The organism is Sulfurirhabdus autotrophica (assembly GCF_004346685.1).
Lineage (GTDB): Bacteria > Pseudomonadota > Gammaproteobacteria > Burkholderiales > SMCO01 > Sulfurirhabdus > Sulfurirhabdus autotrophica.
Window position 1 is genome coordinate 1 of sequence record NZ_SMCO01000007.1, and the last position, 57671, is coordinate 57671.

General features: G+C 46.5%; 49 protein-coding genes and 3 pseudogenes. 36 read left to right on the forward strand and 16 right to left on the reverse strand.

Features of this window, described 5'->3' with window-relative positions:
• The first annotated feature begins 207 nt into the window (after positions 1-207).
• Positions 208-483: a hypothetical protein gene (locus EDC63_RS08640; protein WP_124945150.1), complete on the forward strand. Its 276-nt coding sequence runs from the start codon at positions 208-210 to the stop codon at positions 481-483.
• A gap of 172 nt (positions 484-655) precedes the next feature.
• On the opposite strand, the gene EDC63_RS08645 is transcribed toward EDC63_RS08640, so the two are convergent.
• The 4 genes from EDC63_RS08645 to EDC63_RS08660 are packed head-to-tail and all read right to left on the reverse strand — an operon-like array spanning position 656 to position 5472.
• Complete coding sequence (locus EDC63_RS08645) at positions 656-1843, reverse strand: TniQ family protein (RefSeq protein ID WP_165922950.1); 1188 nt, start codon at positions 1841-1843, stop codon at positions 656-658.
• A 19-nt stretch (positions 1844-1862) separates the two neighbouring features.
• Positions 1863-2750: a TniB family NTP-binding protein gene (locus EDC63_RS08650; protein ID WP_124945152.1), complete on the reverse strand. Its 888-nt coding sequence runs from the start codon at positions 2748-2750 to the stop codon at positions 1863-1865.
• Positions 2747-4612, reverse strand: coding sequence for a Mu transposase C-terminal domain-containing protein (locus EDC63_RS08655; RefSeq protein ID WP_124945153.1), 1866 nt, complete (start codon positions 4610-4612; stop codon positions 2747-2749). The genes EDC63_RS08650 and EDC63_RS08655 overlap by 4 nt, the downstream gene beginning before the upstream one ends.
• On the reverse strand, positions 4609-5472 hold the full coding sequence (locus EDC63_RS08660; RefSeq protein ID WP_124945154.1) for a TnsA endonuclease N-terminal domain-containing protein: 864 nt from the start codon (positions 5470-5472) through the stop codon (positions 4609-4611). Before EDC63_RS08660 ends, EDC63_RS08655 begins: the two co-directional genes overlap by 4 nt.
• 27 nt (positions 5473-5499) lie before the next feature.
• Here EDC63_RS08660 and EDC63_RS18780 point away from each other — a divergent pair.
• The 7 genes and pseudogenes from EDC63_RS18780 to EDC63_RS08690 all read left to right on the forward strand — a co-directional run.
• Positions 5500-5925 (forward strand): annotated as a pseudogene (locus tag EDC63_RS18780) (magnesium chelatase domain-containing protein); the annotation flags it as partial.
• A gap of 1118 nt (positions 5926-7043) precedes the next feature.
• Entirely contained in the window at positions 7044-7670 is a 627-nt protein-coding gene (locus EDC63_RS08670) for a recombinase family protein (protein ID WP_124945156.1), read from the forward strand.
• A gap of 844 nt (positions 7671-8514) precedes the next feature.
• A complete protein-coding gene (locus tag EDC63_RS08675) occupies positions 8515-8829 on the forward strand; it encodes a hypothetical protein (RefSeq protein ID WP_124945157.1) in 315 nt (104 codons plus the stop codon).
• Between the two features lie 19 nt (positions 8830-8848).
• The gene (locus EDC63_RS08680) at positions 8849-9232 is read left to right on the forward strand and encodes a hypothetical protein (RefSeq protein ID WP_124945158.1); all 384 of its coding nucleotides are present in this window, start codon (positions 8849-8851) and stop codon (positions 9230-9232) included.
• A gap of 75 nt (positions 9233-9307) precedes the next feature.
• Complete coding sequence (locus EDC63_RS08685) at positions 9308-10096, forward strand: hypothetical protein (RefSeq protein ID WP_124945159.1); 789 nt, start codon at positions 9308-9310, stop codon at positions 10094-10096.
• A gap of 190 nt (positions 10097-10286) precedes the next feature.
• Positions 10287-10463 carry a hypothetical protein gene (locus EDC63_RS18545; protein ID WP_165922952.1) on the forward strand — a complete coding sequence of 59 codons (177 nt, stop codon included), beginning with the start codon at positions 10287-10289 and terminating at the stop codon, positions 10461-10463.
• Positions 10463-11164: a ParB/RepB/Spo0J family partition protein gene (locus EDC63_RS08690; protein ID WP_124945160.1), complete on the forward strand. Its 702-nt coding sequence runs from the start codon at positions 10463-10465 to the stop codon at positions 11162-11164. Before EDC63_RS18545 ends, EDC63_RS08690 begins: the two co-directional genes overlap by 1 nt.
• A 209-nt stretch (positions 11165-11373) precedes the next feature.
• On the opposite strand, the gene EDC63_RS08695 is transcribed toward EDC63_RS08690, so the two are convergent.
• Positions 11374-12903, reverse strand: coding sequence for a recombinase family protein (locus EDC63_RS08695; RefSeq protein ID WP_124945161.1), 1530 nt, complete (start codon positions 12901-12903; stop codon positions 11374-11376).
• Between the two features lie 48 nt (positions 12904-12951).
• On the opposite strand from EDC63_RS08695, the pseudogene EDC63_RS08700 reads away from it, so the two are divergent.
• The 3 genes and pseudogenes from EDC63_RS08700 to EDC63_RS08710 form a co-directional block, all read left to right on the forward strand.
• Positions 12952-13818: pseudogene (locus tag EDC63_RS08700) on the forward strand (YifB family Mg chelatase-like AAA ATPase); the annotation flags it as partial.
• Positions 13819-13843: 25 nt separating this feature from the next.
• The gene (locus EDC63_RS08705) at positions 13844-15067 is read left to right on the forward strand and encodes a multidrug effflux MFS transporter (protein WP_124945162.1); all 1224 of its coding nucleotides are present in this window, start codon (positions 13844-13846) and stop codon (positions 15065-15067) included.
• Positions 15055-16086 (forward strand): VIT1/CCC1 transporter family protein, encoded by a 1032-nt coding sequence (locus EDC63_RS08710; protein WP_124945163.1) that lies wholly within the window; start codon positions 15055-15057, stop codon positions 16084-16086. The genes EDC63_RS08705 and EDC63_RS08710 overlap by 13 nt, the downstream gene beginning before the upstream one ends.
• A gap of 15 nt (positions 16087-16101) precedes the next feature.
• Here EDC63_RS08710 and EDC63_RS08715 read toward each other — a convergent pair whose 3' ends face one another.
• Positions 16102-16491: a hypothetical protein gene (locus EDC63_RS08715; RefSeq protein WP_124945164.1), complete on the reverse strand. Its 390-nt coding sequence runs from the start codon at positions 16489-16491 to the stop codon at positions 16102-16104.
• Between the two features lie 34 nt (positions 16492-16525).
• The gene (locus EDC63_RS08720) at positions 16526-16912 is read right to left on the reverse strand and encodes a rhodanese-like domain-containing protein (protein ID WP_124945165.1); all 387 of its coding nucleotides are present in this window, start codon (positions 16910-16912) and stop codon (positions 16526-16528) included.
• A 94-nt stretch (positions 16913-17006) separates the two neighbouring features.
• On the opposite strand from EDC63_RS08720, the gene metH reads away from it, so the two are divergent.
• The 3 genes from metH to EDC63_RS08735 all read left to right on the forward strand — a co-directional run bounded on the left by metH (position 17007) and on the right by EDC63_RS08735 (position 22923).
• Positions 17007-20705, forward strand: a complete 3699-nt coding sequence (metH, locus tag EDC63_RS08725; RefSeq protein WP_124945166.1) for a methionine synthase — start codon at positions 17007-17009, stop codon at positions 20703-20705.
• 94 nt (positions 20706-20799) lie between these two features.
• Positions 20800-21909: a DUF1207 domain-containing protein gene (locus EDC63_RS08730; protein ID WP_124945167.1), complete on the forward strand. Its 1110-nt coding sequence runs from the start codon at positions 20800-20802 to the stop codon at positions 21907-21909.
• Positions 21910-21927: 18 nt separating this feature from the next.
• The gene (locus tag EDC63_RS08735; RefSeq protein ID WP_124945168.1) at positions 21928-22923 is read left to right on the forward strand and encodes a serine/threonine protein kinase; all 996 of its coding nucleotides are present in this window, start codon (positions 21928-21930) and stop codon (positions 22921-22923) included.
• 23 nt (positions 22924-22946) lie between these two features.
• Here the strand turns inward: EDC63_RS08735 and EDC63_RS08740 are convergent, their stop codons facing one another.
• The gene (locus EDC63_RS08740) at positions 22947-23759 is read right to left on the reverse strand and encodes an NYN domain-containing protein (RefSeq protein ID WP_124945169.1); all 813 of its coding nucleotides are present in this window, start codon (positions 23757-23759) and stop codon (positions 22947-22949) included.
• Positions 23760-23950: 191 nt separating this feature from the next.
• On the opposite strand from EDC63_RS08740, the gene EDC63_RS08745 reads away from it, so the two are divergent.
• The 3 genes from EDC63_RS08745 (at position 23951) to EDC63_RS08755 (ending at position 25749) form a co-directional block, all read left to right on the forward strand.
• Entirely contained in the window at positions 23951-24316 is a 366-nt protein-coding gene (locus EDC63_RS08745; protein ID WP_165922953.1) for a TusE/DsrC/DsvC family sulfur relay protein, read from the forward strand.
• A 95-nt stretch (positions 24317-24411) separates the two neighbouring features.
• Positions 24412-25326 carry a D-hexose-6-phosphate mutarotase gene (locus EDC63_RS08750; RefSeq protein WP_124945171.1) on the forward strand — a complete coding sequence of 305 codons (915 nt, stop codon included), beginning with the start codon at positions 24412-24414 and terminating at the stop codon, positions 25324-25326.
• A 219-nt stretch (positions 25327-25545) separates the two neighbouring features.
• Complete coding sequence (locus EDC63_RS08755) at positions 25546-25749, forward strand: cold-shock protein (RefSeq protein WP_124945172.1); 204 nt, start codon at positions 25546-25548, stop codon at positions 25747-25749.
• Positions 25750-25832: 83 nt separating this feature from the next.
• On the opposite strand, the gene EDC63_RS08760 is transcribed toward EDC63_RS08755, so the two are convergent.
• A complete protein-coding gene (locus tag EDC63_RS08760) occupies positions 25833-26096 on the reverse strand; it encodes a hypothetical protein (RefSeq protein ID WP_124945173.1) in 264 nt (87 codons plus the stop codon).
• A gap of 237 nt (positions 26097-26333) precedes the next feature.
• Between EDC63_RS08760 and EDC63_RS08765 the strand changes: the two genes are divergently transcribed.
• The 4 genes from EDC63_RS08765 to EDC63_RS08780 all read left to right on the forward strand — a co-directional run bounded on the left by EDC63_RS08765 (position 26334) and on the right by EDC63_RS08780 (position 32730).
• A complete protein-coding gene (locus EDC63_RS08765; protein WP_223248161.1) occupies positions 26334-26993 on the forward strand; it encodes a HEAT repeat domain-containing protein in 660 nt (219 codons plus the stop codon).
• A gap of 118 nt (positions 26994-27111) precedes the next feature.
• On the forward strand, positions 27112-28584 hold the full coding sequence (locus EDC63_RS08770) for a 2Fe-2S iron-sulfur cluster-binding protein (protein WP_124945174.1): 1473 nt from the start codon (positions 27112-27114) through the stop codon (positions 28582-28584).
• Between the two features lie 87 nt (positions 28585-28671).
• Positions 28672-29520 (forward strand): phosphate/phosphite/phosphonate ABC transporter substrate-binding protein, encoded by an 849-nt coding sequence (locus tag EDC63_RS08775; RefSeq protein WP_124945175.1) that lies wholly within the window; start codon positions 28672-28674, stop codon positions 29518-29520.
• A gap of 3 nt (positions 29521-29523) precedes the next feature.
• The gene (locus tag EDC63_RS08780) at positions 29524-32730 is read left to right on the forward strand and encodes an EAL domain-containing protein (RefSeq protein WP_124945176.1); all 3207 of its coding nucleotides are present in this window, start codon (positions 29524-29526) and stop codon (positions 32728-32730) included.
• Between the two features lie 112 nt (positions 32731-32842).
• Here the strand turns inward: EDC63_RS08780 and EDC63_RS08785 are convergent, their stop codons facing one another.
• Positions 32843-33595, reverse strand: a complete 753-nt coding sequence (locus EDC63_RS08785) for a tetratricopeptide repeat protein (RefSeq protein WP_124945177.1) — start codon at positions 33593-33595, stop codon at positions 32843-32845.
• A 141-nt stretch (positions 33596-33736) separates the two neighbouring features.
• On the reverse strand, positions 33737-34666 hold the full coding sequence (locus EDC63_RS08790; RefSeq protein ID WP_132920917.1) for a GGDEF domain-containing protein: 930 nt from the start codon (positions 34664-34666) through the stop codon (positions 33737-33739).
• Between the two features lie 159 nt (positions 34667-34825).
• Here EDC63_RS08790 and mpl point away from each other — a divergent pair, with 159 nt between their 5' ends.
• Complete coding sequence (mpl, locus tag EDC63_RS08795; RefSeq protein ID WP_124945178.1) at positions 34826-36175, forward strand: UDP-N-acetylmuramate:L-alanyl-gamma-D-glutamyl-meso-diaminopimelate ligase; 1350 nt, start codon at positions 34826-34828, stop codon at positions 36173-36175.
• 53 nt (positions 36176-36228) lie between these two features.
• Here mpl and EDC63_RS08800 read toward each other — a convergent pair whose 3' ends face one another.
• Entirely contained in the window at positions 36229-36885 is a 657-nt protein-coding gene (locus EDC63_RS08800) for a hypothetical protein (RefSeq protein WP_124945179.1), read from the reverse strand.
• Positions 36886-37091: 206 nt separating this feature from the next.
• Between EDC63_RS08800 and EDC63_RS08805 the strand changes: the two genes are divergently transcribed.
• The 11 genes from EDC63_RS08805 to EDC63_RS08855 all read left to right on the forward strand — a co-directional run bounded on the left by EDC63_RS08805 (position 37092) and on the right by EDC63_RS08855 (position 48517).
• The gene (locus EDC63_RS08805; protein WP_124945180.1) at positions 37092-37652 is read left to right on the forward strand and encodes a YqiA/YcfP family alpha/beta fold hydrolase; all 561 of its coding nucleotides are present in this window, start codon (positions 37092-37094) and stop codon (positions 37650-37652) included.
• Between the two features lie 68 nt (positions 37653-37720).
• Positions 37721-39565 (forward strand): ribonuclease catalytic domain-containing protein, encoded by a 1845-nt coding sequence (locus EDC63_RS08810; protein WP_124945181.1) that lies wholly within the window; start codon positions 37721-37723, stop codon positions 39563-39565.
• Positions 39566-39625: 60 nt separating this feature from the next.
• Positions 39626-40531: a TonB family protein gene (locus tag EDC63_RS08815; protein ID WP_223248162.1), complete on the forward strand. Its 906-nt coding sequence runs from the start codon at positions 39626-39628 to the stop codon at positions 40529-40531.
• A gap of 226 nt (positions 40532-40757) precedes the next feature.
• Positions 40758-41765: a class 1 fructose-bisphosphatase gene (locus EDC63_RS08820; RefSeq protein ID WP_124945182.1), complete on the forward strand. Its 1008-nt coding sequence runs from the start codon at positions 40758-40760 to the stop codon at positions 41763-41765.
• Positions 41766-42153: 388 nt separating this feature from the next.
• Positions 42154-43296: an ABC transporter substrate-binding protein gene (locus EDC63_RS08825; RefSeq protein ID WP_124945183.1), complete on the forward strand. Its 1143-nt coding sequence runs from the start codon at positions 42154-42156 to the stop codon at positions 43294-43296.
• Between the two features lie 316 nt (positions 43297-43612).
• On the forward strand, positions 43613-44527 hold the full coding sequence (gene cysK / locus EDC63_RS08830; protein WP_124945184.1) for a cysteine synthase A: 915 nt from the start codon (positions 43613-43615) through the stop codon (positions 44525-44527).
• Between the two features lie 96 nt (positions 44528-44623).
• On the forward strand, positions 44624-45184 hold the full coding sequence (locus EDC63_RS08835) for a YqgE/AlgH family protein (RefSeq protein WP_124945185.1): 561 nt from the start codon (positions 44624-44626) through the stop codon (positions 45182-45184).
• A gap of 43 nt (positions 45185-45227) precedes the next feature.
• Positions 45228-45686 carry a Holliday junction resolvase RuvX gene (gene ruvX, locus EDC63_RS08840; RefSeq protein WP_124945186.1) on the forward strand — a complete coding sequence of 153 codons (459 nt, stop codon included), beginning with the start codon at positions 45228-45230 and terminating at the stop codon, positions 45684-45686.
• Between the two features lies 1 nt (position 45687).
• Positions 45688-46197, forward strand: a complete 510-nt coding sequence (gene pyrR, locus EDC63_RS08845) for a bifunctional pyr operon transcriptional regulator/uracil phosphoribosyltransferase PyrR (protein WP_124945187.1) — start codon at positions 45688-45690, stop codon at positions 46195-46197.
• An 83-nt stretch (positions 46198-46280) separates the two neighbouring features.
• A complete protein-coding gene (locus EDC63_RS08850) occupies positions 46281-47237 on the forward strand; it encodes an aspartate carbamoyltransferase catalytic subunit (RefSeq protein ID WP_124945188.1) in 957 nt (318 codons plus the stop codon).
• On the forward strand, positions 47237-48517 hold the full coding sequence (locus EDC63_RS08855) for a dihydroorotase (RefSeq protein WP_124945189.1): 1281 nt from the start codon (positions 47237-47239) through the stop codon (positions 48515-48517). Before EDC63_RS08850 ends, EDC63_RS08855 begins: the two co-directional genes overlap by 1 nt.
• Positions 48518-48682: 165 nt before the next feature.
• On the opposite strand, the gene EDC63_RS08860 is transcribed toward EDC63_RS08855, so the two are convergent.
• On the reverse strand, positions 48683-49222 hold the full coding sequence (locus tag EDC63_RS08860; protein WP_124945190.1) for a gamma carbonic anhydrase family protein: 540 nt from the start codon (positions 49220-49222) through the stop codon (positions 48683-48685).
• A gap of 66 nt (positions 49223-49288) precedes the next feature.
• On the opposite strand from EDC63_RS08860, the gene EDC63_RS08865 reads away from it, so the two are divergent.
• Positions 49289-51313, forward strand: coding sequence for a M3 family metallopeptidase (locus EDC63_RS08865; protein ID WP_124945191.1), 2025 nt, complete (start codon positions 49289-49291; stop codon positions 51311-51313).
• 119 nt (positions 51314-51432) lie between these two features.
• Here the strand turns inward: EDC63_RS08865 and EDC63_RS08870 are convergent, their stop codons facing one another.
• A complete protein-coding gene (locus EDC63_RS08870) occupies positions 51433-51936 on the reverse strand; it encodes a DUF4124 domain-containing protein (RefSeq protein WP_124945192.1) in 504 nt (167 codons plus the stop codon).
• A 210-nt stretch (positions 51937-52146) separates the two neighbouring features.
• On the opposite strand from EDC63_RS08870, the pseudogene EDC63_RS18785 reads away from it, so the two are divergent.
• Together EDC63_RS18785 and EDC63_RS08880 are read left to right on the forward strand one after the other, a co-directional pair.
• Positions 52147-52401 (forward strand): annotated as a pseudogene (locus tag EDC63_RS18785) (M3 family metallopeptidase); the annotation flags it as partial.
• A gap of 276 nt (positions 52402-52677) precedes the next feature.
• Positions 52678-53925 (forward strand): DUF723 domain-containing protein, encoded by a 1248-nt coding sequence (locus EDC63_RS08880; protein WP_124945193.1) that lies wholly within the window; start codon positions 52678-52680, stop codon positions 53923-53925.
• Positions 53926-53998: 73 nt separating this feature from the next.
• Here the strand turns inward: EDC63_RS08880 and EDC63_RS08885 are convergent, their stop codons facing one another.
• Together EDC63_RS08885 and ovoA are read right to left on the reverse strand one after the other, a co-directional pair.
• Positions 53999-55168 carry a MalY/PatB family protein gene (locus EDC63_RS08885; protein WP_124945194.1) on the reverse strand — a complete coding sequence of 390 codons (1170 nt, stop codon included), beginning with the start codon at positions 55166-55168 and terminating at the stop codon, positions 53999-54001.
• Positions 55165-57276 carry a 5-histidylcysteine sulfoxide synthase gene (gene ovoA, locus EDC63_RS08890; protein WP_124945195.1) on the reverse strand — a complete coding sequence of 704 codons (2112 nt, stop codon included), beginning with the start codon at positions 57274-57276 and terminating at the stop codon, positions 55165-55167. The genes EDC63_RS08885 and ovoA overlap by 4 nt, the downstream gene beginning before the upstream one ends.
• Positions 57277-57671 lie beyond the last annotated feature (395 nt).

The following is a 57671-nucleotide window of genomic DNA, read 5'->3' on the forward strand; positions in this document are numbered from 1 at the left end:
CCAAAGATACTGTCCGATCTTTGCTAGAGGGTGAGTGACTGTTGCAAAAAATCTACGCAACAGGCTTAAGGCCTAAGGTTGGGCACAGCATCCAGTCACTCGATCTTGAGGTGCCCCTCAAGACTTACTGCACTTTTTTTGATAGTTCGTGCTTTTACACAATACCGTCAAATTTGATACAAAGGAATAATACAAGGTTGGGCAAGCGTGAGAATTCTTGATAAGACATTTAAGCAAACCTTATTCATAGGCTTTATGTTCTTTTGCTATGACTACTTCCTTTTAAATCTTCTATATGATATTTCTCTTATGTGGGGCTCTAATAATAGTGGCTTTGAGGTTTATTACAATGCACTCACAAAAAAGCTATTAGCTCCTGAACATATTTTAATTGAACCACTAGTCGCGCTTCTGCTTGTTTCAGCTGGTGCCATTTTTGCGTTGCGTGTGCGGCGAATGAAAAATAATGTGGATGGTGTATAGAAATAAAAACCTCGGAGCCAAGTCTAGAAACGTAGCATTCACACACGTTGTTAGCATTGATTTGCGTTATCTTTAGTGAATTTTTAAAATAGATCCTCCTTCAGCCCAGCCCAGAGTTGAAAGTTATATCAGCCACTTTTTTGATGAAAAATTACATAAATATTCATAATTATCAATTTGTTGAGTGTGTTTCTGGATTGAATAGCCAGTTACCTTCCTTATGTCGGCTGACATACCAACGTCCCAGCCACCGGTTTACCTGATTCCTGCTTGCTGGAAGTCCGTTTTTTTCAAGAAACCGCTTAACGCTCTCTTTTTCCTCAGCAGAAATCCTGGTATGTCGAGGGTCATGAGCCAATGCTGCAGCTGAAGCCACCCAATAGGGTAAAGGCGTCTGTTTTTTGTAGGAATCGATGTACGAGAAGGCAAGCTTGGCTTTTTTTGTTGCCCAGATAAATCTTTCCGGCCATTCCTGTAGCAGCCAGTATGCATGGCGTAAAAGATTTAAACGATCACCCAGCCGCAGCCCGCCAAAAGGATTTTGGCTTCCACTGTAGGTCACTCCAAGTGGCAGCTCTCCCAATTCACCGGCAATAACCTGACGAAGTTTAGAACTGTGCCCTTTTGACGCAACCAGGCGAATCAATGTATGTAGTCCCTTGAAAAAGCTCAATGCATACAATGATCCTATTTGATTGTCTTCGAACCAACCAGTTTCCAGTGCCGTTAGAATCTGTTTTTGCCATCCCATAAAAGCATCTGGGATGAGCTCATCCCGTTGGAGTGCTTTTTTGCTCCAGTTATATTCGCAAGTTGCGCAGAATGACGTGGGGATGCGTTCGGGTAGTAACGATTTGCCAAAATCGGACAGATGATAGGCTAGTGGTTGTTGACAACCAGGACAGGCATCAATAAGGAGCCGTCGATGTATGGGGCATGTAACGAGGTAGGCGACTTTCCACCACCGTCTGAAATAGGGAACGGTATCTGAACGCAGGCAGTCAGGGCAGAGCTGAAGCCCAAAACCGAATACCTTTTGCCCTCTGCGGCGACTAGTTAAAATTCCTTGTGCATTGCCATGTGGATCAATGTCTTCAAAAAGCGTGCCGAGATATCCTTTAAGCATGTGATTTACCAATGACTCGGGTGTGATCAGCGTCATCTTAGAGATATATGCCAATGCATCGTCTGGCAAGATCAAGTCAATATTGCGGCTCCAAGGGCTACCTGGATGCATCCAGAAACGACGGCGGAATGTGTAAAGTTTTTCAGCATTCAACCAGGCTAGCCGTATTAACCAGGAACTGAGAAGCTCATCTGGAAGTGGCGGGCACCTGACTGGCAGTATTGGAGCCTTCATCGACTCCGGTAGTAAACAATCAGCGCTCGTATCGGTTTCGAAGGGAAGGGGGGTTCCAGCCGAGTGTTTTGAGATAGCCACGTTGAACCATTTCCTGTGTGATGGTTTCACCGCCTGCCAAAATGGCATCCTTGGCAAGCTTTTGGAGTAATTTCATTAGTTCTCCTATAGTGCCTTCACTCTCTTCATGAAGCCGCTTTGCAATAATTGGGTCATGCAACTTACTTTTGTGCTTAAGGCCTAACTTGGGTTCAATCGTGGCGAGCAACCTCAGGTAGTCCTCATCCAATTCCCACTTGGGCAAAAATACGGGTTCAAAGCGGTTGGCTATTTGAGGATCTGACTGCAGGACGTTCAGTGTTTCAGGCGTGCCTGCCACAATGATGGGAATACTCAGTTCGTTGCCCAGATATTTAATTCCATTCAAAAAGCGACGCAGCCGCGTGCCGCTGCCGGCAAGCGTATTTTGGAATTCATCCAGAATGATCATGCGGGTTTCTAAATTGGTAAGTAACATCCGGATACGTTGCAATTTGGAGTCAGCCGTTTCTCGGGCACCGGCAGTAGCAAAAAGCGAAGTTAGGATGTCAGCGTAAAGACGCCCCTCATTAGGCTCTGGCGGCGCTTGCAACATGAGGATGGGTAACGTTGGATGTTCCAGATAGGCTTCTTCAGTCGGTGTATGGCGACGGCAAAACGTTTTGAGCACCATGGTTTTGCCGTTGTTTGTCTCGCCGATAATGGCGAGATTGGGCATCCGATGCATTTTCGGGTGATTAAATATGTCCTCCATCTGCTGAATGATGGCCTGCGCGCGAGGATAACCGATCCAGAATGGGCGCTTTATCGCCTGCACCCGACTCTCCGTAGAGAGTGTCGACTCGTTGTTTTCAATGTCTTGGGTCATATTTCTTCCACATCATCGAAGGGGCGGATATCATCTATATCCATGTCAATCAGAGTGGATGGCGTTTGCGGTATAGCCTCTGAACTGGCCTGTTTATCCAGCGCAATGCGCCGTTGATATCGCTTGGCTTGAGATATCCGGGTGCGCTTGGTCTGAGTGCGTGCTTCATCTTCGATGCGCCGCATTTCGTCGAAGGCCGCAAAGATCACCTCTTGATTCTCGGCCTTTTTGCCTTGCTCTTTGAGATAACGCTGGACGGCATGTAACTCCCATAGGCTGATCGCCGGGAAACGCGGATTTTGATAGGGAATTCGGAAGTGCTGTTTCACCTCTGGGTCAAAAAACAAGAGATAACTGATATCCCTCGGATCGCGGCGAACAATGAACTTGCGCTTTGCCCGAATGCTTTCAGTGGCTTTAGCCCCGATCCATCGCGAAAGTACATCGGCCTGGTAAAAAATCCCATCCATGGAGATTCCATAAGGCTGGATGGTTCGCATTTCGAACGGAAGAAAGTCGATGTGCAGTTTTTCTTCATTGGTTGGTCCTGGCGGGTAGCCTGTGCCGGGATGTTGTTCATCCCCAACAATACCCTGTTCGTACTTGGTTATCGGGGGCATCTTCAAGTCACTATGGATCCGATGATGGTAGGCGCCAAGAACCAGACTGGCAAACCAAGTCTCAAACTCACCCAAAGTCATGGCTGCCTTACGCTCGGGATTATAGTTTCCCAAATCGGTAGATCGGGAGCGCGTTGTTCCTGGAAGCGCATGGATTTCTTTCATCAACGTGCCCATTAGGCGCTCAATGTGTCCGCCGTAGTTAGGTTGTTTGACTGGGCGGAATTGCAGGTCAATTCCATATTCCTGGCAAGCCATTTTGAGAGCGTTACCGCGGAACTCCTTGGCATTGTCCACGTGGATAATGCGCGGCAAGCCTCGGCAAGGCCATGAATAAGATACCTCCAGTTCATTCAATCGCTTTTCTTTGGGTAGAATGGCGTTGGCAATGCACAAGGCTGTGCCCAGTGTGCCGGGCGGGTCAAAGGAGATATAGTAACCGGCAACCATGCGGCTGAACACATCAATAGCGACAGTAATGTAAGGACGCTGAATTGGCAGACGATGCGTTTCATCGACAAGGATGATATCTACCGTTGTATGGTCGATCTGCAAAACGGCATAAGGGAAATCGGCTCCAGGGAAAGATCCTCTAATCGGTTGAAAGCGTCTAGCGGATTTTTTGCCTTCCCTGCCGGTCGCAAGTATTGCTGGTGTAAGTTCTCGAATTCTGCGGCGAAATGTGCTGAGGTGCGGGGCAGCAATACCTTCTTTTCGACACTGACGCTGCACCTCGCGGTAAGCTCGTGTGGGTGAAAGTCCTTGCTCCTGGAGAAATTCGTCACGAATGACCAATTTCATGATGGTTTCTGCCTGGTCGTCGGTACGAGGTTTCCCTTGATCATTACGTTCTCTCCGCAAGAGAGAAGAGACGATACCAGTTGATTCGAATCGCTCTAGCCAGCGATACACTGTGGCCGTATCTACACTGGCCTGTTTGGCTATTTCGCGTACTTGCGATTTTGTACGCTGTGACAGGCCGACTAATGGGGATATGAAGCGAAATCGCTCAATAGCGAGATTCCAGTCATCTTCATCTAGTGCGACCAAATCAAGGCGCGGTGAAGGCGTTTGCAGGGTTATTGCATTTTTAAGGTCAAATAAAGAGCTTTTGGCTACTTCGCCTGACTCGATGTCGATCACTTCGAATTCGGTCATGCTTAATAGTCGGCGGACACAAAAACGGCGGCCTTCTCGCTCCATGATAGTACCGGGACGGATGACCGGCATGACATCACTCATCGTTCCACCTGAATGTGATTGGCTTCCAAAATTTGAAGTATGCGCTTTCGATGCTCGCCGCCCATCATCATGGCAAGTTGGGTTCCGGTTTCCAGGCTCCAGATAGGAGACTGCATCGTCAACGGTTGCTTTAAATCCACACCAATTGCGTTGCAGCGTACTAAGTGCCAGATATAGGGCAAAAGTTCGGCGTGCCGGTTTTTATCTGAAGTGATCGTTTCCAATAATTGCTGAGGTGTTGTGCGCCCGAGATCGAAAAGAACGGATCGAATAGCGCCTTGAGCATTGCCTTGAGTAGGACGGTCTGCGAATCGGAAGCGTTCGTTACCATATTGCATCAGGAATTTGATGTTGCCGAGATATGGTGTGCGGATATACCGCTCAGTAACAATACGGAAGCGGCACTCATATTCGCGACACCAATGAATTGCAGCTTTAAATTTAGGCTTTAATGTTGACCAGTCCTGCTTTAGAATGCTTTCTGGCTTAACTTCGAATAAAGTTGGTTTGAGATGGGGGTAATGATTCAGCATCGTAGCAGTATATTCAACCAACACGTCAGGTGTATACCGCCGCTGGCGACCTTCATTTTTCCAGCGGATGGTAATAGGTTGACTGGCAAAGCGGCTCACCCCGCGATCAAATTCAAGCAACAGCAGGAAATCCTGTTCAAGCGAGGATTCAAATGCCTGGGCATGAGAACCTTTAGTCGTCGCCACACGACCGCTCAAGTAGCGGTGTCGAGGCGTAATATGTCTAGCGGGCATAATCGAGCTCCAGTCGAAAAACTCGGCCAGCCCTGTGCGGATAATATCCATACTGGAAGTATAGCTGACTTGAGTCGCAATTTGTGTGAACATAGTCGCATTTATTTTGAAATCTCACACAAGGAAAGCGGGCGGTTTGATTTGCCCATTGCACTAGGGATTTTAGCTGCTTCCAAGCAAATTCCATCGGATAAGCTCGCTGATTATGAGTTTGCTGGTGAATTGGCGCTGACTGGTGAATTGCGTCCGATTCGAGGGGCACTGGCGATGACTTACAAGGCATTTCGCTCAGGACGTGCTTTTATTCTGCCTGTTGAAAATGCGCGAGAAGCCTCTTTGGTAACGGATGCACAAGTTTTTCCAGCGCAATCATTGCTACAGGTTTGTGCGCATTTATCCGGACAGGAAAAACTGCCTCGCCACATCGAGCAATTAACAGCAACCAGCCAGGTTTATGCAGATTTCCGCGATGTAAAAGGGCAAGCTCACGTTAAACGGGCGTTGGAAGTTGCGGCAGCGGGTGGGCATAGTTTGTTGATGGTTGGGTCAATTAGACCAATGCTTATTGGGTTGTATTCAGATGGTTCTGATAGATGAATATATATAATGGTATGTTTGAGGTGGTTGCTAAGTAACTCGTGTTACTCGTGATTGCTTAATAGTTGTTATTGTTGTGGATGATAAGAAGTAAAGAGGGCATTAGGATAAAACTAGACTCAACTCATTATAACAATCATAGAACCACTTATAAGGCTCTAATGTATATCATTGCATACCCACAATAGTTATAATTCAAATTTGACCCCTTAGAGAGCTTCCTATGGGTATCCCTATTATTACGATGATGGTCATGTATAACAAACCTCATTATTCGTACATGTATTGATGATGTGTACAGATATTGAAGTAATATGTACATGTGAGTGTAACGAATGCACTTGTAATAAATACATACCTGATGTGATATAATTGTTCCACGGTGGATACCTTATGAACACTAGGGTGTAGAACCGTGGAACAAAAGGGGGGGGTAAACCCTCACCTTTAGATAATGCTCCAGCCAAGGTTACATCTATAGTAGTAACTAAGTTGTAACTTAAGTAGACGTTAAGTTATGCTTAAGTTGTAACTAAGGTAGTAACTAAGCTATGCTCAAGATGGAACTAAGGTAGACGTTAGGTTGTATAACTATCATGTGATCATGATAATACTTACCACCCAGTTATAACTTAAGCTGTGCTTAAAATGTAACTAAGGTTGTTAATACATCATGATGATCATAATAATATTAACCACCCAGTTATAACTTAAGCTGTGCTCTAGTCACTCCCTAGTGAAATATTTTAGTGGAAAATAGTGAGAGGGTATCGATAGGTAAGGATCGGCCTTATCCCCCCTATGGCCCCTCCCTGCGTCAAACAAAACACTTGATACCTGGTCATCCCTAAGAATCACCTAGCTTACAGAACAATATAATATCTCTACCAAGTCACAACCAGCCTAGATTAACCTCTAGTGTCCGATCAGGGTACACCTTAGCCTGATGTCAGGATGTCCCTTAAATTGTGTCAGTTATAAATTGTATTATTAATTACTTGACACATTAACAATATGGTCTTAGACTTAAACCTGACACATTTACCTACTTCAATGGGAAATACATCATGGTTAAGAAAGACACAGATAAGCGTATAGGGCAGCTTGTTGGATACATCCGAGTATCTACCTTAGATCAGAACACAAGTAGGCAGGAAGAGCAGCTACAAGGCTTTAATCTTGATGAGTTGTTTACTGATCATGCTAGTGGTAAAGACACTGAGAGGCCCCAACTCCAAGCAGCACTCAAGCACCTACGCAAGGGTGATACATTGATAGTTCATTCAATGGATCGACTTGCAAGAAACTTGGATGACTTGAGAAGACTTGTTAAGGAGCAAACTGGTAAAGGTATTGCAGTCCAGTTCATCAAAGAAAGCCTCACCTTCACCGGTGATGACTCACCTATGTCCACGTTGCTCTTGTCAATGATGGGTGCGTTTGCTGAGTTTGAAAGATCATTGATTAAAGAACGACAGCGTGAAGGCATCGCCATTGCTAAGAAGGGTGGTAAGTATGCTGGACGTAAGCCAACTTTAAACGCTGAGAAGGTTGCTGAGTTATTAGCCAAGGATGAAGCCAATGGTCAAAAGAATCGAGCTGGACTAGCTAGGGAGCTTGGTATCTCAAGAGAGACATTGTATCAGTACATTAACAAAGCTAAAGAATCACCAGTGACAACTAAGACTGACTGAGCAGGATAATCTTTAATAGGTCAATGATTATGGATACCACTAGGGTGCTTGTAACACTTGCTAGGAAGCCTCAGAACGCTCTATGATCGATTATCGTCAACTTAGGTAACCTACCCTACTATAATTCATCTTAAATTGATTATACGGTGTTATAGAGTGTTTTAGTAATATAGGGGGTAAAACCCCACCTATAGAACTGAGAGCCAGTTTTCATTTATGCCGATATAAACTCACCCTAAGATAATAGTTAGTCACACACCCAGAATCACAGAATATTTAGCCCTTGAGATGCTAGAGTTAAAACCTAGTGGCAGCAAGGGTTTAGTAAAAAACATCTTCGATACTCCCATCCTAAGATGTACAAGAGTCAGTTTTGGTGAATGCCCTATAGTTTTCCTCCTTTTTCTACGGGGCATTCACCTGTCGATCACGAGAGATAAGCCATCATTAAGAATGGCATTATAAAGTTTTATCTGGGTTGGCTAGTCATGTGGTGTACGTTACAATTTTTAGTTCTGTACCAATGACTTAGACACACTCAGTGATCTTCCCAAGGCATATACCTTAGTTTCACCTAAGCCGTCCTTAGTTACCTCCCAAATACCACTAGGCTTGTAACCTGACTTTTCAAGCCATAGTTCACGTTTACCTATTCTCAAGTAGACGCCAGTAGCCAAAGTTTCAACAGTAATTCTCATAGCAGTTATCAACATTTTATTACCTCTTTCAGTTATTGGAGTTGTGAGTAAAACACATTCTATAAAATCATACAACACTTTGATATTACGCATTTATTACACATTAGGAATAGTCACATTATCGAATCTAATTAAAGGAATTAAACATGGATTATATAGAAATCCCATTAGGCAATTATCACGAGCCTGTAATCATTGACGTTGAATCCCTATTACGGCTTAGGGCGGCCGGTGTCAGTGAAAACTGGTTTGTGAATGATGATGGAGCGAACAACCTGTATGTGCGAGTCAAGCACAACGGAAAAGTAGCTTCAGTTGCAAGGCTTATCACAAATGCACCAAAGGGATCGTGGGTAACCTTCGTAAACAATAACAAACTTGATTTGAGACTAAAAAATCTATGGATTATTGCCAAGAAAAAACCTTCATATTTCAAACACAATGAATTGATCATTAAATAAGTAAAAAAAGGAATAACTAATGAACACTAAAGATACAAAAGTAACAACTGGACGTAGGGCACTGGAAATACCTGAGAAGACGATAACGGGCAACACTGAAGAATTACTACCATCAACAAGGAAAGAAGCATGGCTGATCGGTAGTAAATATTACTACACAGGTAAACTTTGTAAGCATGAGCATAGTAGCAAGAGGATCGCTGCTAGTGGAGCCTGTTATAAGTGTCAACTACAAGCAGGTCGTATCCAATCAAAAAGAAGGCATCAGCACTATAAGATGGCTATGAAGGCCTTAGAGTCCATTGGTGCAGCTCTGACGAGTATTGATGCCAGTAGCAATCTGGCGGCTACCTTAGCAATGGCCTTAGCTAAAACCCCACGTAACCTAAACATAACCAAGTAATAAAGGATTAATAAATTTATGAATGATGCAAATGTAGATAGTAATAACAATTCTGAAACCACAGATAACCACAGTATGAGCCTCACGTCAGACGGTGGTTTAAAGATGGAGAGCACGAATAGTTATACCACCGTGAATGCTAATGATTTTAAACGGGAAGGCGATGGGATCCTCTCGACAGCGCGAACCCCTTTCGGCAATCCAGCTACCACCCTTACAAAAGATTCGATAATTACCCATGAGGGAATGGATATGTCACTTCAGACAGCCCACAAGTTGGGGTTAGTAAGTCTGAAGAACGGTGAGTATTCTGAAGCCAGTGAGCAACCTAGCTCTACTCAGGATGAACCTGAGCAAGATATGAGTGAAAGTATGGGTGATAAGGTGGAAGCTCAACTAACAGAACTAGCCAATATGATCCCAGTTGATTTTCAAACCCGTGTTGCTGAATCAATGATCAGTAATGGAAAGATTGACTATCAAAACATGGGTCAAACCTTAGGCATTAACTCGGTTGAGCTTCAGCAGCGTGTTGGAGTAGCTGAGCAAGCCTTCAGAAATCAGGCCGACAAGGTGTTAATGAGTGCTGGAATTGGTAAAGAAGACCTGCAAGGATTTGTGCAGTGGGCTACTTCCAATAAAGGCGAAGAGTTCAAAAGAACCCAGAGAGAGCAAGTTTATGGGCGGGATACACGAGGATACCAAGCGTTGGCTAGAGCTTATCTGAATGCCAATGCTCCTGCTGTGTCTTCTATCCCTGAGAGCTACAAGCCAAGAACATTAAGAGATGGCACTACGCTAGTAACGTTACCAGGTTATCCTGAGATGAAGCTTCAGGTCGCCACAAAGTTAGGCCTCATATAATTTCAAAGCATTAATATTCAAGTAGTAATTATTGTTTGTGTTACTCGCGTTAACACTCCGGTTTTACCCAAGCCCAACTAAAGTCAACAATAGCCCGACAAGAGATACTGAGGTGTCTCTACTAGGATAACTATTGCCTAGCCTTAGTTGGACTTGGGATTTTTTTTAGAGTTAAAAGGAAAATTTAAAGATGACTAAGCATCAAGCTGTTACATGGTGGATGAGTCAACTCAGCTTACAACTTCATGATTTCATGGAGAGTCCACTAGGTGGTTCTAAGGCTGGTTTACTTGAGTTAATTCATCAATATGAAAATGCTGTTAAGGATAAGCAGATAGTACCGCCTAAGTTTGGCAGGGAGAGGTGATGAAGGATAATAAATTAGATCGCCAGTTGATCCCAATAGACTTGATTACTAGGGATACTGAGTTGCAGGTTAGAAACAAGATGGATACACCAACGATCAGGAAGTACGCTGTAGCCATGCGTAGCGGTGCTGAGTTCCCACCGATTAGCTTAGCCATGGTGGACGGTACGTATCTATTGTTGGACGGCTGGCATAGGCTAGCTGCTGCACGTGAGCTAGGGGAATACCATATAACAGCTTTGGTCAAACCCATGACTCGTGAAGTTGCAACATGGGAAGCTGCCAAAGCTAACCTAACGCATGGGTTGCCACTTAAGGCCACTGAGAAGTTATCTGTTTTTAAGTTGTATATGAAGAGTAAGCAAAATGTAGATGGTTATAAGTTGAAATCATATAGAAAGATTGAAATTGAGTTAGCTGGTCTAGTCCCAAGAGTTACGTTGACTCGGTGGGTGCTTAAGTATTACCCCGCTACAGCTAAACGTATGGGTCAAGTTAAGGGCTATGGTTCTGAGGTCGCTACTGCTCCCGATATTGATCATGAGCCTAGCCACTTGGGACAGGCTAGACAAGCCCTCAGTGACGGATTGAATCTTTATCTGATGTTGGATAATCCAACGAACAGAGGTGAGCTAATCAAGATGACTGAGGATGCTCTAAAGGAGATGAAACAGAGAGAATATGTTAAGTCTATTTTCTGAGTTGGAACTAGGGGTTGGAACTAGGGTAAATAAAAAGTGGGACAGTAGGTAAACCATTGGTGGGCTTGGGTTTCAACTAGGGTTTGGTAAAGTGGGACACCTACAGTGCGACAAAGGGGTTATGATGGTAGATAAATAAAGGGATTGGAGAACATTGCTTAAAAACGTGAACATATTTGAATTACTACCTCACCTCACCCCCTACTTAGCTATTCAGCCTCAGGCCATAGATAGTCATATGGTACAGATATAACATGATCCGTATCTTTCCAGTAGTAATCTAGTTCTAGGTTATCATAGTTAATAACAACCTTAGAAAACAATGAGAGTAACACTGCGTTAAATCTCTGGGTGTCGATAGGGTCTTCATTGGATGCTTCTATAAGGTCACCTAAGCGTTTATCCAGCAATGTATTGTCCATGGACTGTAAAGTTGATATCAATCGATCTAGTTCTTTCTTAGCGTCTTCAATAGAGGATTCAACCTCATTAATTCTCGTTAATACTGAGGGCGAGCCTCCCTTCTGAGCAATATCCAAAAGGTTTTCAATGCTTTCCTGACCAACACCAATCTCAATTTCACATTGGTTAATCTTTTCTCTTATCTCAGTTTCATTAGTGTTGAAGCTGGGCTTATTTTCAGCAAGATCAGCAACAGAATTGATTACTGAATCATTAACCTTCTCAAAGTTAACAGTTTTATAGGTGCAGCCATTCCCAGTTTTAGCTTTGGTGCAAAGGTAGTATTGCCACTTGTTACCCTTGTTAACTCTGGTCATTGTTGAGCCACACAAAGGACACTTCGCTAAGTGGCTAAGTAAGTTATGGATGGATGGTTTGCCACCAACAGGCTTGTTTTCACGAGTTCTACTCTGTTTAATCCCCTGAGCTACTTGAAATGTATCTTCATCCACAACAGCAGGGTAGTAGTTGTCTATTGAATCAAGTGGGACTCTGACTATCTTTCCCTCAATATATTGATTGTGATGGGGTGTAAATTCTCCGATACAGGCTCTATTCGTTAGTATCTTGAATACATAGCTGGAGTGCCATTGCTTACCCCTGCCAAACACAGGAATATTGTCTGTATTCAGATCACGAGCAATAATATGTTTTCCCTTCCCCTTCCCATACTCACTGAAGATACGTTTAACAACTTCAGCCCTCTCTGGTATCAACTCGATTGTGCTTGTCTTCTTATTGAGTACCATCCATTGAGGAATCATGGCTGTTAATGGTTTCTCTAATGCTGTAATTCTTTTACCTTTCCAAGCCTCAGAGAGCCTCCTTGCTTTAGTCTTAGATTCTTCGTGCGCTCTGGACATAATCAACAACGATCCTAGCAGCCCAAAAGCATCATCATCCATAACTTCTTCGGTGTATTGCTTCCCATCAATCAGGGTTACTACGGCCACTCCTGCCTCTATGATTTCCTCAAGTACTCTCAAGGCTTTCCTTGGTTTCTCACGGCTTAACCTATCCAGTGATTCAACAAGCAGGTAATCCCCACTCTTAACGATTCCAGCTTCGATAGCCTCCAGAAATAAGGCGAGGCCACCAGTATCCTTGTTCTTGCCGCGATAAGCTGAGATGCCTAAGTCGTCAAAAGTTAACGACTCGTCTAACTCCAGGTTATGCCTCAGTGTATAATCCTTGGCTAACTGTGTTTGTCGTCTGAGGCTGTCGCCTTTTAACTGTTCAGGTGTAGAAAATCTTAGATAAGAATATGCTTTTGCCACTGGAGTTCCCCTTTGTTAGCCATAATGATAACCCTTGGTCTTATAGTCTACAACATGTTGATGGTAGGGCCGCCGGGCACCGGTAAATCCATGTTAGCCACGCGCTTCCCGGGAATATTGCCCTCCATGAGCGAAGAGGAAGCGCTTGAATCCGCCGCTTTGCATTCCATTGGGAGTGGTGGATTCAAGACGGAATTGTGGCGGAGACGGCCTTATCGGGCGCCACATCATACTGCTTCTGCTGTGGCACTGGTTGGGGGTGGAAGCAATCCCCGGCCAGGAGAAATATCGCTGGCCCACCATGGGGTGTTGTTTCTGGATGAACTTCCCGAGTTTGATCGAAAAGTGCTGGAAGTGTTGCGTGAACCACTGGAGTCCGGGCAAATTAACATTTCAAGAGCGGCACGCCAAGTTGAATTCCCGGCCAAATTTCAGTTGATCGCTGCGATGAATCCTTGTCCCTGCGGTTATCTGGGGCACTCAAATGGTAAATGCAGTTGCACGCCTGATCAGGTGCAGCGTTACCGGTCAAAAATCTCGGGGCCGGTTCTGGATCGTATTGATATTCAGATCGAAGTGCCAGCGTTACCACAGGAAGAATTAACCGCGCAGGCCCAAGGGGAGTTTTCTGAGGCTATCCACGCGCGCGTAGAAATAACGCATCAAACGCAAAAAGATCGCCAGGGTAAGGCAAACGCACGGCTGTCAACGCAGGAAATAGATCAATGGTGTGTCCCTGATGAAGCAGGCGAAGCTATGTTGAAACAGGCAATTGCGCGGCTTAACCTGTCTGCCAGGGCTTATCACAGAATTTTGAAAATCGCGCGTACCATCGCAGATATGGCAGGTGCGCAGTCGATTGCTGGGGCGCACATTGCTGAGGCTATCCAGTATCGGCGCTTTGATCGCAATTAAATGAACTCTTTATAATTGAAGGCTTGTGACTACTCATAGCACTTCCAGTTATCGTCATCGGCGAACTCTGACCTTGTTGCTCGCAGGTCTGGCTACCTTGGGTCCCTTTTCGATCGATACCTATATGCCATCGTTCCCGGCAATCGGGGCGAGTTTACATATTTCCCCGTTGCAGTTACAGCAAACCCTGAGCGTCTATCTCATTTCGTTTGCAGTGATGATGCTGTTTCATGGCCCTTTTTCCGATTCTTTCGGCAGGCGGCCAATTATTCTGGTTTCGTTACTGGTGTTTGTGCTGGCTTCCATAGGTTGTGTTTTTTCATATGATATCAATCATCTGTTGATTTTTCGTGGCATACAGGGCATGTCGGCAGGTGCAGGGATGGTGGTGGGGCGGGCAATGATTCGGGATTTATTTGCCGGACATGAAGCGCAAAAGCTGATGTCGCAAGTCACCATGATTTTCGGGATTTCACCGGCTGTTGCCCCTGTTATTGGCGGGTGGTTGCATGTCTGGTTTGGGTGGCATTCGGTATTCGTATTTTTGGCCCTTTTTGGTTTGATTCTTTTTGCATTTTGTTTTCGCTATTTGCCGGAAACGTTACCCGAAATTGGTCGCCAGCCGTTTGCAGCCAAACCCTTATTAAAAAACTATCGGATGGTACTGAGTAATCGGCAATTTTTATTTTTAGCGGGGACGGTGTCCTTCAATTTTGCCGGTTTCTTTTTATATATTGCTTCAGCTCCGGTGTTTGTTATTCAGCATTTGAAGCTGGCGGAGAATCAGTTTGCGTGGCTGTTTATTCCGGCGGTATCAGGCATGATTATTGGCGCATTCCTGTCAGGTAAAGTGGCAGGCCGAATTTCTGCGCAGGAAACGATAAAATACGCTTTCATGTTACTCATTACAGCGGCTGGATTGAATCTGGGTTATAACCTGGTATTTCCACCTTCTCTGCCATGGGCTGTTTTGCCAGTCTTGCTTTATGGTTTGGGAATGTCCCTGGCTATGCCCACAATTTCCTTGTTGGCACTGGATTTGTACCCACTTAATCGTGGATTAGTTTCTTCAATGCAAGGCTTTGCTCAAACCATGCTGAATGCTGGCGTAGCGGGGCTGGCTTCACCTTTTCTGTCTTTTTCCATGGTTGCGTTAGCAGCCGGAATGGGCGCATTCTTGTTGCTGGGCTTGTTCAGTTGGGTGAATTACCTCAAAGTAAAAGGGCAGGAGGCGCTATGCACGAATTAGAGAGCTGGAAAGAAGAGAAGCGTTCTGCTTATCTTTACCGCGTAGTGTCAGATGTTGAATCAGGCACTGCCCGACAGGTATTGTTTCTGGAGTTGGCAAAGGCAGCGGATGAGCAGACGGAGTTGTGGGTAAAAGAAGCCGCTAAAAGAGGGCGCGAGTTTCCCTTGGTGCTGAAGCTGGATTTGCGTACAAAAATTGTCGCCTGGCTGGTTAGAAAGCTTGGAGTACGTGCTATGCGGAGCGTGCTTGCAGCGATGAAAGTGCGTGGTATGTCGCTTTATTCAAAAGCAGAACCGGGGCATGCATTGCCAACCAGTCTGGCAGAAGTAGGCAGACGGCATAGAGGAGTTGGAGGTGGAAATCTGCGCGCAGCGGTATTTGGCGTAAATGATGGTCTGGTTTCTACCGCCAGTCTGGTGTTGGGCGTTGCAGGTGCTGCTGCCAGTAATGCGGTTATTTTGCTTACCGGGATAGCAGGGTTATTGGCAGGTGCATTTTCCATGGCAGCGGGGGAGTATCTTTCTGTACGTTCTCAGCGGGAAATGTTTGAATATCAGATTGGACTTGAGCGGGCCGAACTGGAACAGTATCCACAAGAGGAAGCCGCCGAACTGGTTTTAATATTTAAAGCGAAGGGATTGTCTCAGGAAGAGGCAGACCACTTGGCTCAAAAAATCATTGCAGATCCCGATCGGGCCCTGGATACGCTGGCTCGTGAGGAACTGGGTTTGAACCCGGATGAATTAGGTTCACCCTGGGGGGCAGCTGGATTTTCTTTTGCCTCTTTCGCAGCGGGGGGGGCAATCCCCATTTTGCCATTTTTGTTTGGAAGTGGAGAGAAAAGCCTTTTCATCGCAATTGGTATGACAGGCGTTGCATTATATGCAGTTGGTGCTGTATTAAGTTTATTTACCGGACGAAATGCCTGGACAGGGGGGCTGCGTATGCTGCTTATTGGCAGTGCCGCAGGCGCTGCAACCTATCTTATTGGCAAGCTATTGGGAGTGTCGTTGGGTTAATGGGTTTGGATCAGATCAGCACGTAGAAACAGATGATTCTGCTCGCAGTGATTTTTCCAGCCCTTGGTGAAAGTGATCAATAAAATCCCGGATAGAATCAGCAAAATCAGAATCTGGTGTGGCCTGATTAATGCTGCAATGGAGTGTGGTGACATCATGCCGGGTTGTGATGGTCCATTGCAGAGCATTGGGGCAGCTAACCAGCGCATAACGCATACCATTTTTAACCGGGTATGCTTCAACTTGAAACACGCCCCAGACGCAGATGATTTCACCCCGCCGTCCGTTTTTTTCACTAATAATTTCGTAAACATCGCTACACAGCTGAGGCAAATTGCTAATCGTGCACTGTTGCAGAATCTGCTGCTCAGCCATTGTTGGCACGATAATATGGAACCACTCCATTAATTAGCCTTTAGCGCGTTATTAATCACATTGATCAAGTTTGTCCCCATGGGAGATTGTCGTGACGCCAGCCGTTGGTCAAATTGCGGTGGTGTTGTTCATTCAGATCACCTTCAAAGCCATGGAGCACATTATATACTTCTTTCAACCCGGCTTTTTCAAGTGCTTCACCTGCATCAATTGATCGACGTCCGGATCGACAAATGAGAACGACAGGCCGATTAATGCTGGCCGCGGTTTTTACATGGGAAACAAAGTGAGGATTGATTTCCCAGTCTGGCGCATCAACCCATGGAATGAGGATGGATCCTTCCGGGTGTCCGACGAACAGGTATTCCATTTCGCTGCGGACATCAATAAACACTGCTTCAGGTTTAGACTGAAGTAGTTCGAAAGCCTGCTTAGGTGTCAGATGCTGCATAATCACTCCAGTCAGCTGCTGGCCGTGTGTAGAAAAGGTAGTGTCTTATCATGTTATTATATGCCAAATTTATTGATATCAAGAATACATTGAAATGAAAACAAATAATCGTACTGATTTGATCGAAAACCTGTTAAAAAAACGCATCCTGATCCTGGATGGCGCCATGGGTACCATGATTCAGCGATATAAACTGGAAGAAGCCGACTATCGAGGCGAGCGTTTTGCTGACTTTGCTCATGACTTGAAGGGTAACAATGATTTGCTGGTGCTGACCCAACCGCAAATCATTCGGGCTATTCATGCCGCCTATCTGGAGGCAGGTGCCGATATTCTGGAAACGAATACGTTCAATGCCACCTCCATTGCCATGGCGGATTACCACATGGAAGATCTGGTCTATGAGCTAAACGTAGAAGCGGCCAGACTGGCACGTGAGGTGGCGGATGAGTTTGAGGCAAAAGAGCCGAATAAGCCTCGTTTTGTGGCGGGTGTATTAGGTCCGACCAATCGTACGGCCAGCATTTCACCCGATGTAAATGATCCGGGTTTTCGCAATGTGAATTTTGATCAGTTAGTGGTGGCTTACACTGAAGCAATAAAAGGTCTGCTTGACGGTGGCGCAGACATTCTGATGGTTGAAACCATTTTCGATACGTTGAATGCAAAAGCCGCATTGTTTGCCATTGAAAAATATTTCGATGATCATGGTTTTCGTATGCCGATCATGATTTCCGGCACGATCACGGATGCCTCTGGAAGGACCCTTTCAGGTCAGACTACAGAAGCCTTCTGGAATTCCCTCTCACATGTGCGGCCACTCTCAATAGGGTTGAATTGCGCGTTGGGAGCAAATGAATTGCGTCAGTATGTAGAAGAACTATCTAACAAGGCTGATGTGTATGTAAGTGCTCACCCTAATGCAGGTTTGCCTAACCAGTTTGGTGAGTACGATGAAACACCGGAAGCAATGGCAGCTGAAATAGGTGATTGGGCAGCCGCCGGCATGCTGAACATTATCGGAGGCTGTTGCGGCACTTCACCTGCTCATATTAAAGCGATTGCAGAGGCAGTTAGCGCTTACCCTCCGCGTCAGATCCCCGCAATTGAAAAGAAATGCCGTTTGGCCGGACTTGAACCGTTTAATATTGGTGAGGACTCACTATTTGTCAACGTGGGGGAACGTACCAATGTGACCGGTTCGAAAATGTTCGCACGTCTGATTATAAATGGCGAATACGATAAAGCCCTGGATGTTGCCCGTCAGCAGGTAGAAAACGGCGCGCAGATTATCGACATCAACATGGATGAAGCCATGCTCGATTCTGAAGCGGCAATGGTGAAATTCCTTAGCCTGATCGCGTCCGAGCCGGATATCTCCAAAGTGCCGATCATGATTGATTCAAGCAAATGGTCTGTTATTGAAGCAGGTTTGAAGTGCATTCAAGGTAAAGGCATCGTCAACTCTATCAGTATGAAAGAGGGTGAGGCAGACTTTATCGAGAAGGCGAAACTGGTTCGTCGCTATGGCGCTGCGGCCATAGTCATGGCTTTCGATGAGCAGGGTCAGGCGGATACCAAAGAGCGTAAAGTGGAAATTTGTACCCGTGCTTACAAAATTCTGACCGAGCAGCTGGATTTTCCCCCGGAAGACATTATTTTCGATCCGAATATTTTTGCAGTGGCGACAGGTATCGAGGAACATAACAATTACGCAGTTGACTTCATTGAAGGTACACGCGCCATCAAGCAAACCTTGCCATTTGTCAAGGTAAGCGGGGGTGTTTCCAATGTGTCTTTCTCCTTCCGGGGTAATGAACCGGTACGTGAGGCTATTCATACCGCTTTTCTTTATCACGCCATTGAGGCGGGTATGGATATGGGAATCGTGAATGCAGGCCAATTGGGTGTTTATGAAGATATCCCCAAAGATTTGCTGGCGCTGGTGGAAGACGTATTGCTGAATCGGCGGCCGGATTCAACCGAACGTCTGGTCGAATTTGCTGAATCTTTTAAAGGTCAGACAAAAGAACAGATAGAAGACCTGTCATGGCGCGAAACTGATGTGGGCGCTCGCTTAACCCATTCGTTAGTCAGGGGAATCACTACCTACATCATTGAAGATACCGAAGAGGCGCGGCAAAAAGCCGAACGCCCCATCCATGTGATTGAAGGCCCATTGATGGATGGCATGAATGTGGTGGGGGATTTATTCGGAGCCGGCAAGATGTTCCTGCCCCAAGTGGTGAAGTCTGCTCGCGTCATGAAGCAAGCCGTGGCTCATCTGGTGCCGTATATCGAAGAAGAAAAACTTCGTAGCGGCGAAGCTATCAAGGCCAAGGGCAAGATCATCATGGCCACGGTTAAGGGTGATGTGCATGATATCGGTAAAAATATTGTAGGGGTCGTGCTGCAATGTAATAACTATGATGTGGTGGATCTCGGTGTCATGGTGCCGGCGGCTAAAATTTTGCAAACTGCGATTGATGAAAAAGCCGATATTATCGGGCTGTCTGGGCTGATTACGCCTTCGCTGGAAGAAATGGCCCATGTTGCCAAGGAAATGGAGCGGTTAGGGATGAAGTTGCCACTGCTGATTGGTGGTGCCACCACTTCACTCGCCCATACGGCAGTAAAAATCGAACCTAACTATAGCGGACCAACAATCTATGTGAAGGATGCCTCGCGTTCTGTGGGTGTGTGTACTAACTTACTTAGCCCTGAGTTGCGTGTTGACTATATTGAAAGTGTTAAACAGGACTATACGCAAGTCCGTGACAGACATAAGAACAAAAAATCTGCTTCAAAAAGATTCACTCTGGCAGAAGCACGTGCAAATGCATTAAAGACAGACTGGGCAAGCTATACACCTCCGGTACCTGCTTTTATTGGTCTGAAAGTATTCAAGGATTACTCACTGGCTGAAATTGCCAAACACATTGATTGGACACCATTCTTTCAGGCGTGGGAACTTCATGGAAGATACCCCAAAATTCTTCAGGATGAAGTGGTTGGCGTTGAGGCAACCAAGTTATTCGCAGATGCCAAAGCCATGCTGAAAAGCATTGTTGAAGAAAAGTGGTTGCAAGCCAGTGGTGTGATTGGTTTGTTCCCGGCCAATCGGGTTGGTGACGATATTGAAATATATGAAGATGAAACGCGTAGTCAGGTAAAAATGACGTACCACAGCTTGCGTCAGCAAATGGAAAAACCACCTGGCCGCCCGAACATGTGTCTGGCGGACATTGTCGCGCCAAAAGAAACCGGTATAAAAGATTATGTTGGCGCCTTTGCCGTGACCACGGGTATTGGTATTGATGCGCGCGTGGCTGAATTTGAAAAAAATCATGATGACTATAACGCCATTATGCTGAAAGCCCTTGCAGATCGGTTAGCGGAAGCTTTTGCTGAATTGATGCATGAACGTGTCCGCCGTGAATTCTGGGGTTATGCGAAAGATGAGCATCTGAGCAACGAAGATCTGATCGAAGAAAAATACCGTGGAATTCGCCCTGCTCCCGGCTACCCGGCCTGTCCTGATCATACAGAAAAAGGCCCGTTGTTTGATTTGTTGCAGGCACCGGAAAATGCGGGCATCACCATAACGGAAAGTTTTGCCATGCTGCCCACTGCTGCAGTGAGTGGCTTCTATTTTTCACATCCTGAATCCAGCTATTTCGCGGTGGCTAAAGTTGAAAAGGATCAGGTAGAAGACTACGCCAAACGTAAAGGGTGGGATCTGGAAACAGCAGAGCGCTGGCTGGCTCCCAATCTGGGGTATGACACAAACTAAAGCCAACTAACCCTGTGGCACTATCCATTGGAACTGGAAAGCACCACAGGGTTAAAACAGAAGATAACTAGTATCGTTTGTCGGGAATGTCAGCATGGTTAAGCGCAATCAGTTGGCCGGTATTATTAGGCTGTTTTTTTTAGTACTTGCCTTGCAAGGCACGGCGCAAGCAGCGCAAATATCTGATGACTATTTGAAAGGATATCTGACATCCATTCTGGAGCGGTCGTTGAACTGGGAGCGAGGTAGTTACGCCCTGGATGTGCAGCAGGGAACTGCAACACTGACGCTACCCGAGGGAAGTTCAGCCAGACAAGCCCAGGCCAGAGAAGAGTTACGCGACATTGATGGGTTGCAGGGGCTGAATTTTGTAAATGACAAGCCAGAAGCCCAAATGCCTGTAAAGACCAAGAGATTGTATAAAGCGCTTGCAGTCACGCAGAGCAAGGTTCCTTTGCCAACAGGCGATCTCTTTCGCCCGCTCATTGCCGACCCTAAACAACCTCAGTTTTTTGTCAGCTATCGACGTTATGACATTTCCGGAACGACCATTAATACCGGAGCAGTTGGATTTGGCGAGAGTTTTGGTTTTTACCGGTTGCAAGGTGAAAAACCGGGTGATGGTTTGCAAATAAGCTTGTCTGGTGGGTTGTTCGCCCAGTTCGATCTGGATGCACCATCCAGCGATCTCGTTAACGCGGATTACATCATCGGGTTGCCCATAACGTATCGTCGAGGCGATTATTCTGCAAGAGTTCGCCTTTACCACCAAAGTTCTCATCTAGGTGATGAATATCTTCTGCGTGTGAAACCTGAACGGGTTAATCTGAGTTACGAAGCCGTGGAAGTCATCACCTCAAAGAAATGGGATAACTGGCGGGCCTATTTTGGTGGCGAATATCTGCTGCACCGGGAGCCTGCGAATCTGGATCGGATCAGTTTGCATGGCGGAGGAGAATATATCGGCTCTACAAACTACTGGGGCATTGGCCGTTTTGTGGCTGGTCTGGATCTCAAAAGCTTTCAGGAGCATGGCTGGTCAATTGATACCAGTCTCAAAGCAGGATTCGAGGTTGGACAGCCAGATCCAGGCGGTCGCCGCATGCGCCTGATGGCAGAAGTATTCAGTGGTTACGCGCCCCATGGGCAGTTTTATAACGAGCGCATCAATTATTATGGACTGGGAATGTATTTTGGCTTCTAACTATGTTGAGCAACCGTTTTGAGTACTGAAGTTACGTATCAGGATTTAACTCCGGACCGTCTGCTGGATGCGGTGGAAAGTGTGGGCTACCGATGCGACGGAAGGCTGCTTGCCTTGAACAGCTTCGAAAACCGTGTCTATCAGATTGGAATTGACGAGAGCGAACCCGTTGTGGCCAAGTTTTATCGCATTGGTCGCTGGTCTGACGAAGCGATTATTGAAGACCATGCTTTCACATTAGAACTGGCTGAGCGCGAAATTCCCGTTGTAGCGCCACTTGTGGATGCAAATGGAAACACGCTGCATCAGTTTGAGGGATTTCGGTTTGCATTGTACCCGCGCAGGCCGGGTAGGGCTCCGGAACTGGATCATCCCGATACCTTGAAATGGATGGGGCGCTTTATTGCGCGTATACATGCCGTGGGAGCGATTTCGCCGTTTGTGCATCGCCCTGCGCTGGATATTGGAAGCTACGGCGATGAGCCCTTGCGGTTTCTGCTGAAAAATCAATTTATTCCGATGGATTTGGAGCCGGCATACCGTAGCGTCGTGGAAGATATTCTTCAGCGCGTTCGCGCCGCCTATGCCAGGGCTGGCAAGATTGAGAATATTCGTTTGCATTGTGACTGCCACCCCGGCAATATTTTATGGACGGATGCGGGCCCGCATTTTGTGGATTTTGACGATAGCCGCATGGGTCCAGCCATACAGGATATCTGGATGCTGCTTTCAGGCGACAGAGCCAGCCAGAATGCCCAACTGTTGCACGTTATGGAAGGGTATAAAGAATTTTGTGATTTTAATCCGGCAGAGCTGCACCTGCTGGAAGCGCTGCGCACCCTGCGCATGATCCATTATTCAGGCTGGTTGGCTAAAAGATGGGAAGACCCAGCCTTTCCGGTGGCTTTCCCTTGGTTTAATACACAACATTACTGGCAGGATCAGATACTGGGCCTGCGTGAACAGGCGGCTCTGCTGGATGAGCCGCCTTTGGTATTGAAGAGTCACTACTGATTTTTTACCGAAGTCAGTCCTAGTTATGCTTGTTCTGACAGGCGCACAATGTATTGCCCGGATTTTTCTTCCCGTTCAAGCTCTAAAAACTGCCGGGCCTGAGCCTCTTCCAGCAGTTTATTGAAAGAACTGAAACCATAGTAGGATTCGCTAAATCCCGGCTGGCGTCGTTTTAGTGCCTGTTTGATCATGGAACCCCAGATTTTTTCACCCTCATTTCGCTCTGCAGTCAGGGCTGAAATAGTTTCTGTAATAAGATCGATGGCTTCCTGCTTTTTTTCTTCCACTTTCTTTACGTTTTTAACCGCAGTTGCGGGTTTGGCCGCCGCTTTCTTTTGAGTTTGTTTTTTTGCTTCCTGTTCGCGAACCAGATCATCGTAGAAGATGAATTCGTCACAGTTAGCAATTAGCAGGTCTGAAGTAGAATTTTTGACACCAACCCCGATCACGATTTTATTGTTTTCCCGCAGTTTGCTGACTAGTGGCGAGAAGTCCGAGTCACCGCTGATAATGACGAAAGTTTTCACATGGGACTTTGTGTAACATAAGTCCAGCGCATCAACCACCAGGCGAATATCGGCAGAATTTTTTCCTGATTGACGAACATGGGGGATTTCAATCAGTTCAAAAGAAGCCTCGTGCATAGGCGCTTTGAAATCCTTGTAACGATCCCAGTCGCAATACGCTTTTTTGACGACAATACTGCCTTTTAATAACAGTCGCTCAAGTACTTTTTTGATGTCGAACTGGGCGTATTTTGCATCCCGAACACCCAGCGCTACGTTTTCGAAATCGCAAAACAGGGCCATGTTGTTGGTTTCATTTAGTTCTGCCATTTTGTCTCCCATGGTGGTGAATTGAAGGAAATGTCCAAAAAAAACCAAACCTCGGACTTGAAGACCAGACTTGAATGTTAGGCCAACCTGACCTATTAAGTATATATGAGCTTTAATTTTGCTTGGTATGGCGAATGGTAATACAGGTAAAAACATGTTTCGCTTTTTTCAATGTAGGAGAGGAGAAGAAAATGCTGGATATCAATAAAATGACGGCCAATGAAGAGGTACTTCATTATGATCCTGAATTGCGTATGGATGATCTTCCGGATTGGTCTGACGACATTGCCGCAAAACTGGCTGCCAAGGAGGACATCAAACTGACTGCTGAACATCTGGAAGTACTTCACCTGCTACGCGACCACTATCGATTACATGGACACGATATGACCGGCACCAAAATGCTGAGAGCGCTGGAGGAACCTTTTGGTGCGCGTGGCGGCAGAAAATATCTATTTCAACTATTTCCCGCAGGGCCAATCAATCAGGGGAGCCGACTCGCTGGTTTGCCCCCTCCTCCGTACAGTAAAGATAATTCATTCGGCAGCGTTGAGTGAGTTCACTGATTTTCTGGTACACATAGTAACAAACTGCTCTAGGCGACTGGATAGTTTTCGGCGACAATACGCCATTAACTATCCAGGAGTCTTTCATGCAACCCGCTGATCTAAACGCACTCAATCAACGCTTTTCCATATCTGGTCAATTGGTATTCAAGGAAGGCCCTGGAGGTTTGATTGTTGCCGAGATTGCCAATGCGCATGCGGAAGCTGTTATCGCGTTGCAAGGCGCGCATGTCATGACCTATCAGCCGCGTGGTCAGGAGCCTGTATTGTGGCTATCGAAATTTGCCAAATTTGCGCCAGGTAAATCCATTCGAGGCGGTGTGCCGGTATGCTGGCCATGGTTTGGACCGCACCCTTCAGAAGCGAGCTACCCTGCCCATGGATATGCGCGAACGGTAATGTGGGATGTGCTGGAAACGGCTGCTGTAAATGAGGGTGATACGCAAATTAAATTTGGCTTGGCGGAAACAGAAACGACCCGTGCGCAATGGCCACATGCCTCTCCTGTTCTGCTGATTGTGACAATTGGCAAGGCACTGAGCGTTGAGTTGGTGACAAGCAATAATGGTAGTACGCCTTTGGTGATTGGCGAGGCGCTTCATACCTATTTTAACATCAGCGATGTGGCTGATATGGCGATTCTTGGACTGGAAAAGACTGACTACCTGGATAAAGTAGCAGATTTTGCCAGCAAACATCAAGAAGGCGCGATACAGATTGAAAGCGAAGTAGACCGTGTTTATCTGAATACGGAGGCAGATTGTTTGATTGAAGATCGCGGATTCAAGCGCAGAATTCGTATTGCTAAAAAGGGTAGTCGTTCCACAGTAGTCTGGAATCCATGGACTGAAAAAGCGGACAAAATGGGTGATTTTGGTCCTGAAGGACACCGAGAAATGGTCTGTGTAGAAACGGCGAATGCACTTGAAAATGTCGTGACGCTAGCGCCTGGTGAGCGCCATAGTATGCTGGCTGTCATCAGTACAGAATCTTTGGACTGATTAAATTGAATAGGTTGAATCCTTGTTTATACGTACGTTGAGGCCAAGATAAAGGGCTGCAGGTAGGTAAATAATAGTTGACTTAACAGGCTAATAAGCGTAAAAAGCCATTTGATGTTTGGTTTCAAGTTCTATGTAGTATTGGTTTTAGCCTTTCGCAGCCTTGAGATTTAAACATTTTACGGGATTTTCCCGATTTTCAATCTTGAGGGTTACACAATGGCAATGGGCACAGTTAAGTGGTTTAACGATTCTAAGGGTTTTGGATTCATTACCCCTGATGATGGTGGTGAAGATCTGTTCGCACACTTCTCCGCAATTCAGATGGGTGGTTTCAAGACCCTGAAAGAAGGCCAGAAAGTAAGTTTTGAAGTTACGCAAGGTCCTAAGGGCAAGCAAGCTTCAAACATCCAAGCGCCTTAAGCAACGCTAGGAACACTTTGAAAGCCACCGCGAATGCGGTGGCTTTTTTATTTGGTTGATGTTGCCAAAAAAACTTAAGCGATTTATAGCGCAGGTTGTTCAGTTGTGATTGCAGCTTTCATCACACTTAACGCATCATTAATGGTTTCTTCTGACGCTTCATTCAAACATTCGGCCAGCATTTCTGCGGCTTCGTAGGTTTCTTCCGGCAGTACTTCCGGGTCTAGTTCAGCAATAAACACTGCAGCGGAGCCGGCAATACGCAATAGTGCCTGACGTTCTCGCATCAGCATTTCCAGTTCACCACGCAGCATGGCGATTTCTTCGTTTTTGAGATTGAGCGACATATGTTAAATCCTGAGTGCAATTCTGAGTGACAATGAAGTTGTTAATATGAAGGAACTGACGTGATCTGGCAACTTTCATTTATTACATTGAGTTCCTGGCGTGAAAGTCCAATAATTATACGGTGTAATAAAGCAGGGATCTATGAGGTTGCGACGGCAAGAGCAAACAGTTTGCAAAAATGCCTTGCATGGATCCAGTCTGCCTGAAGTTTTAATAGCTAATTCAGGAAAATCAAAGTGGAAACAACTCAACAATCCGCACTCCCGAAAATATTGCTGATGCTGGCAGAAGGATGCCCTCATTGCCCATCCGTGTTGAATCATCTTTGCCTGATGGTAAAAAACGGCGAAATTGGTCAGCTTCAGATCGTTAATATTGGCGTAGAACCGGAACTGGCAAAAACACTCAATGTAAAAACCGTGCCTTGGGTGCGAATTGGAGAATATGAACTGGAAGGGCTGCTTTCTCTGGGGGAACTCCGTCGTTGGGTAGATTTTGGCGGCAGTGATTTGGGCACAAAAACGTATTTCTACGAAATGCTGAAATCAGGTAAGCGGGACAAGGTTGAACGCATGATCAAGCAAAATTCCCAATACGCGAAACTGCTGGTTGATTTATTACTGGATGAAAATGCCAGTATGGCTGTGCGTATTGGAATCGGGGCAGTGCTTGAAGAGTTTCAAGGCACAGGATTAACCGAATGCATGATCCCTGGTCTGGGTGAAATGCTGCAAAATCCAAGCCGATTAAACCGGGCCGACGCTTGTCATTTTCTTACTTTAATTGGCAGCAACGAGGTTATCCCGTACTTAAGAAAAGCATTGAATGATGATGATGCTGAGGTTCGGGAAACGGCTCAGGAAGCTTTGGAAGAGAGGGGAAAACAGGGTAATTGACGGTTACTCTTGTTTAATGGGCTGATTCATCCTAAGATTTTACCTGTTGGTTAAAACATAATAACAATTAAGCACTCTACAGCTGCTTATGCAAGCTGCCTTGTAATCAAGGAGGGGTATGTCACAGTTATTGCCATTGTCCAGAGCCGCGCGTCTTCTAGGTGTTTCTCGCGGGGCGCTGCAAAAAAGAATTCAGGATGGCGGTTTGCCATCATTTGACGGGATGGTAGCCACAAAGGATTTGCTGCTCGCCTATCCCGACACCAAGTTTGAAGAAGATCTGGTTATTGAACGTCTCGAGCAAATTAAGGAAGAGGCATTCGCCAAGCGTGTCCGCGAACGTGCATTACCAAATAAAGAAGTGCTCGCCGCCCGGCTTTATGAACAAAGTAGAGAGCTGGCCGATGTGCGAACCCATTTGCAGCAATATCATTCGATTGTTGTTCGTACACAAGATCGTTTGCGAGTCATTCTGGAGACTGGTGCTCCGGATACACCGTCTGAGTTTGAAGAGCTTTCAGGTTGGCTGAATCAACAACTGGAGGAAGTTTTGGATACTAAAGCGCCCGATACGCTAGATGTGATGGATGACTACCTTCGCGTTGTTTCTGCGCATGTTATTTTACAACCCAGCCGGCATGAGTTCTTTGTTGATGGTGCAGATACCATACTGGAAGCCGCTCTGCGCTCAGGATTGGCGCTCAACTATGGCTGTAGCAGCGGAAACTGTGGCTTATGCAAGGCCAGAATTGTTTCCGGGCAATCCAAGAAAGTGCGTCATCATGATTATGTGCTGAGTGAAGCGGAAAAAAATATGGGATATGCACTGATGTGCTCCCATACTGCGGTCACTGATCTCATAGTCGAAGCATTGGAAGCATCGCGTCCGGGTGATATTCCTGTTCAGGAAATACAGGCCAGAGTGAAACTGCTCGAACCGTTGACGGATAAAGTTATGCGATTGCGAGTGCAAACGCCTCGGACTAACCGCTTGCGATTTTTGGCAGGGCAAAGCGTGAAACTCAGTGTCGGTGAAATCGGGGGAGAGGCCTATTCAGTGGCAAGTTGCCCCTGTGATGACAGAAATCTGGAATTTCACATTCGCAATTTGCCCCATGATGCATTCGCTCAGCGGGTTTTTAAAGGGCTTAAAAGTGGCGATACTGTTACAGTAGAAGGCCCTTTTGGTGACTTTGTCATGCACGACGAATCACTTCGTTCTCCATTGCTGATTGCCTGCAATAGTGGTTTTGCACCGATAAAAAGTTTAATTGAACACACTATGGCGATCGATACAGTAGAAGATATCTATTTATATCGGATGGCTACTTTTACCGGAGGCCACTATCAGTCCAATATTTGCCGTTCCTGGGCGGATGCACTGGACAATTTTCATTACACAGAAGTATCAGCAGATGCATTAAGTGATGAGAGTATCAGTGAGATGCTGGAAAAAATAGGGCATGATCATCCGGATTTATCTGCGTTTGATGTTTATTTAGCCGGACCTGAAGTGTTTGTGAGCCAAGTGAGAGAATGGCTGCAAGAACAAGGAATACCTAAAGATCAGCTGCTTTGTGCCGTTGTATAGCTTAGCGAGCATTTTGTCTTGCCAGGGCATTGTTGTCCGCAATTTCATGTTATGTGATTGCCAAATATTGACACAATTGGAGCAACGATGATTCTTCGCGCAGTGTCTCACATTTGTATGTTTGTGTTCATTGTTTTTGGGGCTTTCCCCTTGCAGACATTAGCCTCGGATACATTGCAGTTTGGCGTTCTCAATCACCGGTCCGTCATTCTTACTGCACAATTATGGAATCCAATTTTACATTATGTAAGTGAGAAAAGCGGTGTGCCCTTGTCCTTGAAAATGGGTAAGACGGCGGCTGAAACAACGAAAATGACCGTAAACGGTGAGTTTGATTTCGTCTATACCAACCATCTTTTTACGCCCGATCGGAATAAATTGGGTTATAAGGTGATCGCGCGCCTTAATACTCAGGGCATCATGGGGCAGGTTGTAACCCTGGAAGCTTCCTCGATCAAAGCCCTTGCAGATCTTGAAGGCAAGGAAGTGGCATTTCCAACACCTGATGGCTTTACGGGCTATTGGGTGCCGATGGATGGATTATTAAGGGCAGGTATACACGTTAAACCTGTTTTCACAGGTAATCAGGAATCATCCATGGCGCGCCTGATGATGGGGGCTGTCGCTGCAGCCGGCGTGAATAGTCAGGTCATGGAAAACTATGCGAGGCGTGAAAAAATCAAGTATCGAATCTTGTATACGTCTGAGGCCTATCTTAATTTGCCAGTAATGGCTAACCCCCGCATTTCGCATGATAAGGTCGAAAAAGTGCGGCAGGCGTTGATACTGATGGCAAAGGATACCGAAGGAAAGAAAATTCTTCAAACTGCGTCTGATATGCTGCAAAGCGAGCAAACGCTTGGCTTTGTATCGGCAGAAAACAAGGATTACGATAATTATCGTCACTTTTATCAACACACACTGGTCCGAGAATAACTGATGCGCTTGAAGGCCGGAGTCAAACAATATTGGCGCAGAATGGGATTGCGCGTTCGTTTGTTGTTGCCCATTGCTTTGATTCTTGTTTCTGCGGGAAGTGTGCGGTCTTACTATTTGGTTGCAGAAGAAAGGGAAGCTGCAATATCCAATTACCAGGACGAGTTAAGTGAGTTGCACCTGTATTTAACGCCGCTACTGGTCGAACAATCCATTATTGGGGACTATGCCGCAATAAAACAAACATTGAGCCTGCAAACCAAAGCGCGCGTCAATCTTGATTCCATTCGGTGGCATTATCTCAATAATACGCTCATACTTAATGACCCCACGCCGACTCCGCTGGAAGCCCCCGCCTGGTTTGTTCGGTTTGTCGGCATTGCCCCTGTAACTTCTGCTTCCCCAATAACATACGGCAGTGAGAATTACGGTGAGCTGCAGCTTGATACTACCCCTGTTCCAGCGATCAATAAAATATGGACTCGCTTTACCAGTCAGGTAAAGACTATTTTCGTGGTAATTATTTGTATTTTTATTCTGATTAGCCTCGTGTTACATGGCAATTTGGCTACTCTGCGACAGTTATCATCTGCTGCAGATCGCTTCAAGCGTGGAGATCGGAAGGTACGTGTGCAGGTGCGTGGCGCTGCTGAAATCAATGCTGCCGTAACCGCATTTAACGATATGGCAGAAGAAGTAGAGCAGTTGCTGCAGTCGAAGCAGGAAAGCCATCATGCATTGCAGGAGCAGTTGCATTTTATGCAGCAACTGTTGGCCGTATTGCCAATACCTATTTTTGTAAAAGATGTGGATGAACGCTATCTAAGCTTCAATGCAGCATGGGAAAAACTGTTCGGAATTTCTGGAAAAAGTCTGCTGAATAAGCGTTTGGTGGATTTGTACCCGGATTCGCCTGATATTGCAAAAGCGCATCGGGAGAAGGATCTGGCATTAATGGAACAGCCAGGCAAGCAAATTTATGAGATTTCAATTCCTGTAAGCGGTGGCGAATGGCGGGATACGATTTACTATAAAGCCACTTTTACCAATATAGACGGCAGTCTTGCGGGCATTATCGGTGCCATAGTAGATATAACTGAACGTAAGCAGGCGGAGTCGCTGCTGTTTGCGGAAAAGGAACGTGCCGAGATTACTTTCTCCTCTATAGGTGATGCGGTCATTTCGACTGATACAAAGGGGCGGGTAGAAGCAATCAATCCGGCCGCTGAGAAGCTGACAGGGTGGAAGGCTGCTGAAGCGAAGGGGCAGTTGCTGGAAGCCGTATTCCCTATTGTTAACGAAACAACGAAAACACCCGTGGCAAGTTTAATGCAACAGATCATTGTTGAAGGCAAGGCCGTGAGCGCAAGAAATATTATGCTGCAGGCAAGAAATGGCGAGGAAATAGCCATTGAGAATTCGGCAGCGCCGATTCGAGACCGCAAAGGTAATATTCTGGGCTGTGTACTGGTATTTCATGATGTCAGCGAAAAACGGCAACTGTTAGAGCAAATTACTTGGCAGGCTGGCCATGATACTTTGACCAGCCTGCCCAATCGGGTATTGCTTGCGGACCGGTTGATACGCGCCCTTTCCAATGCACACCGGCAAAATCGGTTGCTGGCAGTGTGTCTGCTGGATCTGGATGAATTTAAACCGGTGAATGATCGTCACGGTCACGAGCAGGGGGACCGTCTATTGATCGAAGTGGCAGAACGACTTGAGAAGGCAGTTCGAGGTGGGGATACTGTGGCTCGTCTGGGTGGGGACGAATTCGTATTGCTGATTAGCGACCTGAACGATATGGATGCAATGGAAGCGGCGCTGGAGCGTGTTTTAACCGCCGTTTCTGAGCCGTATCTGATCAACGAAGAACCCGTAAAAATTTCTGCCAGCATTGGTGTGGCTGTTTATCCGCTGGATGATGCGGATTCTGATACGTTGTTGCGACACGCAGATCAGGCAATGTATCAAGCCAAGCAGGCTGGTCGAAATCGATTTCAATTGTTTGATGCCGACCAGGATATGCAGCAGCAAACCCGTAATCAGGAGCTGGACAAGATCCGTCAGGCATTGCACCGCAATGAACTGCGGTTGTTTTATCAGCCTAAAGTCAACATGCGTACTGGGCGGGTAGTTGGCATGGAGGCGTTGTTGCGCTGGCACCACCCGGATCGCGGATTGATCGGGCCAATGGCGTTTTTACCTTTGGCAGAACAATCTGACATGATTGTGCAAATAGGTGAATGGGTGCTGCATGAAGCCATGCGGCAGATGCAGGAATGGTTGCGTCAGGGAGAGGTTTGGCCAGTAAGTGTGAATATCGCTGCGCGGCATTTTCAACGACCTGATTTTGTCAGTCTGATAGAGAAAGCTTTGTCACTTTACCCTGAAGTGCCACCACAATATCTGGAATTGGAAATTCTGGAATCCGCAGCGTTGGGTGATATCCAGCATGTGCATTCTGTTATCACTGAGTGCCAGAAAATGGGGGTAAATTTCGCGCTGGATGACTTTGGCACGGGTTATTCTTCCTTGACTTATCTGAAACGACTCCCGGCAAATATCATTAAAATCGATCAATCTTTTGTTCGAGACATGCTGGATGATCAGGAAGATCTTGCTTTGGTGGAAGCGGTCATCAGTTTGTCCAAAGTGTTTAATCGAGGGGTCATTGCTGAAGGGGTTGAAACAGTCGAGCACGGTGTATTGCTGTTGCGGTTAGGGTGTGATGAGGCACAAGGGTACGGTATAGCCCGGCCAATGCCGCCAGCAGAAGTTCTGAATTGGGTTGAGCAATATAAGCCGGACCCCAGCTGGGCACAATGGGCGGATATCAGTTGGGAGCTGTCTGATTTTCCACTGATAGTGGCGCAATATGAGCACATCAAGTGGATTGACCAGGTCGTAATGTCGGTGGAAGACCTGCCGCTATTGTTAATGGAAGGGGAAATCGCAGATCAGCATGTGTGTCGTTTTGGGCAATGGTATGACCGGCAAGGAAAGGAAAGATATGGCCACTTGACTGAATTCTCGGAACTTGAAGCACTCCATACCAGGGTGCATGCAATTGGGGCTGAAATTGTTCGTCTGAATCATGAAAGCGAAAGTGAAAAACCCAGAGACTTGGCCAAGGAGCTTTTATTATTAAAAGATCAGATGGTGAAAAAACTGGAAACCATACAATTAGCTGTCACTAGGACGCTTTAGTAAGGTTTGAGTTCAGATGTTTATGAGATAAGCAGTGGACTGATGGCTGGTGTTATTTCCAATGATTTTGCTGATGGATAAATTATGGCAGAGTCGTTGCAACTTCCTAAGTTCAGGAAGGTAAGCTGAAGTATATGGCCTCTTGTAAAGCATCCCGGGCTATGTCGTAATCAGGCCGCAATTCGATTGCTTTGCTAAAAGAAGCGATAGCCTCTTTTAATAGTTCTGCACCCATATAAGCTAAACCGATATTGAAATAAAGCTCGTGATTGTCTGGAGACAAGGCAATTGCTTCAGTATAGCAATTGACGGCCACATCAAAGCTGCCTATGCCATGGCAAATGATGCCAAGATTAACCCATCCAGGATAAAAATCCGGGTTGAGCGTGAGACCTCTCTGGTAGGCAAAAGCGGCATTAGTGTTGTCACCCTGGTTTTGTAAAGCGACACCCAAACCAAAAAAAGGAGAGGGAAACAGCGGGTTGGCGGCAATGGCTTTTTTGAAATGTTCGCAAGCTTCCGTAAATTTTTCCTGTTGATTCAACAGGGTGCCTAAATTACTGTGTGCTTCGGGAAAACGCGGCGTAATTTCTATAGCGGTATTGTAATGAGCAATGGCGTCTTCGATCTTGTCGAGGGCATCATAGGCACGGGCAATATTGTAGTGGCAAATTGCGGCGCGCTTTCCTTTGCTGGATGCATTACTACCAAAGAGGTCTTTTGCTTTGAGAAAGCTATCCAGTGCTTCTGTATATTTTCCCAGATCATAGAGCGCATTTCCTTCATCAATGAAGGATGAGATAGCTTGCGATTCCAGTTTTTGCGCCGTGGCGATAGCCCCGGCACTAGTGTGTTTGTTTTTCATGAAACAACTAGCGGCTTATTTTCAGATTACTTTAATGAAAATTAGCGAGATTGAAGTACAATTTTCAGCTGCAGTAATAGATAGGATCAAGTGGCGTAAATTTACGGCTATATTGGCGTTCGGTATGGGTTCTAATCTCGATTATTCAGCCGCCAATTTAAAACAATTCCTTCCTGCATCTTTCGCAGCGTAAAGGGCCGCGTCTGCTCTTAAAGTGAGTGCGTGGCCATTCTCATTTGGTTTGAGTTGGGCTATTCCGGCACTAAAAGTGATCTTGATTGACTTGTCGTTATAAATTAAGGGAGATTTTTGGATAACCTGTTTCAAGCGGTTGAGCACAAATTCTGCCCCTTTAGTATCTGAATCCGGCAGAATAAGCAAAAATTCCTCCCCGCCATAACGAACCAGCACATCACTCTCCCGTAAAACCGATTTGGCAACCATGGTTAAGTGCAGCAGCAGCTTGTCACCCGCATCATGCCCATAGTCGTCGTTAATTTTTTTAAAGTGATCAATGTCGATCATAGTGACGCTTAGGCGAGCGCCTGTTCGTATTGAAAGCGCGACTTCACGGGCTAGTATCTTGTCCATAGCACGGCGATTCTGAGCGCCAGTCAAGGGGTCTTCGTTCAACTGAAGACGCGTTTCTTGAAGCTCTGCATTTAAACTATCCAGTGATAGTTTTGTGGCGAGTAATTCATTTCGCGAGCTTTCTACTGTGCCAAATATCGCATTCGCTTTTTCAACAATGTTGGCAAGAATTTTCAACATTTCCTGTTTTTCTTGCGCGGCACTTAAATCATCAATGGAATGACGTATTTCCTGATTCTGTTTTCCTATTTCAGAGGCGCAGTTTGCGGTTGTATGGGTGATGGAATCCAGCGATGTCCGCACCAATAGCATAATTTCTAAACAGGGATTGTCTGCCTGGCTAAGTTTTTCGGGGGGTGTTTCACCAGATATTTTATAGTAATGCATTGAATAATTTTCGGGTGTAGGGGTTAAGCCTAACTCGGTTAAATGCAATAGCGTTGCACGTGCAAGTTCAGATACAGGTTTTGATGAGGCCATAAACTAAAGAGAATAAAATGTGAGGGTTTTATTGGATTGTATATTAATTCAATAATTATCGTCGATGATAATACTGATAAAATGCAGCTTGTTAAAGCAAGTGGTATAACTGGTTGCTGTAAGGGTTTTTTAGTTTTTTCACCGGAAATCGATTTAAGTATGCATATTCATATTCTCGGAATCTGCGGTACCTTCATGGGAGGTATTGCAGTATTGGCCAAACAGGCAGGTCACAAAGTGACTGGCTGTGATGCCAATGTTTACCCACCTATGAGTACCCAGTTGGAAGCGCAGGGTATTGTGTTGGTGGAAGGATTCAGTCCGGATCAAATCAAGCTGGAGCCGGATGTTTTTGTCATCGGCAATGTGGTTTCCCGTGGCAATCCGCTGATGGAGGAAATTCTTAATCGCGGCTTACCTTATATCTCCGGACCTCAATGGCTGGCAGAAAATGTGTTGCGGGATAAATGGGTACTGGCTGTGGCGGGCACCCATGGTAAAACTACCACCAGTGCCATGCTCGCTTGGGCGTTGGAGTGCGGGGGGCTGAATCCGGGGTTTTTAGTTGGGGGTGTCCCCCAGAATTTCGGTGTGTCTGCACGCTTGACTGATTCTCCGTTTTTTGTGGTTGAAGCAGACGAATACGACACAGCGTTTTTCGATAAGCGTTCCAAGTTTGTTCATTATCGCCCGCGAACAGCTATTCTTAATAATCTGGAATTTGATCATGCCGATATTTTTCAGGACCTGGCCGCGATTGAAACGCAATTTCATCATTTGGTGCGTACAGTGCCGGGTAATGGGCTGGTTCTGGTGAATGGTTTTGAAGAAAGCCTTAAACGTGTATTGGCGCGGGGATGCTGGACGCCGGTGGAACAACTATCCGCAGTCGATGGCTGGGAGGCATCAGAGCAATCTGCTGAAGGGCAGTTTGCAGTCAGCTTCAAAGGTGAAAAACAGGGTGATCTGAAATGGCCATTGTTAGGCGCACATAACCGCCATAATGCGCTGGCCGCAATCGGGGCCGCTCGCCATGCTGGTGTGCCGGCCAAAGTTGGGATCGAAGCGTTAAGTCAGTTTGTTAATGTAAAACGGCGCATGGAAATGAGAGGTGTTGTAAACAACATCACGGTTTACGATGATTTTGCCCATCACCCTACAGCCATCGAAACAACCTTGTGTGGCCTGCGAACCAAGGTGGGCAATGCACGTATTCTGGCTGTATTGGAGCCGCGCTCCAATACCATGAAAATGGGCGTAATGAAGGATACACTGGCCGCCAGTCTGGCAGCAGCAGATCGGGTGTTTTGCTATGGTGAGAATCTTGGCTGGGATGTAGCTACCGCGCTCAAGCCATTAGGTGACAAGTCCGTTATTTTGAATGATTTGTCCAAGTTGGTGGAAGCGATAGCGGCTACCGCACAACCGGGAGACCATATTCTTGTGATGAGTAATGGGGGGTTTGGTGGGATTCACGAAAAATTACTTAAGGCACTGGGTAACCAGTAAAGTCAGATACGGTCATTGAGGGGGAGCTTAATCACCGTATCTGGGGTGGTTAATTAAAAGCCAGTGGCAAGGCCATTCACAAAAAAATCTACTTGAGGGGTATTGGATATCACCTTGTAACCCATCAGTTTCAGGTCTTTTTTGTCGAAGATACCGTTTCCATCCATATCTATGACGATATCTGGCGCAGTGCCTTCTATGACAGCCACAAACAGGTGCGATGGCGTTTTTTCTCCGACTGTACCGAATGAATCAGGTGCACCAATAATCCAGGTAGACCAGATTTCTGTGCTGGTAGCACTTTGGTTGGTAACCGTATTGATGTTGAACAAATTTGAAAGATTGTGCCCCGGGCCGGCGCCGATTTTTGTGGAACTCAGCAGCACTACCAGGCCAGGGAAGTGATCGCGGTTAGTGCCCAGGCTGAAAGAGCCTGGAAACGGGCCCGCATTCTGCAAGGGACCAGGGCCTGTTAGCTCAGGTGTGACGCCAGTAGATGCCAAATCTGTGTTAAACCCAATAGAAAGGTCAACCAAAAAAGCCCGGCTGCCAATGCCTGCCAGATCGCCTTTGCCAGGGGCAAATATTTTGATAGAAGCTGACTTATCATCATCCCCTCGGTTATCTGCATGCGCAGGGCTGAAAATAACGGATGTGGCCAGAATGGCGAATGGAATTATGGTTATCCATTTGTTTAGCTTGATTGACATATCGTTGACTCCTCATTGAGTTAGGGTAAGCCTGAATCAGGCTTGATTGGCAAGGCAGACTGATGCTTTGTCTATACAGGTAAACGCGGAGGGCGCTGATTTATTCCCAAGAGTGAAAAAATCCCAAACATGAGGTGCGGGACGCATTTACTCTTAATATTGGCAAAATGTTTTAAATTTCCAAAGCGCTGAAGAATGGGGTGGCAATGATTATTTATATACACGGTTTTAATAGCTCATCCGCCTCTTTAAAGAGCAGCTTGCTCAAGAAGGAAATGGCGCGTCTAGGTCAAGCCAGCGAATTTGTGTCACCAGATTTGCCGTATGAGCCGGCCAAGGCAATTCGTATCTTGCAGAATCTCATTGAAGCTCATAGCGCAAAGGATGAAGTGAAGCTGGTTGGCAGTTCTTTAGGTGGTTACTATGCGACATATCTTGCAGAAAATTATGGCCTCAAGGCGGTGTTGGTGAATCCGGCAGTAAAACCCTATGGTTTGCTGCAGGACTACCAGGGGCCGCAAAGTAATATTTATACAGGGGAAGAATATGTGTTGACCCAGGCACATATGGAGCAACTTATATCGCTGGAAGTGGAACCGATTACCCTGCCCGCGCGTTATTTACTCATGGTACAAACGGGCGATGAAGTGCTGGATTATCGGCTGGCACTTGAAAAATACCTTGGCGCCCACCAAATAGTGGTATCAGGTGGAGACCACGGATTTCAGCATTTTTCCGAATATATTCCACGTATTCTTGCTTTTTGACGGGTGATCTTTTTCACTCAGGTATAATAGGCAGTTTATTTCAAATCGAAGTCAGGTTTTCAGGCCATATGAATGTTTTTTATGAGGAAGACGGCGGGTTTAAAGTGGGCGCCGTTCTTGCCGACAACACTACTTCGCTCCAGGTTGAAGCGCCGCACGGCAAACGCAGCAAAATTAAAGCAGGTACAGTTCTGCTCAAATTCGAGAAGCCTGCACTGAGCGAGTTCATGGAACAAGCTCAGCACGTTGCAGATGAGCTGGATGCTGATTTTTTATGGGAATGCAGTAATCAGGACGAGTTCGGATTTGCGGATCTCGGCCTGGAATATTTTGGCCACGCCCCCAGTACGGTAGAAGCCGCAGGCTTGCTGATCAAGCTGCATGGCTCGCCCATGCATTTCTATAAAAAAGGGAAGGGCCACTACAAAGCCGCACCGGAAGAATCTTTGAAAGCCGCGCTTGCCAGCGTGGAGCGCAAGCGTTTGCAAGCATTGCAACAGGCGGAATATACAGCGCAACTAACCGGGTTTTCTTGCCCGGAAGCACTCTTGCCGCAAATCAATATGCTGCTGTATCGGCCGGATAAAAATACCATCGAGTACAAGGCCCTGGAACAGGCTTGTCATGATACGGGGTTGACGCCACCCAAGCTGCTGGAAAAATGTGGTGCGATTCCCTCTTCTCATGATTATCATTTCAACGCATTTCTGTTCGAGCATTTCCCCAAAGGAATTGAATTTGGTGAAATTGGTGAATTTGATATTCCGCAGGATCTGCCGGAAAGCAATGTTTCCGCATTCAGTATTGACGATGCAACGACAACTGAAATCGATGATGCCTTTTCCCTGATTCATTTGCCCAATGGCAACTGGCAAGTCGGTATTCATATTGCCGCGCCAGCACTGGGGTTTGGTCCTGGCTCCCGGTTGGATGAAATTGCCCTTGAGCGTTTGTCTACTGTGTATATGCCCGGTAATAAAATCACCATGCTGCCAGATGCGCTGGTGAATGCGTATACGCTGGAAGCGACAAAATCATGCCCCGCTCTTTCCATGTACCTGGAAATAGAGTCAGCTGATTATTCAGTTGTGTCATCGGTGACGCGCATTGAACGCGTCAAGATTGCGGCAAATTTACGGCATGACACGCTGGAACCATTATTTAATGAAGATACTTTGGCTCGCGGCGGACCAGATTACCCGTTCAAGAAAGAGCTGGGTATTCTCTGGGAGCTGGCAAATCGGCTTGAAATCGGGCGAGGCAAGCAAGGCAGTAACATCGGTACGGATTACAGCTTTGTGGTTAAAGATGATCGCATAGCAATTACTGACCGGAAACGGGGTAATCCTATAGATAAAGTTGTGTCCGAACTGATGATTTATGTCAACTCTCGCTGGGCCAAGATGTTATCTGAAAAGGGCGTAGCTGGGGTTTTTCGTTCGCAATTTAACGGTAAGGTACGTTTAAGCACGACACCGGGCAAACATATCGGGCTGGGCGTGGATCAATATGCCTGGGCCAGTTCACCGTTGCGCCGTTCCATGGATTTGCTGAATCAGCGCCAATTGATTGCTTTGGTACGTGGCGAACCCGCCCCATACGCTTCAAACAGCGAGGTGCTGCTCGGCGCGGTGAGCGATTTCGAATTAGCGAGTGAAGCCTACAATAGTTTCCAGCGAAATATGGAACGGTACTGGTGCTTGCGTTATGTATTGCAAGAAGGTATCAATGAGGCGAGTGCGACCGTGCTGAAAGAAAATCTCATCCGGCTCGATACACTGCCGCTGGTGACGCGTGTTCCTTCCATGCCGGAATTACCACCTGGTACACAAGTTCAGGTAGCGCTTTCCAATGTTGAATTGCTTGATTTGGCATTTGGGTGCGAATTCAAGCATCGGATCGAGTTGCAATGACAAATGCGTGAAGATTGCTTACACTGCACCAAGTATTCATTAAAAGGATGACCCCGTCACGTGAGCTTTGTGACCTCATTTCAGCGTAATTTTTTAAGATTCGACTATGCAACCCAGCTGACCATTGCTGTGAGCCTGTCGGTAGTGTTGCATGGTATTTTTCTATTTGGGGTCAATTTCAAAATACCGGACCCTAAAAAGTTTGACAGCGCCAATTCGCCGATGGAAGTAGTGCTGGTGAATAGTAAATCCGCTACCAAACCAACCCATGCGGATGCCCTCGCGCAAGCCAATCTGGATGGAGGTGGCAATACTGATCTGGATCGCCGCGCTAAAAGTCCTTTGCCGGTTTTAAGCAAACAGCAGCCTCAGCCGGAAGAAGCACAGAAAGCGCAACAGGTTCAGGCGCTGGAGCAACAGGCGCAAAAATTGATGATGCAGGTTAAGTCCACATTCAGCCAGGATCAAACAGAAGAACCGCAACAGAAACCCACTGAAAAATCAGTTGCGCCAAATGCAACGCAGATGGCAGCAAAAGCGCTGGAAATGGCCAGACTGGAAGCGCAGGTTTCCAAAGATTGGGATTCATATCAAAAACGGCCTAAACGTATGTTCGTTGGTGCCAGAACAAAAGAATACAGTTTTGCGCGTTATGTCGAGGACTGGCGCATCAAGGTAGAAAGAGTGGGTAACCTCAATTACCCTGAAGAAGCCAAACAGCAAAAACTGTATGGCAGCCTGCAGTTGACCGTTTCTATCAAAGCCGATGGCAGTCTGGAAAATGTGGAAATAAACCGTTCATCTGGCCATATAACGCTTGATCAGGCGGCAGTGCGTATTGTGCGGCTAGCAGCCCCTTATGCTCCTTTCACGGAAGAGATACGTCAAAAAGTCGATATTCTCAGCATCACCCGCACATGGATTTTTGCGCGCGGCGACCAGTTGTCCAGCATGGGTGCCGAGTAACGATTCCTTCTAAGGTCATAAATTGCATAGAGAAAATTTATGATATAATCGCTTTTTTTTATAATCCTGAAATCATCAGTTGCACGCAGTAGATGCGTTTGTCTCAGCCCTGTGCCGTGAGGGGCGTCCAATACGACTCGTGTCATGCGTTAAGTAATAGCCCAATTCAACTGTCGGTCCCAGGGTTAGCGTATATATTTTATTTTTTTAGGCTTAGGAATTTATCATGCATAACGGCACTACCATTACGCAATTCATTATTGAAGAACAACGCCATATCGCCGGCGCGACCGGTGATTTCACCTCGCTACTGAATGATATTGTTACAGCTTGTAAAGTGATTTCCAATGCGGTGAATAAAGGCGCCTTGATTGGTGTTATGGGCAGTGCCCAGTCTGAAAACATCCAGGGCGAAACGCAGAAAGAACTGGATGTGATCACCAACGAAATTTTCATCAAGTCCAACGAGTGGGCGGGTCACCTGGCTGCGATGGCTTCCGAAGAAATGGAAGAAATCTACCCCATCCCGGCACAATACCCACGTGGTAAATACCTGTTGGTGTTTGATCCACTGGATGGTTCCAGTAACGTGGATGTGAACATCTCCGTTGGTACTATTTTCTCTATCTTGCGTTGCCCGGGTGATGGTACCAATGCAACTGCCGAGTCTTTCCTGCAGCCAGGTACCGAGCAAGTGTGTGCTGGCTATGCGCTCTACGGTTCATCCACCATGCTGGTGCTGACTACCGGCCATGGTGTTAACGGCTTTACTCTGGATCGTGATATTGGTGAGTTTGTGCTTACTCACCCTAAAATGACCATTCCTGAAGATACCAAAGAGTTTGCAATCAACGCATCCAACCAGCGTTTCTGGGAAGCGCCTGTTCAGCGTTATGTTGAAGAGTGCCTGGCAGGTAAAACCGGTCCTCGTGGTAAAGACTTCAACATGCGTTGGGTAGCTTCCATGGTGGCTGAAGTGCATCGTATTCTGACCCGTGGTGGTATCTTCATGTATCCAAAAGATACTAAAGACCCTGCCAAGGCAGGTAAATTACGCTTGATGTACGAAGCCAACCCAATGTCCTTTATCGTTGAACAGGCAGGTGGTGCAAGCTGGACCGGTCGTGAACGTATTATGGAACTGAAACCTGAAGGCCTGCATCAGCGTGTGCCAGTGTTACTGGGTTCAAAAAATGAAGTTGAAACAGTTGTTTCTTATCACAAGCAGGCTTAAGGGCAAGTATTTGTAAATAGCGCTTAACCACCTGTAATATTCATAAAGGCGCCCAGTCATTGATTAAGAATGACTGGGCGCCTTTATTTATGGTGTTGCGGAAAATGTACCACGAAAATGCTAGATGAAATTTCCCTTTATAGAATGGAATACTTTGAATAAATTACAAAAATCTTCTATATTACAAATAGTTTATGATATACTTAATTAGTAGATTCATAAATTCTAATATTGTGGTTGCATAGAGGGCCTCTTAAAAATGGAGGCCCTCTTTTATTTTGCTATTCGTAGTCCTGCTGCTTGCGTTTCCGGTTGAAGTTTCAACTTGTTGTACTGAGCTGTCAGCGAGTGGACTAATTTTTGTTTACAAGATTATACGAGATTAGATATGAACTATTTAAATATGTTGAGCCGAATTGGGATAGCAAGTCTGGCACTTGCGTTGAGCGTTACAGCAAAAGCAGAAACGGGTGTAACCGATCATTCGATTGTTTTAGGTCAATCCGTGGTTTTGAGTGGTCCTTCAGCGGAGCTGGGACAAGAAATGCGCGATGGTGCTAAAGCCTATTTCGATTATGTTAATTCACAAGGTGGTGTGAATGGCCGAAAAATCGAACTGAAAACACTGGATGACGGCTATGAGCCGGCACGAGCAGTAGAAAACACGAAAAAACTGATTGCAGAAGAAAACGTATTTGCCTTGTTTGGCTATGTTGGTACGCCAACCAGTAAAGCTGCGCTGCCCGTTTTTACCGAAGGCAAAGTGCCATTTTTTGGCGCATTTACGGGCGCGGAATTATTGCGTGATCCAGTTAATCGTTATGTATTTAACGTCCGCGCCAGTTACTACGATGAAACTGAAAAAATCGTCAATCATCTGACCAAACTGGGTTTGACTAAAATAGCGATTTTTTATCAGAATGATGCTTATGGTCAGGCTGGTCTGGCTGGTGTCGAGCGCGCGTTAAAAAAACGCAATATGAGTCTTGCTGGTTCCGGTACGGTAGAGCGAAATTCAGTCAACGTGACTGCAGCGGTAAAATCAATCAGCGCTGCCAAGCCGCAAGCGATCATCATGATCAGCGTGTATAAATCTGAAACTGAATTCGTCAAGCAGATGAAAGCGGCTATTGGGTACACGCAATATTATACGATATCATTTGTTGGAAGTCGTTCCCTGGCACGCGAATTAGGGCCAGATGCTGCCGGTGTTTCAATCTCTCAAGTAGTGCCGATGCCGTTTGATGAGAAAGTTCTGGTAGTGAAGGAATATCATAAGATAATGAAAAAGTTCGCACCGCAAAGCCCTATCGGTTTTACAAGTCTGGAAGGCTTTATTGCAGCGAATGCTTTTGTAGAGGGTTTGAAGCGGGCAGGTAGCAATCTGACCCGTGAAAGACTGGTAGAGGCATTAGAAAAAATGGATACTGATATAGGTGGTTTCCGTGTTCGCTTTAGTCCGACAAGCCATAGTGGTTCAAAGTTTACGGATCTAACCGTGATTACAAAGGAAGGCACTTTCAGAAACTGATCGTAATTCAGGGCGCACCTGCAATGTATAACCAGGTGCGCCCTGAACTTACCAAACCATCTTTCCTATTCTGTTTTAAATTCCAGGCACGATCATCTATCAGCACTAAGGCACCGGCAATATTCTTAGCAATACTAGATCTGGGATGCTGGGAAATATTGAATCCATGCTATGAGTAAGATAGGATTACTTTTTTAGCTGGCTATATAAAAAGCTAAATCTGGTATTTACATCGTACTTTCCAAGCAATAATTCATTAATGCTGCATTGGCATTCGCCCATAATTATTAAAATTCGAAAAAAGGAGAAGCAGAGCATGAAAGTGTCCTCCATATTAGAAACAATAGGCCATACGCCGCATGTCAGAATTAATCGTTTATTTAACAAAAACATTGAAGTATGGATGAAGCTGGAGCGCGCCAATCCAGGTGGCAGTATTAAAGATCGTATTGCGTTGGAAATGATTGAAGAGGCGGAGCGAACCGGTAAAATCAACGCAGGGACTACGATTATCGAGCCTACATCCGGGAATACGGGTATAGGCTTGGCAATGGTGGCGGCAGCCAAGGGATATAAATTAATTTTGACCATGCCCAAGTCTATGTCAATTGAACGTCGCCGTTACATGACCGCATTGGGTGCCAAACTGGAATTGACCCCGCCGGAAAAAGGGATGGGTGGCGCAATTGAACGTGCGACAGAAATGGTAAAAGAAATTGAAAATGCCTGGATGCCTCAGCAGTTTGAAAACCCGGCAAATGCAGAGGCGCATCGCAAAACAACCGCACAGGAAATACTGGATGACTTTCCAGAAGGTATTGATTATTTGATAACCGGTGTCGGGACGGGTGGCCACATCACGGGTTGTGCTGAAATACTGAAAGCAAAGTTTCCAAAACTTCAGGTTTTTGCCGTAGAACCAACAGAATCAGCCGTATTGAGTGGTGGAGAAAAAGGGCCGCATGCATTGCAGGGGATAGGCGCAGGCTTTGTACCAAAAGTTTTGAACCGGTCGATACTGGATGGCGTAATCACTGTGGACGCTAAAGATGCGTTTAATTTTGCCAACCGTTGTGTGCGAGAAGAGGGGATTTTTATTGGTATCTCCAGTGGTGCTTCTCTGGCTGCAATCAACAACAAATTGAGAGAAATTCCAGAAGACAGTCGCGTGCTGACTTTTTGCTATGACACGGGTGAACGTTACCTTTCCGTAGAAGGTTTGTTTGGATGAGTTTATCTTAATGTGAGTACTTTGCGACTGAGGCAAACAGTCAGATGGGGGGTGCAGTAAGCTCACTATTGGATTAATGTATGCCATAATATGAACATGCAAAACGTGAATCTGACAGATCATTTCCTTATCGCCATGCCGAACATGGCAGATTCTTATTTCGCCAAAACCCTCACTTATATCTGTGAGCATAATGAGGAAGGGGCATTGGGAGTAGTAATCAACCAGCCCATTGATATGACGTTGCAAGCTTTGTTTGAGCAGATTGAAATAGAGTTGCAGCCAGAAGAACTGAAAGAGTTTAAAGTCAATTATGGTGGCCCGGTGCAAATGGATCGGGGTTTTGTGCTGCACCAGCCGGTTGGCGAATGGCAGTCTACCTTGGCAATGAACAATAATCTGGGTTTGACCACATCCAAAGATATTCTGCACGCTGTCGGCCGGGGGGAAGGACCAGAAAAAATACTGGTCACGCTCGGCTATGCAGGATGGGGGCCGGGGCAACTGGAGCAGGAGCTTGCCCAAAATGCATGGCTCACTGTTAAAGCATCGTCCCATGTTATCTTCGATTTGCCTCATGAAGAACGGTTGCAGGCGGCAATGGATATTTTGGGTATCAACCCGGCATTTTTGTCAGAAGATGCGGGACATGCTTAATGTCGTGAATCAAATCATCACTGTAAATCGCAATTTGAGTTGAATGAATCCAGAATCAGGCAAGTCAGACCTTCCGATCACCTACCCGTCCGTTGGCAGCGTACTGTCCTTCGATTTTGGTGAAAAGCGAATCGGTGTAGCATTGGGTGAATTATCTATAGGTATGGCACACCCCCTCGCGACTATCAGCGAAGAAAGCAACGAAAAACGCTTCACGTCAATTGCTGCGCTGATCAAGGAGTGGCAGCCTGTCTTGCTGGTGGTGGGGTTGCCAGCACATATGGATGGCACGGAACATGCCCTGTCCGCATTGTGTCGCAAGTTTGCCAGACGGCTGGAGGCACGTTTTAATATAAAAACCACACTGGTTGACGAACGATTGACATCCGTTGAAGCGGAACAAACCTTGAAAGATCTCGGGGTGCGGGGAAAAAAACAAAAGCCGATGCTGGATCAGGTAGCGGCGCAGCATATTTTACAAACTTTTCTGGATGGACAATAACATGCAACTACCTGATGTGGAGGTGCTGACGCAGGAACTTGCGCAGAAAGTTAAGCCTCATCTCACAACCAACAGCGCCCTGGTGGGAATCCATACAGGGGGCGTCTGGCTGGCACAGGCTTTGCACACAAAGCTTGGTGCCGATATACCACTAGGCATGCTGGATATTTCATTTTATCGCGATGATTTCAGTAAAGAAGGATTGCATCCTGAAGTGAAACCTTCTGACATGCCCTTTGATGTGACTGGCCGTGATGTAATTCTGGTAGATGATGTACTGTACACCGGGCGAACCGTTCGCGCTGCCATTAATGAGCTGTTTGATTACGGGCGGCCAGCGAGTGTTCAGCTTGTAGTGCTGGTAGACAGGGGCGGACGTGAGCTGCCTTTCTCCGCGCAGTTTGTCGGGTTCAGTTTGCCGTTGGAAGAAGGCCAAAATATCCAGTTAATGCAGGATGAACATGGCAAACTGACTTTAGAACTGAAAGAAGTGGTTGCTTCTACCAGTTGAAAAGAGAATTTTCTCTAATGGCGCGCAAGTTGCGCGATCAGTTATAATGTTGCCCACTTACACATACCGCCGGAAGCAAGCCTATGCTCAATAACCCGCAAATCAATAAAAACGGTGAACTGCAGCATTTGCTGTCAATTGAAGGGCTTCCGGTAGAAATAGTCCGGCACATACTGGATACCGCAGAACCGTTTGTTTCTGTTGCAGAACGAGAAGTGAAGAAAGTACCGCTGCTACGCGGCAAAGCCATTTTCAACCTGTTCTTCGAACCCAGTACCCGTACCCGTACTACATTTGAAATTGCCGCAAAGCGCTTGTCAGCAGACGTGATCAACCTGAATATCAGCGCCTCCTCCCAATCCAAAGGGGAAACTCTGCTGGATACGGTTGATAATCTGGCCGCCATGCAGGCCGATATGTTTATTGTACGCCACGCGCAATCGGGCGCTGCCCACCTGATTGCACGCCATGTGGCGCCACATATACATGTGGTCAATGCCGGGGATGGTCGTCATGCACATCCTACGCAAGGCCTTCTGGATGTGTTTACCATACGCAAGTTCAAAAAAGAATTCACCAATCTGCGTGTGGCGATTGTCGGTGATGTCATGCACTCCCGCGTTGCTCGCTCGCAGATACATGCCCTTAATATTCTGGGCGTACCCGAAGTGCGTGTCATCGCTCCCAAAACCTTGTTGCCCACTGGCGTAGAACAGCTGGGAGTGCATGTTTACAATGACATGACTAAAGGCTTGAAGGACGTGGATGTAGTGATCATGCTACGGCTTCAGAATGAGCGCATGCGCGGAGCGCTACTGCCCAGCGCGCAAGAGTATTTTAAATATTATGGCCTGACGGCAGAAAAACTGGCGTATGCCAAACCCGATGCAATTGTAATGCACCCCGGGCCGATGAACCGGGGTGTCGAAATTGATTCAACCGTGGCGGATGGCGCGCAGTCGGTTATTTTGCCGCAAGTGACTTACGGAATTGCAGTGAGGATGGCGGTAATGAGTATTTTGGTGGGAGCTGGATCATAATGAAAATCCACATCAAAGGTGGCCGCGTAGTGGATCCCAAAAATGGTATCGATACCATACAGGATGTTTTTATAGCAGCAGGGAAAATTGTTGCCACTGGCAATGCACCCGAAGGTTTTCATGCAAACCGCGTGGTTGAAGCAACAGGTCTGGTTGTTTCACCGGGGCTGGTCGATTTATCTGCCCGTTTGCGTGAACCCGGCTTTGAATACAAGGCAACCCTCTCCAGCGAAATGGCAGCGGCAGTGGCTGGCGGTGTGACCAGTCTGGTTTGCCCGCCCGATACTGATCCGCCTTTGGATGAACCGGGCCTGGTACAAATGTTAAAGCACCGGGCTAAAGGGTTGAATCAGGCACGGGTGTTCCCTTTAGGCGCTTTAACGCAAAAGCTGGCTGGAACGCAGTTGACAGAAATGGCTGAGCTCCATGATGCGGGCTGCATTGCATTTTCTCATGGCGATGTTGCGCTGAACGATACTTTAGTGATGATGCGGGCAATGGAATATGCCGCAACCTTCGGTTACACCGTCTGGTTGCGCCCTCAGGATGCATTGTTATCCAAAATCGGAGTGGCCCATGATGGCGAGGTAGCCACGCGACTGGGGCTGCCTTCTATTCCTTCCTGTGCGGAAACCATTGCGCTCTCAACTATATTGCTATTGGCTAAACAAACCGGCGCTAAAGTGCATATTTGTCGTCTTTCAAGCAGTGAAGCCATTGATATGGTGCGCACGGCAAAAAAACAGGGTATGGATATCAGTTGCGATATTGGTGTGCATCATGCTCACTTGAGTGAAATGGATATTGGTTTTTTTGATTCCAACTGCCGGTTAATCCCTCCATTGCGAAGCCTGCGCGACAAAGATGCGATACGTAACGGATTAAAAGATGGCACCATTGATGTCGTGTGTTCCGATCACACGCCAGTGGACGATGATGCCAAGATTCTACCCTTTGCGGAAGCTGAACCCGGTGCTACCGGGTTGGAATTGTTACTGCCATTGACCCTTAAATGGGCAACAGAAATGAAAATCCCGCTGGTGCAAGCATTGGCAAAAGTGACCGTTGAACCTGCCAAGGTATTGGGTATTGATAATGGTCACCTGGGCGTTGGGCAAGCAGCCGATATATGTATTTTCGACCCGGAAGTGTATTGGAAGATCGAGCCAAAGGCGCTCAAAAGCCAGGGGAAAAATACCCCGTTCCTGGGAATGGAGTTGCAAGGGAAAGTGCGCTATACATTGGTAGAAGGGCATGTTGTGTACGAGAGTACGCACTAGGAGTTAATCTGAAAAAGGCAGGTGATTAACCTGCAGAGGCGCTGAGACGCAGAGAACAGCAAAGCTTATTATTCTAAACATTTACCAAATGGTGGATAAATAGAATATCGAGGACTATCTGTTTTCCTCCGCGCCTCAGCGCCTCTGCGGTTGGATTGAATCAGTTTAAACGCCGTAACTTTTATATAGCTTAATATAATGCTCAGCCGAGTAATTAAAATAGGCAATCTCATCAGCGGTGAGTGCCCGCAGTTGTTTAACCGGTCTGCCAAGATACAGATAACCGCTTTGCAACACTTTGCCTTCTGGCACTAAACTCCCCGCTCCAACCAGTACCTGAGGTTCCAGAACGGCTTTATCCATGATAATGGAGCCCATCCCAACCAGACATTCGTCGTGAATAGTACAGCCATGCAATATTACACTATGGCCGATAGTGACTCGGCTGCCGATAATGAGCGGAGCGCCTTCCGGGTTTTGGGGTGTTTTATGACTGACATGCAGCATGCTCAGGTCTTGAATATTGGTCCCACTGCCTATATTTATACTATTAACATCCCCTCTGATCACTGCATTACACCAGATTGAGCAATGCTCAGCGATGGATACTTCACCAATAATCTGTGCGCTGTGATGCACAAAAGTGCCAGCTGCAATTTCAGGTGAACTGCCATGGTGAGGGGTGATATTGGAAGTGCTGTGCATGAATACAACTCCTGTTAAGTCATCATAGTATAATGAATTTTTACGCCTAACTGAAAGCCAACAATCATGAACCCATTACTCGATTTTTCCGGTCTGCCGCGTTTTAACGAAGTAAAACCTGAACTCGTCAGCCCCGCCATAGAAGCGCTGCTGAAAGAAAATCGTGCGCTGATTGAACGCCTGCTGGCAGAAGATAGCGCGCCGAGCTGGGAAAGTTTTGTTGGCCCGATGGAAGACGCCAATGAGCATTTATCCCGAGCATGGGGTCAGGTTTCTCACCTTAATGCAGTGGTAAACAGCCCGGAATTGCGTGAAGTCTACAATGAAAATCTCCCCAAAATTACGCAGTATTATGCAGAACTGTCGCAAAATCAGGGGCTTTACGAGAAATTCAAGCAAATTAAAGCATCCCGTGAATACATGGTGCTGACGCCAGCACAGAAAAAGATTGTAGAAAATGAGTTGCGAGACTTTCGCCTGGGCGGCGCGGAATTAGCAGATGATCAGAAAGAACGCTTCATGCAGATTCAGGAAGAGCTATCTCAGTTATCCAGTAAATTTGAAGAAAATTTGCTGGATACCACCAATGGTTACTCGCTGATCATGGATGACAAGGCAGAACTGGCAGGCTTGCCGGATGATGCCTTGGAAGCCGCTCAGGAAGCCGCAGCCAGCGATAATCAAACCGGCTGGAAATTTACCCTGCACGGTCCATCCTATATGCCGGTGATGCAATACGCAGAAAACCGCGAACTGCGGGAAATATTGTATCGGGCCTATGTAACCCGTGCTTCCGAGTTTGGAAATCCGGATTGGGACAACACGGAACTGATCAACAAGATTTTGAAATTGCGTCAGGAAGCAGCCCATATGCTGGGATTTGCCAACTATGCGGAAATTTCCCTCGCCGCCAAAATGGCCGAAACCCCCAAGCAGGTGCTGGATTTTCTCAATGATTTAGGGAAAAAAGCCAAGCCTTATGCTGAACGTGATTTAGAGGAACTGCAGCAGTTCGCCCGTGAAGAGCTGGGTATGGAAAAACTGGCTGCATGGGACATTGGTTTCGCCAGCGAAAAATTGCGCCTGAAGCGTTACGCTTTCTCTGATCAGGAAGTGAAACAGTATTTCCCGGAAACGGTGGTCATGCCGGGCATGTTCAAAGTAGTGGAAACCATTTACGGGTTGTCAATCAACCCCTCAAAAGCCCCTGTCTGGCACCCTGATGTGAAGTTTTTTGATATCACGGATAAAACCGGTCAACTGGTCGGTCAGTTTTATGTCGATCTGTATGCCCGCATGAACAAACGTGGCGGCGCCTGGATGGATGATGTGATTACGCGCCGGCGTAAAGCGAAAGAAATTCAAACCCCGGTGGCGTACCTCAACTGCAATTTCTCTGCACCAGTAGGTGGCAGACCGGCACTATTTACCCACGATGAAGTCATTACCTTGTTCCATGAGTTCGGCCACGGTTTGCATCATCTGTTAACCAAAGTAGAAGACCTGGGTGTTTCCGGCATTAATGGTGTGGAGTGGGATGCGGTAGAACTACCCAGCCAGTTTATGGAAAACTTCTGCTGGGAATGGAATGTGCTCAAGCACATGACCAAACACGTCGAAACCGGTGAGCCGTTACCACGGGAATTGTTTGACAAAATGCTGGCTGCCAAAAACTTCCAGAGCGGTTTACAAACCATGCGCCAGATCGAGTTTTCGCTTTTCGACATGCACATGCATTACGACTACACACCCGGTGGCGATAAATCCGTACTGGATTTGATCAATGAAATTCGCCAGCAGGTTGCCGTCATCATTCCCCCGGAATTTAATCGCTTCCCTAATAATTTCTCCCATATATTTGCGGGTGGTTACGCGGCTGGCTATTACAGCTACAAATGGGCAGAAGTGCTCTCTGCGGATGCTTATAGTCTGTTTGAAGAAAACGGTGTGTTAAGTGAAGAAGTTGGGCACCGTTTCTGGAGTGAAATTCTGGGTGTGGGGGGTAGTCGTTCTGCACTGGAGTCTTTTGTCGCGTTTATGGGACGGGAGCCGTCGATCGATGCGTTGCTGCGCCATAATGGGATGAGTTGATTCTATCAGGTGTAATATGCCTGTTTCATCTGTTAAACAGGCATATGCTAGAATTAAGGCGCTTGATCGATTACAAGATTAGGGATTGGTTGTATTATTGGCACGCAAAGTCCTTTGCTTTAATAAAAAGCATCATTCTTCCTTGCCCTGCGCTCTGCTATTGCCTTTTGTTGCTCTTGGGGAGTAATTGGCGTATCCAATATTTTGTTTTCTTCGATGACTTTCGGATCCCTACATCGGACACCGTGATTGGCCTCACAATCCGCGATTAGTTTTTTTTCCTGCTGCTTACGAAATTGGTCAGCATCTTCATGACTACTATTACTGCTAGCTTGAGTACTGGGTGCTTGGCTATCACGCCTGCGCTCAAGGTCTTGAACCACCTTTTTTTCGTTCAAAACGCGGCGGTGAGCTTCCGCCGAAGACTCGCTGGAGATTCCTGCATTGATCTGTAGAGTCTTACCTCCGGAGGTGCATGGGGTTGCTTGATAGGTTGTTTTTCCGTTTACCACACATTTGAAAACTTCCGCAGCATATACATGTTGAAACCAAGTTGCGGACAGGAAGATTACTGCAAGGGCTTTCAGTACTTGCATGGTGTCTACAGTGGTGTTTCGACTCATGGTTCGTTTAATCCTTCTTCAGAGTAGCTTCGCAAATAGAGAATCGGTAATGCCCACACCGAATATTGGTTTACCGAAATGTCGGCTTACAGTGAAACATTCTGCGCGACGGTTGATAAAAAATCAATTTACGCGGGATATTAGTATCCTTGTTATAGGGTTTCCTGCATAAACAAAATATTTCCTGGAGAATCCATGTGACGAGGCGATCCAATATTTAACCGCTTCCCCAATAATTTATCCCCTAACTTAGTGGGTGATTACGCAGGGAGCAATTACAGCTACAAGTGGGCAGACTATAGCCTGTTTGAAGAAAATAGTGTGTTAAGTGAAGAAGTAGGATAGCGTTTTTGGAGTGAAATACTAGGTGTGGGTGGAAGCCGTTCAGCACTGGAGTTATTTGTCGCGTATATGGGATGGGAACCGTCGATCGATGCGTTGTTGCGGCATAATGGGATGAGCTGATTCTATCTGATATAGTCTTCTTATCTATAGACAGCAGTGTGCCAAAACCTGTCGTTTGGATCTTCATTCGTTAGCAGCTAGTCCGTAATAGCTTGATTGAAAACAGTGGCGTATTATTCAGGTGCATCATATGCAAAAAAAATAATGCCAAATCGTACAAGCAAGTGTGCGACTTCGCTCTTTCCTGTCATTGCTCTAGGCAGTAAGACCGCACAGTGCCCGTCACCTCTACCTTGAAGTTGTAAGAATCTTGTTTTCACAGCCGGATAAATAGAAATGACGAAAAAGATGACCACAGACGAGTTTAAGTTGAAGGCATCGGAAGTACATGGTAAGCGCTATGACTATTCTGAGTCGGTCATAATTAACACAAAAACAAAGGTAAAAATTGTTTGCCAGGAACATGGTCTTTTTGAGCAAACCCCAGCTAACCATTTACAGGGTATGGGTTGCTTGCTTTGCGGCTTCAAGAACGCAGGGCAATATCACAAGAAGGACACCAAATCATTCATCGAAGAAGCTAAGGCCATACACAGTGACTTTTATGACTACTCTCTATCACAATACAAAGGCGCTAGAGAAAAAATAACTATCATATGTCCTAAGCACGGTAATTTTGAGCAAGTTGCCCATGTTCATTTGCGAAATAGTGTTGGCGCAGGGTGTGAACGCTGTTCTTATGAGAAACGAGGCGAGCATTCAAGAATGCCCTTTGAGGAGTTTCGGTGCCGTGCGAATGAAGTTCATGAAGGTTTTTATGACTATTCTGCTGCCGAGAAGGAATTCGCCAGCACAACCGATAAAATCACGATCATATGCACACTCCATGGACCATTTCTTCAGACCCCTAGCGGACATCTTGCCGGAAGGGGGTGTTCGGCCTGTAGTGCCTCTCGACTATCCTATAAATTCATAAAATCAAATGACGCGTTTATTCGTGACGCTAGAAAAGTTCATGGAGACAAATACGACTATTCAAAGGTTGAGTACGCCGGCGCGTTCATAGGTGTTGAAATAAGCTGTCCGCTCGATGGTGTTTTTGTGCAGAGTCCGACTAGTCACCTAAGTGGAATAGGATGCCCGAAATGTAGTCGGCGAAATCAAGGGGCGCCGAGGAACTTGACTCGCGCACTACGAGGTGAGTTTGACGACGGCAAAGAAGCGTTCGTCTATGTTGTTAGCTTTAAGCTGCCTTGTACTAACTTATTTCTGTACAAAATTGGCAGTGGGACCGGTAGTCGAATGAAAACGGTGATTAACGAAATAAAGCGTGTTGGAGGGTACGACCCAACAATTAGCCACTGCCTTTTCTCCAGCACAGGGGAAGCCATTGTGTTTGAGCACTTAGCTCATGAACAAGTGCGTCACCATCAATTCATCGTCCCAATTGAATTCAAGTTTCATGGCCATTCAGAAGTATTTGTGAAATCACCGATTCTTGATGCCCTTGAGAATCACCCTACTCTAACGATATTCCGATCAGGCAAACGGTGGGACCCAAGGGTTACAAATAGCAGCAAATGACCGCTTTGCTCTGACCTTTAGGTCGGCTTGGGGTCGAACTTTGTCTTTCGCGAATGGTTAAGTTGAGAGAATTTTATTTGTTTTTCATCGCTTGAGTAATCCGTTCCAAAGCATCAATGACAATATGACGGGGCGCCCCAATATTTAACCGCATAAATCCGCTCCCCCCTTCACCAAAGACCGTTCCAGGGTTCATACCCACCTTGGCCCCATGGACGAAGAAATCCTTTAACGCTTGATCATTCAACCCCATTGCCCGGCAATCCAGCCATAACAGATAGGTACCTTCAGGCTGAATGAGCTTTATCTCTGGGAGTTTTTTAGCTAGATAATCGCTGACGAAGTTTTTGGTGTCGTTGAGATAGTCCAGCAGACTATCCAGCCAAGCCTCGCCTTCGCGGTAGGCTGCTTCAAATGCCGTAATGCTGAAGGGGTTGGAATGGCCCAGATGCAGGGTGTCGAATACGGTTCTGATGGCAGAGCGGTGTTCCGGGTTTGGCACGATCAGACTGGATAGCCCAAGGCCGGGGATGTTGAAGGTTTTACTAGGTGCGACGGCGCTAATCAGGTTATCGGCTTCTTCTGCCAATGTTGCCAGAACAGTGTGACGCTGATCGGGGTATACCAGATCAGCATGAATTTCGTCAGACAAAACCATCATATTGTATTGCCGCGCAATGCGTAAAATTTCTTTAAGATCTTCTTTGTTCCAGACGCGACCTACTGGATTGTGTGGTGAGCACAGCAGCAAGAGGCGTGCTCCATCTGCGGCGCACTGTTCGAGATGAGAGAAATCAATGGAATAACGCCCATTGTTTAATAGCAGAGGGTTCTGGACTAATTGTCGCCCAGTTGTAGTGACGGCAGAGAAAAAGGGGAAATAGACCGGGGGCTGTACGATTACTTTTTCGTTTGGCTGGGTAAATGCCAATACTGCAGCATGCAACGAAGGTACTACACCGGGTGACATGATGATCCATTCCCGCTGGATATCCCATCCATGGCGTTTTTTCATCCAGTTGATCAGCGCATCGTAAAGGCTGTCTGGATAGAAGGTGTAGCCATAAACTGGGTGAGCGGCGCGTACTTCCAGGGCGCGGGTGATGGCTTCTGGTGCAGCAAAGTCCATGTCTGCCACCCAAAGGGGTAGGACGTCCTGTGTGCCAAAATAGCCTTTGCGCCCATCATGTTTGACGGAAGCGGTGCCTTCGCGCGGGATGACTTTGTCAAAATCGAAGCTCACGCAATCCGTTCCCAAATAGTGGCTTCGGACAAGGTGTGCTGGAATTTTCGTTTGGTTTCGCGAATGACGAAGGGCACTGCCAACGGGCCTTGAACCAGGTGAAAATGTTTGCCGAGGATGGCTTTGAGGCCATCCAGTGTGCTGAAATTTTCGCCATCTTTTTTGAATCCACCTATCCATTGCTCTTTTTTGGTATGTTCTTCCAGCCAGGTGTAGGGAGAGGTGAGTAACAATATGCCGCCCATATTCAGCCGTTCATGTACAGCACTCAGGAATTTCGATGGGCTGTAAAGCCGGTCTATCAGGTTGGCAGCAAGTATCAGATCATAACCGGTGAACTGGGGTTTGAGATTGCAGGCATCTCCCTGGAAAAATGTCACTTTGTTTCTCACTTCGTTCAGACCCAGATCGACCAGTTTGCGTTCTTTGTAACTGACCAGTTCTCCCTCATCGGCCAGGGTGTAGCGCAGTACGCCTTGTTCAGCAAGTTTGACGCCCATGCCAATGAAGCGCGCAGAAAAGTCGATTCCGGTGACCTGATCAAAATGCTTTGCCAGTTCAAACGTGGCGCGCCCTGCTGCGCAACCCAAATCCAATGCCGTGCGGGCGGGTTTGTTGCCCATAGCCTGAATGGCAAGATGTGCCAAGGCTTCAGAGAAATTCTGGATGCCAAAATATTCATCGCCATAATGAAACTCTGCATACTCGGAAAGCAGTTTGTCGGTTTCGTAGTGTGAGGTATTCACTGTGGCAGGCGTCTCTGAGACAACGTAGCGAAAACCGGCATGCTGGAAAAAATGACGGCGAAAAGCGTAACGGGCACTGTATTGGGACTCGTTTCCGCAGGAAATCCACGATCCGCCTTTCATGATATTATGCCGGCCATCAAAAGTGGGGGTGGTGAAATCGTCGTAAAGCGGATGTACCTCAAAACCCTCAAAGGGGTAAATCGGCGTTTCAGTCCATTGCCAGACATTGCCCACTACATCATATAGTTCACCATGGCTAAATTCGGTAATGGGGCATGAAGAAGCGTAGCGATCAAGATGAATATTGGCCGTAGCTTTCTGGTCAGCCGGAATGGCGTTTAAGCCTGAAATATCATACAGGCGATACCATTCGTCTTCCGTTGGCAAGCGCACCGGATGGCCGGTCTGCTGTTTTTTCCAATTACAGAAAGCTTTGGCTTCGTGATAGTTTACCTCAACCGGCCAGTCCCATGGCATGGCAACGACTTCTGTCATCAGGCGCAATTGCCACTCGTGGCCATAAGCAATCCAGAAAGTGGGGTGTGCTGCATGGGTATAGTTTTTCCAGGACAGACCTTCTTCTTCCCAGAAGGCATCGTTTGTGTAGCCTTTAGCTTCAACAAAATCCAGAAACTCCTGATTGCTCACCAGATAACGGCTGACCTGAAAATCGGGTATTTCTGCCGTGTGCAGTCCGTATTCATTATCCCAGCCATAAAATGCATCGGATTTTTGATTATCTAGATGAACGATGCCTTCAGGTATATGTACCAGATTATTTTCGGGCGCAGTACCGGATTTTTGGCAGGCTTCCCACAATGAATGGGGTTCGACAAATTGCAGTGCATGCTGGCGGATTAGTACGGATGAAGTTTCAAGATGAATGCGCTCGTGTTCGATCCCCATGATGATCGGCCACCATGGGTTTTCCCAGTTTATGGGTAGCGTTAACGGAGTGGTCTGAATGACGGTATCGACAGTTTGACGTATGGCATTTCGGTAAGTCATAACCTGATGGACAGTAGGCCATTCGTAGCGGGTTTCGCTCAGATCATCCCAGCTCATTTCGTCCACACCTACGGCAAAAATAGACTCAAATTCAGGGTTAACCCGATCCTTCACCAATCCAGCCAGAAGCAGTTTATTGATGAAAAAGGTGGCGGTGTGGCCGAGGTAAAATATCAGGGGATGTCGGAGGGGCGTGGCTTTCTTGTAATAAGCTTCGTCACTGGTGAGGACTTCAAACAGTTTTTCGTAAAGGTCGAATGTGCTGTGGAAGTATTCACGTATTTCCTGCCGTTTCTGTTCGGGATCGCCGTTATTCAGTTTTGGGGTGCGGTTAATCAGATTGCGCAACATACTTTCTACTCTTAATATGTGACCAGTTAAAATTTTATACCGGATTTTCTTGCAGAATGATTAGTCGTTAAAATTACTTTTTCCTTACATGGGAGAAAGCATTTACTGGTTCTTTCCGGATGAATTTGCCATGTTAGCACGCTCTACCGCTTGGGGCGGTTTTCCAATGCATTTATTCGAAGCAGCGCCCAGACAACTCAAAATTTAATTTTAGCACCAGAAAAAACGGTTAATTACTTGTGTAATGAGACCGTGTGAGCATGCCGCTATTCCATTAATTGTAAAGATTTTGTATTTCATTATGTTGGTTGTCATGACAGCTGAATAGTGTTGTGCTATAAATAAGTTTATCTGAACCAGTCAGGGGCAATCGATTGCCTCTGATTCTCTGTTCG

What these genes read in the sequence shown, in the direction of transcription:
- EDC63_RS08645 (WP_165922950.1), bottom strand. Translation starts at nt 1,843, where the DNA reads ATGAAGGCTCCAATACTGCCAGTCAGGTGCCCGCCACTTCCAGATGAG.
- EDC63_RS08650 (WP_124945152.1), bottom strand. Translation starts at nt 2,750, where the DNA reads ATGACCCAAGACATTGAAAACAACGAGTCGACACTCTCTACGGAGAGT.
- EDC63_RS08655 (WP_124945153.1), bottom strand. Translation starts at nt 4,612, where the DNA reads ATGAGTGATGTCATGCCGGTCATCCGTCCCGGTACTATCATGGAGCGA.
- EDC63_RS08660 (WP_124945154.1), bottom strand. Translation starts at nt 5,472, where the DNA reads ATGTTCACACAAATTGCGACTCAAGTCAGCTATACTTCCAGTATGGAT.
- EDC63_RS08670 (WP_124945156.1), top strand. Translation starts at nt 7,044, where the DNA reads ATGGTTAAGAAAGACACAGATAAGCGTATAGGGCAGCTTGTTGGATAC.
- EDC63_RS08675 (WP_124945157.1), top strand. Translation starts at nt 8,515, where the DNA reads ATGGATTATATAGAAATCCCATTAGGCAATTATCACGAGCCTGTAATC.
- EDC63_RS08680 (WP_124945158.1), top strand. Translation starts at nt 8,849, where the DNA reads ATGAACACTAAAGATACAAAAGTAACAACTGGACGTAGGGCACTGGAA.
- EDC63_RS08685 (WP_124945159.1), top strand. Translation starts at nt 9,308, where the DNA reads ATGAGCCTCACGTCAGACGGTGGTTTAAAGATGGAGAGCACGAATAGT.
- EDC63_RS18545 (WP_165922952.1), top strand. Translation starts at nt 10,287, where the DNA reads ATGACTAAGCATCAAGCTGTTACATGGTGGATGAGTCAACTCAGCTTA.
- EDC63_RS08690 (WP_124945160.1), top strand. Translation starts at nt 10,463, where the DNA reads ATGAAGGATAATAAATTAGATCGCCAGTTGATCCCAATAGACTTGATT.
- EDC63_RS08710 (WP_124945163.1), top strand. Translation starts at nt 15,055, where the DNA reads ATGCACGAATTAGAGAGCTGGAAAGAAGAGAAGCGTTCTGCTTATCTT.
- EDC63_RS08715 (WP_124945164.1), bottom strand. Translation starts at nt 16,491, where the DNA reads ATGGAGTGGTTCCATATTATCGTGCCAACAATGGCTGAGCAGCAGATT.
- EDC63_RS08720 (WP_124945165.1), bottom strand. Translation starts at nt 16,912, where the DNA reads ATGCAGCATCTGACACCTAAGCAGGCTTTCGAACTACTTCAGTCTAAA.
- metH (WP_124945166.1), top strand. Translation starts at nt 17,007, where the DNA reads ATGAAAACAAATAATCGTACTGATTTGATCGAAAACCTGTTAAAAAAA.
- EDC63_RS08730 (WP_124945167.1), top strand. Translation starts at nt 20,800, where the DNA reads ATGGTTAAGCGCAATCAGTTGGCCGGTATTATTAGGCTGTTTTTTTTA.
- EDC63_RS08740 (WP_124945169.1), bottom strand. Translation starts at nt 23,759, where the DNA reads ATGGCAGAACTAAATGAAACCAACAACATGGCCCTGTTTTGCGATTTC.
- EDC63_RS08745 (WP_165922953.1), top strand. Translation starts at nt 23,951, where the DNA reads ATGCTGGATATCAATAAAATGACGGCCAATGAAGAGGTACTTCATTAT.
- EDC63_RS08750 (WP_124945171.1), top strand. Translation starts at nt 24,412, where the DNA reads ATGCAACCCGCTGATCTAAACGCACTCAATCAACGCTTTTCCATATCT.
- EDC63_RS08755 (WP_124945172.1), top strand. Translation starts at nt 25,546, where the DNA reads ATGGCAATGGGCACAGTTAAGTGGTTTAACGATTCTAAGGGTTTTGGA.
- EDC63_RS08760 (WP_124945173.1), bottom strand. Translation starts at nt 26,096, where the DNA reads ATGTCGCTCAATCTCAAAAACGAAGAAATCGCCATGCTGCGTGGTGAA.
- EDC63_RS08770 (WP_124945174.1), top strand. Translation starts at nt 27,112, where the DNA reads ATGTCACAGTTATTGCCATTGTCCAGAGCCGCGCGTCTTCTAGGTGTT.
- EDC63_RS08775 (WP_124945175.1), top strand. Translation starts at nt 28,672, where the DNA reads ATGATTCTTCGCGCAGTGTCTCACATTTGTATGTTTGTGTTCATTGTT.
- EDC63_RS08780 (WP_124945176.1), top strand. Translation starts at nt 29,524, where the DNA reads ATGCGCTTGAAGGCCGGAGTCAAACAATATTGGCGCAGAATGGGATTG.
- EDC63_RS08785 (WP_124945177.1), bottom strand. Translation starts at nt 33,595, where the DNA reads ATGAAAAACAAACACACTAGTGCCGGGGCTATCGCCACGGCGCAAAAA.
- EDC63_RS08790 (WP_132920917.1), bottom strand. Translation starts at nt 34,666, where the DNA reads ATGGCCTCATCAAAACCTGTATCTGAACTTGCACGTGCAACGCTATTG.
- mpl (WP_124945178.1), top strand. Translation starts at nt 34,826, where the DNA reads ATGCATATTCATATTCTCGGAATCTGCGGTACCTTCATGGGAGGTATT.
- EDC63_RS08800 (WP_124945179.1), bottom strand. Translation starts at nt 36,885, where the DNA reads ATGTCAATCAAGCTAAACAAATGGATAACCATAATTCCATTCGCCATT.
- EDC63_RS08805 (WP_124945180.1), top strand. Translation starts at nt 37,092, where the DNA reads ATGATTATTTATATACACGGTTTTAATAGCTCATCCGCCTCTTTAAAG.
- EDC63_RS08810 (WP_124945181.1), top strand. Translation starts at nt 37,721, where the DNA reads ATGAATGTTTTTTATGAGGAAGACGGCGGGTTTAAAGTGGGCGCCGTT.
- EDC63_RS08820 (WP_124945182.1), top strand. Translation starts at nt 40,758, where the DNA reads ATGCATAACGGCACTACCATTACGCAATTCATTATTGAAGAACAACGC.
- EDC63_RS08825 (WP_124945183.1), top strand. Translation starts at nt 42,154, where the DNA reads ATGAACTATTTAAATATGTTGAGCCGAATTGGGATAGCAAGTCTGGCA.
- cysK (WP_124945184.1), top strand. Translation starts at nt 43,613, where the DNA reads ATGAAAGTGTCCTCCATATTAGAAACAATAGGCCATACGCCGCATGTC.
- EDC63_RS08835 (WP_124945185.1), top strand. Translation starts at nt 44,624, where the DNA reads ATGCAAAACGTGAATCTGACAGATCATTTCCTTATCGCCATGCCGAAC.
- ruvX (WP_124945186.1), top strand. Translation starts at nt 45,228, where the DNA reads ATGAATCCAGAATCAGGCAAGTCAGACCTTCCGATCACCTACCCGTCC.
- pyrR (WP_124945187.1), top strand. Translation starts at nt 45,688, where the DNA reads ATGCAACTACCTGATGTGGAGGTGCTGACGCAGGAACTTGCGCAGAAA.
- EDC63_RS08850 (WP_124945188.1), top strand. Translation starts at nt 46,281, where the DNA reads ATGCTCAATAACCCGCAAATCAATAAAAACGGTGAACTGCAGCATTTG.
- EDC63_RS08855 (WP_124945189.1), top strand. Translation starts at nt 47,237, where the DNA reads ATGAAAATCCACATCAAAGGTGGCCGCGTAGTGGATCCCAAAAATGGT.
- EDC63_RS08860 (WP_124945190.1), bottom strand. Translation starts at nt 49,222, where the DNA reads ATGCACAGCACTTCCAATATCACCCCTCACCATGGCAGTTCACCTGAA.
- EDC63_RS08865 (WP_124945191.1), top strand. Translation starts at nt 49,289, where the DNA reads ATGAACCCATTACTCGATTTTTCCGGTCTGCCGCGTTTTAACGAAGTA.
- EDC63_RS08870 (WP_124945192.1), bottom strand. Translation starts at nt 51,936, where the DNA reads ATGAGTCGAAACACCACTGTAGACACCATGCAAGTACTGAAAGCCCTT.
- EDC63_RS08880 (WP_124945193.1), top strand. Translation starts at nt 52,678, where the DNA reads ATGACGAAAAAGATGACCACAGACGAGTTTAAGTTGAAGGCATCGGAA.
- ovoA (WP_124945195.1), bottom strand. Translation starts at nt 57,276, where the DNA reads ATGTTGCGCAATCTGATTAACCGCACCCCAAAACTGAATAACGGCGAT.